The 46384-nt window shown below is 68.2% G+C and carries 50 protein-coding genes and 1 pseudogene; 24 read left to right on the top strand and 27 right to left on the bottom strand.

The window, feature by feature from the left end; all coding sequences use genetic code 11:
- Positions 1–25: 25 nt before the first annotated feature.
- From ABGB01_RS43265 to ABGB01_RS43255, 3 genes are all read right to left on the bottom strand, one after another.
- Positions 26–460: an ISAs1 family transposase gene (locus ABGB01_RS43265; protein ID WP_347779918.1), complete on the bottom strand. Its 435-nt coding sequence runs from the start codon at positions 458–460 to the stop codon at positions 26–28.
- 733 nt (positions 461–1193) lie between these two features.
- On the bottom strand, positions 1194–2387 hold the full coding sequence (locus ABGB01_RS43260; RefSeq protein ID WP_347779916.1) for an IS481 family transposase: 1194 nt from the start codon (positions 2385–2387) through the stop codon (positions 1194–1196).
- A gap of 386 nt (positions 2388–2773) precedes the next feature.
- Positions 2774–3712 (bottom strand): GNAT family N-acetyltransferase, encoded by a 939-nt coding sequence (locus ABGB01_RS43255; RefSeq protein ID WP_347779915.1) that lies wholly within the window; start codon positions 3710–3712, stop codon positions 2774–2776.
- A gap of 270 nt (positions 3713–3982) precedes the next feature.
- Here ABGB01_RS43255 and ABGB01_RS43250 point away from each other — a divergent pair, with 270 nt between their 5' ends.
- The 4 genes from ABGB01_RS43250 (at position 3983) to ABGB01_RS43235 (ending at position 6982) form a co-directional block, all read left to right on the top strand.
- A complete protein-coding gene (locus tag ABGB01_RS43250; RefSeq protein ID WP_347779913.1) occupies positions 3983–4864 on the top strand; it encodes a carboxymuconolactone decarboxylase family protein in 882 nt (293 codons plus the stop codon).
- 121 nt (positions 4865–4985) lie between these two features.
- Positions 4986–6077, top strand: coding sequence for a hypothetical protein (locus ABGB01_RS43245; protein ID WP_347779912.1), 1092 nt, complete (start codon positions 4986–4988; stop codon positions 6075–6077).
- Positions 6078–6273: 196 nt separating this feature from the next.
- Positions 6274–6519 carry a hypothetical protein gene (locus tag ABGB01_RS43240; RefSeq protein ID WP_347779911.1) on the top strand — a complete coding sequence of 82 codons (246 nt, stop codon included), beginning with the start codon at positions 6274–6276 and terminating at the stop codon, positions 6517–6519.
- 340 nt (positions 6520–6859) lie between these two features.
- A complete protein-coding gene (locus ABGB01_RS43235; protein WP_347779910.1) occupies positions 6860–6982 on the top strand; it encodes a hypothetical protein in 123 nt (40 codons plus the stop codon).
- A gap of 477 nt (positions 6983–7459) precedes the next feature.
- On the opposite strand, the gene ABGB01_RS43230 is transcribed toward ABGB01_RS43235, so the two are convergent.
- From ABGB01_RS43230 to ABGB01_RS43205, 6 genes are all read right to left on the bottom strand, one after another.
- Positions 7460–7891, bottom strand: a complete 432-nt coding sequence (locus tag ABGB01_RS43230) for a MarR family winged helix-turn-helix transcriptional regulator (protein ID WP_347779908.1) — start codon at positions 7889–7891, stop codon at positions 7460–7462.
- Positions 7892–8160: 269 nt separating this feature from the next.
- Entirely contained in the window at positions 8161–9024 is an 864-nt protein-coding gene (locus ABGB01_RS43225; RefSeq protein WP_347779907.1) for a PhzF family phenazine biosynthesis protein, read from the bottom strand.
- An 18-nt stretch (positions 9025–9042) separates the two neighbouring features.
- Positions 9043–9417, bottom strand: coding sequence for a Rid family detoxifying hydrolase (locus ABGB01_RS43220; RefSeq protein ID WP_347779905.1), 375 nt, complete (start codon positions 9415–9417; stop codon positions 9043–9045).
- Positions 9418–9435: 18 nt separating this feature from the next.
- On the bottom strand, positions 9436–10275 hold the full coding sequence (locus ABGB01_RS43215; protein WP_347779904.1) for a fumarylacetoacetate hydrolase family protein: 840 nt from the start codon (positions 10273–10275) through the stop codon (positions 9436–9438).
- Positions 10272–10682: a tautomerase family protein gene (locus ABGB01_RS43210; RefSeq protein ID WP_347779902.1), complete on the bottom strand. Its 411-nt coding sequence runs from the start codon at positions 10680–10682 to the stop codon at positions 10272–10274. Before ABGB01_RS43210 ends, ABGB01_RS43215 begins: the two co-directional genes overlap by 4 nt.
- Positions 10683–11120: 438 nt before the next feature.
- Positions 11121–12305, bottom strand: a complete 1185-nt coding sequence (locus ABGB01_RS43205) for an MFS transporter (RefSeq protein ID WP_347779901.1) — start codon at positions 12303–12305, stop codon at positions 11121–11123.
- A 361-nt stretch (positions 12306–12666) separates the two neighbouring features.
- On the opposite strand from ABGB01_RS43205, the pseudogene ABGB01_RS43200 reads away from it, so the two are divergent.
- Positions 12667–13006, top strand: a pseudogene (locus ABGB01_RS43200) (IS5/IS1182 family transposase); the annotation flags it as partial.
- 134 nt (positions 13007–13140) lie between these two features.
- Entirely contained in the window at positions 13141–13461 is a 321-nt protein-coding gene (locus ABGB01_RS43195) for a hypothetical protein (protein WP_347779899.1), read from the top strand.
- 68 nt (positions 13462–13529) lie between these two features.
- Here the strand turns inward: ABGB01_RS43195 and ABGB01_RS43190 are convergent, their stop codons facing one another.
- Positions 13530–14561, bottom strand: a complete 1032-nt coding sequence (locus tag ABGB01_RS43190; protein WP_347779897.1) for a cytochrome P450 — start codon at positions 14559–14561, stop codon at positions 13530–13532.
- Positions 14562–14739: 178 nt separating this feature from the next.
- On the opposite strand from ABGB01_RS43190, the gene ABGB01_RS43185 reads away from it, so the two are divergent.
- Entirely contained in the window at positions 14740–15903 is a 1164-nt protein-coding gene (locus ABGB01_RS43185; RefSeq protein WP_347779896.1) for an FAD-dependent oxidoreductase, read from the top strand.
- On the top strand, positions 15900–16751 hold the full coding sequence (locus ABGB01_RS43180) for a sigma-70 family RNA polymerase sigma factor (protein ID WP_347779895.1): 852 nt from the start codon (positions 15900–15902) through the stop codon (positions 16749–16751). Before ABGB01_RS43185 ends, ABGB01_RS43180 begins: the two co-directional genes overlap by 4 nt.
- On the opposite strand, the gene ABGB01_RS43175 is transcribed toward ABGB01_RS43180, so the two are convergent.
- Positions 16740–18002: a hypothetical protein gene (locus ABGB01_RS43175; RefSeq protein WP_347779893.1), complete on the bottom strand. Its 1263-nt coding sequence runs from the start codon at positions 18000–18002 to the stop codon at positions 16740–16742. The two genes, ABGB01_RS43180 and ABGB01_RS43175, sit on opposite strands and share 12 nt — an antisense overlap.
- A 101-nt stretch (positions 18003–18103) precedes the next feature.
- Here ABGB01_RS43175 and ABGB01_RS43170 point away from each other — a divergent pair, with 101 nt between their 5' ends.
- Positions 18104–19021: a LysR substrate-binding domain-containing protein gene (locus tag ABGB01_RS43170; RefSeq protein ID WP_347779891.1), complete on the top strand. Its 918-nt coding sequence runs from the start codon at positions 18104–18106 to the stop codon at positions 19019–19021.
- 2 nt (positions 19022–19023) lie between these two features.
- Here the strand turns inward: ABGB01_RS43170 and ABGB01_RS43165 are convergent, their stop codons facing one another.
- Together ABGB01_RS43165 and ABGB01_RS43160 are read right to left on the bottom strand one after the other, a co-directional pair.
- A complete protein-coding gene (locus tag ABGB01_RS43165; RefSeq protein ID WP_347779889.1) occupies positions 19024–19794 on the bottom strand; it encodes an isocitrate lyase/phosphoenolpyruvate mutase family protein in 771 nt (256 codons plus the stop codon).
- Positions 19781–20569: an aminoglycoside phosphotransferase family protein gene (locus ABGB01_RS43160; protein ID WP_347779887.1), complete on the bottom strand. Its 789-nt coding sequence runs from the start codon at positions 20567–20569 to the stop codon at positions 19781–19783. Before ABGB01_RS43160 ends, ABGB01_RS43165 begins: the two co-directional genes overlap by 14 nt.
- A 65-nt stretch (positions 20570–20634) precedes the next feature.
- Here ABGB01_RS43160 and ABGB01_RS43155 point away from each other — a divergent pair, with 65 nt between their 5' ends.
- Together ABGB01_RS43155 and ABGB01_RS43150 are read left to right on the top strand one after the other, a co-directional pair.
- Positions 20635–21105: an isoprenylcysteine carboxylmethyltransferase family protein gene (locus tag ABGB01_RS43155; RefSeq protein WP_347779886.1), complete on the top strand. Its 471-nt coding sequence runs from the start codon at positions 20635–20637 to the stop codon at positions 21103–21105.
- A 16-nt stretch (positions 21106–21121) separates the two neighbouring features.
- On the top strand, positions 21122–21910 hold the full coding sequence (locus ABGB01_RS43150) for a TetR/AcrR family transcriptional regulator (protein ID WP_347779885.1): 789 nt from the start codon (positions 21122–21124) through the stop codon (positions 21908–21910).
- Here ABGB01_RS43150 and ABGB01_RS43145 read toward each other — a convergent pair.
- The 5 genes from ABGB01_RS43145 to ABGB01_RS43125 are packed head-to-tail and all read right to left on the bottom strand — an operon-like array spanning position 21907 to position 25173.
- The gene (locus ABGB01_RS43145; RefSeq protein ID WP_347779883.1) at positions 21907–23115 is read right to left on the bottom strand and encodes an FAD-dependent oxidoreductase; all 1209 of its coding nucleotides are present in this window, start codon (positions 23113–23115) and stop codon (positions 21907–21909) included. The two genes, ABGB01_RS43150 and ABGB01_RS43145, sit on opposite strands and share 4 nt — an antisense overlap.
- A 12-nt stretch (positions 23116–23127) precedes the next feature.
- A complete protein-coding gene (locus tag ABGB01_RS43140) occupies positions 23128–23580 on the bottom strand; it encodes a DUF1579 family protein (protein ID WP_347779882.1) in 453 nt (150 codons plus the stop codon).
- Positions 23577–24224: a hypothetical protein gene (locus ABGB01_RS43135; RefSeq protein ID WP_347779881.1), complete on the bottom strand. Its 648-nt coding sequence runs from the start codon at positions 24222–24224 to the stop codon at positions 23577–23579. Before ABGB01_RS43135 ends, ABGB01_RS43140 begins: the two co-directional genes overlap by 4 nt.
- Positions 24225–24242: 18 nt before the next feature.
- Positions 24243–24569: a hypothetical protein gene (locus ABGB01_RS43130; RefSeq protein ID WP_347779879.1), complete on the bottom strand. Its 327-nt coding sequence runs from the start codon at positions 24567–24569 to the stop codon at positions 24243–24245.
- 10 nt (positions 24570–24579) lie between these two features.
- Positions 24580–25173, bottom strand: a complete 594-nt coding sequence (locus ABGB01_RS43125; RefSeq protein WP_347779877.1) for a TetR family transcriptional regulator — start codon at positions 25171–25173, stop codon at positions 24580–24582.
- 85 nt (positions 25174–25258) lie between these two features.
- On the opposite strand from ABGB01_RS43125, the gene ABGB01_RS43120 reads away from it, so the two are divergent.
- From ABGB01_RS43120 to ABGB01_RS43090, 7 genes are all read left to right on the top strand, one after another.
- The gene (locus ABGB01_RS43120; RefSeq protein ID WP_347779876.1) at positions 25259–25579 is read left to right on the top strand and encodes a hypothetical protein; all 321 of its coding nucleotides are present in this window, start codon (positions 25259–25261) and stop codon (positions 25577–25579) included.
- Positions 25579–26448, top strand: coding sequence for a TIGR03621 family F420-dependent LLM class oxidoreductase (locus tag ABGB01_RS43115; RefSeq protein WP_347779875.1), 870 nt, complete (start codon positions 25579–25581; stop codon positions 26446–26448). Before ABGB01_RS43120 ends, ABGB01_RS43115 begins: the two co-directional genes overlap by 1 nt.
- Before the next feature lie 65 nt (positions 26449–26513).
- Positions 26514–27293 (top strand): TetR/AcrR family transcriptional regulator, encoded by a 780-nt coding sequence (locus ABGB01_RS43110; RefSeq protein WP_347779874.1) that lies wholly within the window; start codon positions 26514–26516, stop codon positions 27291–27293.
- A complete protein-coding gene (locus ABGB01_RS43105; protein WP_347779872.1) occupies positions 27290–28807 on the top strand; it encodes an FAD-dependent monooxygenase in 1518 nt (505 codons plus the stop codon). Before ABGB01_RS43110 ends, ABGB01_RS43105 begins: the two co-directional genes overlap by 4 nt.
- A gap of 3 nt (positions 28808–28810) precedes the next feature.
- The gene (locus ABGB01_RS43100) at positions 28811–29494 is read left to right on the top strand and encodes an MBL fold metallo-hydrolase (protein ID WP_347779871.1); all 684 of its coding nucleotides are present in this window, start codon (positions 28811–28813) and stop codon (positions 29492–29494) included.
- A 50-nt stretch (positions 29495–29544) separates the two neighbouring features.
- A complete protein-coding gene (locus ABGB01_RS43095) occupies positions 29545–30633 on the top strand; it encodes a mandelate racemase/muconate lactonizing enzyme family protein (RefSeq protein ID WP_347779869.1) in 1089 nt (362 codons plus the stop codon).
- Complete coding sequence (locus tag ABGB01_RS43090; RefSeq protein ID WP_347779867.1) at positions 30633–31967, top strand: dihydroorotase family protein; 1335 nt, start codon at positions 30633–30635, stop codon at positions 31965–31967. Before ABGB01_RS43095 ends, ABGB01_RS43090 begins: the two co-directional genes overlap by 1 nt.
- A gap of 31 nt (positions 31968–31998) precedes the next feature.
- Here ABGB01_RS43090 and ABGB01_RS43085 read toward each other — a convergent pair whose 3' ends face one another.
- Both ABGB01_RS43085 and ABGB01_RS43080 read right to left on the bottom strand, forming a co-directional pair.
- Positions 31999–32613 carry an SRPBCC family protein gene (locus ABGB01_RS43085; RefSeq protein WP_347779865.1) on the bottom strand — a complete coding sequence of 205 codons (615 nt, stop codon included), beginning with the start codon at positions 32611–32613 and terminating at the stop codon, positions 31999–32001.
- Positions 32603–33562: an MBL fold metallo-hydrolase gene (locus tag ABGB01_RS43080; RefSeq protein ID WP_347779864.1), complete on the bottom strand. Its 960-nt coding sequence runs from the start codon at positions 33560–33562 to the stop codon at positions 32603–32605. Before ABGB01_RS43080 ends, ABGB01_RS43085 begins: the two co-directional genes overlap by 11 nt.
- Positions 33563–33672: 110 nt before the next feature.
- On the opposite strand from ABGB01_RS43080, the gene ABGB01_RS43075 reads away from it, so the two are divergent.
- From ABGB01_RS43075 to ABGB01_RS43060, 4 genes are read left to right on the top strand one after another with little or no spacing between them, the layout of a single operon-like run.
- Complete coding sequence (locus ABGB01_RS43075) at positions 33673–34665, top strand: asparaginase (RefSeq protein WP_347779863.1); 993 nt, start codon at positions 33673–33675, stop codon at positions 34663–34665.
- Between the two features lie 16 nt (positions 34666–34681).
- Positions 34682–35212 (top strand): (2Fe-2S)-binding protein, encoded by a 531-nt coding sequence (locus tag ABGB01_RS43070; RefSeq protein ID WP_347779862.1) that lies wholly within the window; start codon positions 34682–34684, stop codon positions 35210–35212.
- Positions 35209–36048, top strand: a complete 840-nt coding sequence (locus tag ABGB01_RS43065) for an FAD binding domain-containing protein (RefSeq protein WP_347779861.1) — start codon at positions 35209–35211, stop codon at positions 36046–36048. The genes ABGB01_RS43070 and ABGB01_RS43065 overlap by 4 nt, the downstream gene beginning before the upstream one ends.
- Positions 36045–38303 carry a xanthine dehydrogenase family protein molybdopterin-binding subunit gene (locus ABGB01_RS43060; RefSeq protein ID WP_347779860.1) on the top strand — a complete coding sequence of 753 codons (2259 nt, stop codon included), beginning with the start codon at positions 36045–36047 and terminating at the stop codon, positions 38301–38303. The genes ABGB01_RS43065 and ABGB01_RS43060 overlap by 4 nt, the downstream gene beginning before the upstream one ends.
- Here ABGB01_RS43060 and ABGB01_RS43055 read toward each other — a convergent pair.
- Both ABGB01_RS43055 and ABGB01_RS43050 read right to left on the bottom strand, forming a co-directional pair.
- Positions 38276–38731 (bottom strand): flavin reductase family protein, encoded by a 456-nt coding sequence (locus ABGB01_RS43055; RefSeq protein WP_347779858.1) that lies wholly within the window; start codon positions 38729–38731, stop codon positions 38276–38278. The two genes, ABGB01_RS43060 and ABGB01_RS43055, sit on opposite strands and share 28 nt — an antisense overlap.
- Entirely contained in the window at positions 38728–39360 is a 633-nt protein-coding gene (locus ABGB01_RS43050) for an LLM class flavin-dependent oxidoreductase (RefSeq protein WP_347779856.1), read from the bottom strand. Before ABGB01_RS43050 ends, ABGB01_RS43055 begins: the two co-directional genes overlap by 4 nt.
- A gap of 100 nt (positions 39361–39460) precedes the next feature.
- On the opposite strand from ABGB01_RS43050, the gene ABGB01_RS43045 reads away from it, so the two are divergent.
- A complete protein-coding gene (locus ABGB01_RS43045; RefSeq protein ID WP_347779854.1) occupies positions 39461–40093 on the top strand; it encodes a PadR family transcriptional regulator in 633 nt (210 codons plus the stop codon).
- Here ABGB01_RS43045 and ABGB01_RS43040 read toward each other — a convergent pair.
- A complete protein-coding gene (locus ABGB01_RS43040; protein WP_347779853.1) occupies positions 40081–41520 on the bottom strand; it encodes an aldehyde dehydrogenase family protein in 1440 nt (479 codons plus the stop codon). The genes ABGB01_RS43045 and ABGB01_RS43040 overlap by 13 nt on opposite strands.
- 383 nt (positions 41521–41903) lie before the next feature.
- Entirely contained in the window at positions 41904–42314 is a 411-nt protein-coding gene (locus tag ABGB01_RS43035) for a nitroreductase/quinone reductase family protein (RefSeq protein ID WP_347779852.1), read from the bottom strand.
- An 874-nt stretch (positions 42315–43188) separates the two neighbouring features.
- Here ABGB01_RS43035 and ABGB01_RS43030 point away from each other — a divergent pair.
- A complete protein-coding gene (locus tag ABGB01_RS43030) occupies positions 43189–43398 on the top strand; it encodes a hypothetical protein (protein WP_347779850.1) in 210 nt (69 codons plus the stop codon).
- Between the two features lie 204 nt (positions 43399–43602).
- On the opposite strand, the gene ABGB01_RS43025 is transcribed toward ABGB01_RS43030, so the two are convergent.
- The 3 genes from ABGB01_RS43025 to ABGB01_RS43015 form a co-directional block, all read right to left on the bottom strand.
- Positions 43603–44307, bottom strand: coding sequence for a sulfotransferase family protein (locus ABGB01_RS43025; RefSeq protein WP_347779848.1), 705 nt, complete (start codon positions 44305–44307; stop codon positions 43603–43605).
- A gap of 191 nt (positions 44308–44498) precedes the next feature.
- Positions 44499–45047 (bottom strand): TetR family transcriptional regulator, encoded by a 549-nt coding sequence (locus ABGB01_RS43020; RefSeq protein WP_347779846.1) that lies wholly within the window; start codon positions 45045–45047, stop codon positions 44499–44501.
- Positions 45048–45180: 133 nt separating this feature from the next.
- Positions 45181–46080, bottom strand: a complete 900-nt coding sequence (locus tag ABGB01_RS43015; RefSeq protein ID WP_347779844.1) for an SDR family oxidoreductase — start codon at positions 46078–46080, stop codon at positions 45181–45183.
- Positions 46081–46384 lie beyond the last annotated feature (304 nt).

The raw sequence follows: 46384 nt of genomic DNA, 5'->3' as shown, positions 1-46384 counted from the left end.
GTTTCCTGGCATGCTCTGGTCCCCTTCACCTTTCGGCTCCAGGTAAGCCATCGGACCCAGCAGACCTCCCTTCGAGTCTGTCCCGCCTTGGCGGGGATGCGTCAGAGCGCCTCGTGGCGCACTGGTTGCCCTTGACGATGAACAGGTAGTGGCCGCCGGCGGCGACGATGTGCCGGGCGTGGTCGTGCTGGGTGTGCAGGGCATCGGCGGTGACCACCACGCTGGTCAGGTCGAGGTGGGACAGCAGGGGTGTGAAGGCGGGGATCTCGTTGCTCTTGGCCTCGACCTGCCGTTGGGCTATGACGATCTGGGTGTTGTGGCAGGTGGCGGCCAGCAGGTGGGTCACGCCTTGGCTGGTGCGGCTGCCGCGCAGGGTCTTGCCGTCCACGGCCAGGCCGGACAGGGGGATCCGGTCTGCGGGCCGGTTGCCTGGGGTGGCGGGGTGGGGCGCAGGTGGCAAGCGCGGTCAGATAGGTGCAGGTAGCGGTGTCGAAGGCGTCGCCGTCCAGGCGGGCGAACAGTCGTCCCAGGGTGCTGGCGGCCAGGCGCACTCTGCCGGGCAGGCCGGCACGGGCGCGCAGGTCAGGGTCGTACCCGGCGATGAACCGGGCGATCTTCGTCAGGGAGGTCGCGCCGCTGACTACGGCGAGCAGGGATACCGCGAGCAAGGGGCCGAGCCGGTAGCGGCGTCCCCGGCGGCTGCGCGGGTCCGGGATGGTGTCCAGGAGTTCGGCGAGCGTGGGCAGATCGAGCGGCTCGGCGGGCAGGTCGGCGACGGTGACGTGCTCCAAGTGGCGCGAGAACACGTCGATCGGGGATGATGGCACGCGAACGCGGCCCCTGTTCTTGATCGACTGGCTAGACACCGACGATCATCAGTGGTCGCGTTTGTCATGTGCACCCCGGGGTGCCCTCAACGCCTGAGCCAGCGAACGTCCATCAGCCGAGAACGCAACGGCCTTGCTCTCCTGGGTCCGGAGAGGAGCCACGGGAGCCAACTTGGGAGCCACCGTCTTGCGGTTCCCTCGGACTTCCCGTGCCCTCCCCAGAGGGTTTTGTATGGTGAGAGGCACCCGATCGACTCAGATCGACTTGATCAGGCTTGCCTGTCTTCCTTCGGGACGAAGAGGTCGTGGGTTCAAATCCCGCCACCCCGACAGTGTGATGTCTCAGGACATCGGAAACCCTCGAACCTACGGGTTCGGGGGTTTCGTCGTGTTGGGGTTTGCCTGGGGTTGGTAGTCGCGGGCGGGGTCGATGGTCAGCTCGCGCAGGAGTTCTCCGGTGACGGCGTTGGCGATGCGGACGTGCAGGTCGTCGATCAGCAGGATGACGTGGGTTCGGGCGTGGGTTCGGCCGATGCCGATGTGGTGGAGGCGGCCGTTGACGCGCAGGGTGACCACGCCGGAGGGGTCGATGCGGTCGTGGCGGACGCGGGCGTGTGTGTCGGCGTCGCGGCTGCCGTCGGGCAGGGCCTTGGGCGAGGCTGTGTAGGCCGCTGCCGGGGTGGCGCGGCGCGGGAGGGACCGGTGCGGGCGGCGGTGGTTGTAGGCATCGGCGAAACGGTCGAGAAGCGTCTGCAGGCCGGCCAGTGTGGCCGGCTGGTCGGGCTGGGCGCGCAGCCAGTTCTTCATGGTCTGCTGGAAGCGTTCGACCTTGCCGCAGGTGGTGGGGTGGTTGGGGCGGCTGTTCTTCTGGCGGACGTGCAGGCGGCGCAGGTCGTGTTCGAAGGCGTTGCGGCCGCCGCGCCCGCCGGCCAGCCGGGTGGTGAACACCATGCCGTTGTCGGTCAGCGTGGAGGCCGGCACGCCGTGCGCGACGACCGCGGCGCGGAAGGTGTCGCGCACGATCGGGCCGGTGACGCGGGCGTGCGCGGTCACCGACAGGGCGTAGCGGGAGTGGTCGTCCAGCCAGGACAGGATCTCGGTGTCGGTGCCGTCGGCGAGGCGGTAGTGGGTGAAGTCGGCCTGCCAGGTCTCGTTCGGCTGTTCTGCCTGGAAGCGGATGTAGGACGAGCGGGGCCGCTTCTTCGGCTCGGGTACCACCAGGCCGCGACGGGTGAGGTATCGGCTGATCGTGGCCCGGGACACCGTCCGCTGATGGTGCTGGCGCAGGTGCCAGGCGATGGTGTCCGGGCCGGCATCCAGGCCTTGCTCGGCGAGCTGTTTGCGGAGCCGGACGATCAACTCGACGGTGTCGGCGTCGATCGCGTTCGGCGAGCTCTTCGGCCGCCGGGAGCGGGGCTCGAACGCCGCCTCGCCCTCGGCCCGGTAGCGCGCGACGAGCTTGGACACCCAGCCCTTGGACACTCCGTAAGCGCGGGCGACCTCTGCCTGGGACCGGCCCTCGACGACAACAGCGGTGATGACAACTCTGGCCTTGGACACACCGCACACGCTGTTGATCGCGGCGGTTGCCTATGTCCTGAGACACACCCTGTTGAAGTTTCCTATGTCCTGCGACATGGGTTTCTTATGTCCTGAACCAGCACACCGCCACCCCGACAGTGGTACCGCAGGTCAAAGGCCTGGTTCTCAAGATCGAGAACCAGGCCTTTGATCGTTGACCGTCATTTGACCGTCCGTATGAACGCCGCCCATGGGCAGTGACAGGTTCAAACGGGTTTCCCTGGGCACCATGTGTCACGCCCATCCACAACAAGGCGCGCCTCTCATGCCGACCGCGTGACACCCCGCTTACTCGACCACTTTCCATGACGAGCTCGTCTTAGCCGCTGGCTGCACGGAGCCGCACACTTGGTTGGTCACGAGCCTCACCCGAGGGCCTGCGCGGCCATGGCGAACACCCAATCTGGGCGGTCGGCCCGTGCAGGGCCATAGGCCATGACCTCGGAGTCGTACGTGTGTGTCAGGCCGTGTTGCTCCACCCAGGAAATGAGCCCGGCGTGCCGCTCGTCGATGTCCACCCGGATGGTCCCGGGCACGTCGGCCGCGAGATCGGCGATCAGCGTTCTGGCAGCCGCGATGTCGTCGGCGATGACGGGACCGATCGTTGTCCGGTCCAGACTCTTCCAGGCGCCGCCGTATCCGGCGATGCCGGATGGGCCCTGTACAACACGCAGGCTGGAACAGAAGGAGGGAAGCGCGGACACCAGAGAGGTACGAGGTGCGCCGAACGCCACCTGGTCCAGGGCCGCTATGGCGGGTAGGTCAGCGGGAGTCGCCAGGCGAGAGGCGGCCTCGCCGACGTTCGCCATCGTGCGGGCGGGGATGCCCGTGAACGTGCTGACGGTGCCGACGCCGCGAAACCCCAACCGCGCATAGAGGTGGCGACCGTACGGCGTGGCGGTCAGGCGGGCGGCGTCTGTGCCCGAGTGTCGCAGCGCGTGCCGCATCATCCGGCCGCCGATACCGCGGCGCTGGTGCCGCTTGGCGACGAGAACCATGCTGATGAACGTCAGTTGTGTCCCGTAGGGGGTGGATATCACCGTACCGGCAAGTCGACCGGCCGGATCTCTCTCACTCGCATCCGGGTCATCGATGCCATACACATCGCCGATTTCGAGCAACAGCCGCCACTTGTGCTCTTCGGCTGGCCAGTCACGGTCTTGTGCCAGTTTCAGGCATTGGGAAAGGTCGTCGATGGTGAGCCGCCGGATATCGCCCACGATTCCTGCGGACTCCGGTTGCGACGTGGTAGCAGCTTGGGCAACAACGAATCCCGTGTTGCCAGTGGGCTGAGGCTGGCTCATATGCACTCCCCTGGGCGTGACATTGGCGATCAGCGGCCGAGGGTAGCCCACACTGCTGCTTTCGCGCTTACTTGGCCTGCCCCCTTGGACATCCCAGAGTTCGCGTGAGCTGAAGGGGCTTCAGGATGAACCCGAGGGTCTTCACGTTCATGGCTTGCCATTCGAACCGTGGTTACCCGTTCGTGACATCGGCCACCCATGTCACATCTTCGGTTGCTCGGCTCTCTCATGAGAGAGACCAGGAACACGCGGGAGAAGCGTGCCGAGGTCATGATCGTGGATGCCGGCCTGGCAGAGCTCACCGTGGCCATCGCTTGCGTGGATGCTGGGGCCGAGGTGACGTCGCACCAGGCGCACGGAACGCTCGGCGGCGGGGCTGTGCGACCGCTCGGCCGTACATCGCCCAGGATGCGCACCAGCGTGCTGTCGAGCATCCCCTGGCCTTCTTCATCGACCTACCCAAGTAACAAAGGAGATCTTTCCATGAAACTCGCTTCGCAGAACGCCATCACCTCACTGGATCCCGACTTCGGCGACATGGCCGTCAAGCGTGGCCGGTTTGCTTGGGGCCTGCAGCAACTCACGATGCGCGAGAAGGCGTTCGTGTTCATCGCCGCTGACCTGTGCTGCCACAACCTGCAGTTCCCGCTGCAGACGCACGTCACGATGGCCCTGTCGAACGGTGTCGCGCTGGAAGACATGCGCGAGGCGGTACGCCACCTCGCTCCCTATGTGGGATATCCGACTGCGGCCGAGGCCCTGATGCGACTGGTCGAGATCGAAAAGTCCATCGAGACCATCAGCCCGCCGACCGGCACGGCGGTGGAGACGAACGTAGAGCTTCCCCCGCAGGTCCTCACCGAGGCGAAGGCGCTGGACGAAGAATTCGCCGCGTTCCTCGAAGAACAGTTCGGCGAGCGCTGGGGCCGGGCCAACCTGACCGTGGCCGAACGAGCCCTGTGCACTATCGCGACCGACGTGCTGAACGGCACTCTCGGCCACTCGTTCCAGATGCATGCCGGCCTGGCGCTCGACCACGGCGCGACCGAGGACCAGCTACGCGCGGTCCTGCTCCTGATCGCCGAGTTCGGCATCGCCAGAGCCGGGCGCGGCTTCGAAGCGCTGCGTGACTTCCTCGCGACTCGACACTGACGTCGCAGAGAGGGCCCCCGGGGGCACCGCGCATGCGGCCTTGCGGGCTGCATGCGCGGTGTGGGGCTCGGCAGGTTGAGGCGGGCCTCACGACGGAGTGCTCTCTGACAGCAGCTCCGTCGTGCACTCGACAGATCGCTATTTCGGCAACTTACTCACGGAATGGTTAGAGGTACGGAAAGTGCGTCGGTTCGGCTGGACGATCAGCAGCTTCATGGCAGGATGCCTGCTCACAGGGTGCTCCGCCCTGCCGGGCATGGACGGAAAGGCGAGCCCCACGGCGAGCATTCCAGGCACACTCCACGCGAGCAGTGCCCCGACACCGGCCCGCGCCGTCTCGGACCAGGAGGCCGCCTCGATCCTCGCGGATTATGTCAAGCGCAACAATGTTGCCAACAAGGCTCGCAGCGACACACTCCTGGCGAGCTACGAAGGCGGCTCCAGCTTGACCATCGACAAGGCCGACTACGCCTCCAGCCGCATCCTGTACAAGACCATCAGGTACCGGCCGTTCGGCTACGTGCGACCGGTCTTCCGCGCGTCGGCAGCGGGGCAGCGGCCCTTGCTCCTGGTCACTGCACAAATGCACTACAAGACGACGACCGAAAAGGAGCCGACATATCTGCTCTTCGTCCGGGAGGCGAACGGTTGGCGGCAAATGTACGCTCCCGATGTCTTCGGCGGCACCACCTCCAAGGAACTGCCCGCGATCGCCGTCGACGCCTCGGGCGTCGCCTCAGAAGTCGGCCCCACGGACAGAACCAGCTTGCTGATGTCACCCGCCGATTTCGCGAAGAAGTACGCCGCCCACCTGGCCGGCAAGGGCACTGCCGCCGCCAAGAGCCTCTTCGCCACCGACAGCATCACCACACAGGACGCGGTGACTCGCCAGAGGACGAAACACTTCGCACGCAGCACATCAACCGCCCGCCCAGCCACCCGCTACCCGTCATACACGATGCGCACCACCGACGGCGGAGCACTGACCTTCACCACGATCGAGCGCACCACGCGCTACGACGTGCGGCCGACCCAGGAACGCGGCTATGTCTCCCATAAGGACAGCGGATTCCTGCGCGGAAGGTACTACACGTACATGAAGGTCACCGAACTGTTCCAGGTGGCAGCCCACATCCCCCCGAAGAACGCCGAACCGGGCCAGGTCAAGGTACTCGCCGCCTATTCCGGCGTCATAGCGGGCAGCGGGCGCTGACCCACAGCCCATCGGCTCCTACACCAGGGTGGTGTGTCCCGGGCCAGCGGAGGCTGTACAGCGACGCCGGGCAGGATGACAGAGCAATTGACTGATCTCCTCCAGCGACGCGCCCAAGCCCCTCAACGGGCCATGGTCAGCATGACTCCCCCTGGTAGGTGGACGCCGACCGCTACAAACTCCAGGATCTGGACTCGTGGCTGACGTGATAGTAGACCCAGAGGTGCCGCTGGAGGACGCCCATGCTCTCAGAAAGAGCGGCGACGTTCTCATCAACATGCGCCGGGGCTGGACTCCCAGGCTGCGGCGGCCGTTCACCAGCGTCCACTACTGGATGCTCGCGGCGTTCGGCCCGGCGGCGTCCTTCGGCCTGCTGCTCAGCCTCGGGCTCCTGAGTCCCGGTCTCGGCCTGCTGCTCGCAATGCTCGGCACCCCTTGGTGATGGTGCTGATCGGCCGCAACGGCTTGCCCAAGGACGAGTCGGACGAGTACGCGGGCGAATGAGCGGCCTTCGCCCAACCGCGCTGGTATGAGGGCCACTACATGCTCATCGACGACCTCGACGAGCCCGCTGCCAAGCTCCTGACCCGAGCCCGGCACGCCATCGCCGCCGTCACCGGCTCTCGGGTCAACGCCGAGGGCCTGCTGGACGACGTGCGCCAACGCGGTGATGCTTCCCGCGCAGGAACGGGAGATCGCCCGCCTGCTGGCCAAGCTGTTCGGCGCTGCGCGCCGAGCACACGCGGACCGTCGCGCCGGGCCTCATCGCTGAGGTCGAGGCTGTGGCCGAACCCCTGAGCCGGGCGCTGGACAGCAGCGAGCAGCCGGTGCTGGCCCAGGTCGAGGCGCTGGAACGGTACGCGGCCAACGTCGCCGACGCCGAGCGCGCCTATGTGGCCCAGTAGTTGCGGGAACGGTACCGGCCTGGGTGACTCGCGAGCTCAACAACGTGCACTGCGGCTGATCCTTTGCGACCCGACCGGGTGCCAACAGGCGCGGCGTGGGTGGTATCCGGTTCTGCCCGTTCGGATCGTCTGAGCTGACCAGGCCGATAGTCTCATCCTCGGGAAAAGTTGACCGGGATCCTGCCCGCGATCCGCGCCGGCCCCCCTGACGTCGCCTGATCCAGTGGACCTGCCGTCCTTCGATCTCGCCGCCGTCCGAGGCGCGAACCGTGCCGGCCAGCCGGTCTTGTCACGGCGGGCGCGGGCCGCCCAGAGGCGGTAGCCCTGGTGCGACACTCCCAGCACCCGGACCAGCGGGAAGGCCTCATGGGCCAGTGGGCCAGCCGGAACTTCATCTCGGCAGATCCGTCCTCCGCACAAGGAAGCCATGGCCTAACCCAAGATCTCCTTCTCCTCGCGCAGGAGCGCCATGGCCTTTCAGTAAAGGTGTTCGGTGTCGGCGAGCAGTTTGCGGAGCATGCCGATCAGGTCGTCGGTGTACTGCCGGCCGAAAGCCTCGGCCACCCTTTCCTGAACCACCTCCCAGTGCGGACGTCCCTCGGCGAGCTTGTCCTTCCCTACGGGCGAGAGCTGCACGACTCTCTGACGGCGGTCGGGCCCGGGCTCGATCTGCAACAGCCCGGCGCGGGTCAGCAACTCCACTTCACGTGAACAGGTCGTACGCTCCATGGCCATCCGGCCCGCAAGCCGACTGACGGTGATCGGCCCCTCCGCGTCCACGCGAGACAGGATGGCGTAGCCGGTGGCGCGCAGGCCCACCTTGCCCAAAGCCTGGTTGTAGATACGGTCGATCCAGCGTGTGGTCATGCGCAGGTTGGTGCACACGCATTCTGTGGTCGCGGGTTCCATGAAAAGAGTGTATGTACACTCTTCGCGCCGGGTCAATCGAAACAGGTCTCGGTCGCGGCCCGTGCATCCGTTTCTGGTGCGTTGCGTTCCGCGGCGCACACCGGGCCGGTGACTCCGGCGACGTGATTGAGCGTCCACCAGCACAGGCTGGGTGAACCCCTCCACCGTCAGCTCCAGGCGCAGGCGCCCGGTCATTTGGCGATAGGCCTCGCCGCTCCAATAGCCGATGGGCTGCGCGGCGAGTTCTTTCTGGATTGTCCTCCTAGGCGTCAGTCCAGCGTGATCGTTCCGCGAGCGACGATGGCGGTGGAGCCGGCGACGGTGACACACGCCAGTCGGCCGCCCTCGGTCCTGGCGGTGGCCTCGATGATGCTGGGGCGTCCCATGCGCACTCCCTGTTCGATGGTGAGCAGGCACTCGCCGTCGGCGCATCGATCAGCAAAGCTCGCGACCAGGCCGGCACACGCGGAACCGGTGGCCGGGTCCTCCTCCACGCCGTTGGCCGGTACGAAGGCACGGGCGTACAGATGGCCGCCGGTTCTGAGCTCGCCGGCGAACACGTACAGGTGCGGTGACCAGCCATCGGCGAGATCGGCTGCCCAGCGGGCCTTGTCCAGCACAGCGCGGTCGACGGCTTCGGCGCTGGCCAGATGGACGTAGCAGAAGTTCAGTCCCGTGCCGGCGTACCAGCAGTCGAGGAGGTCCGCCTCGGGCAGGGACAGCGCCCCTGCTATCGCCGCGGCTGGGGGTTGATGGCCGGGAGCGTCGAGGGGCGTGTTCAGGGTCAACCGGCTGAACAGTCCGTCCGTGTACACGGTGATTGGCCCGATGCCTTCCTCGAAGACCAACTCTCCGGCGTCGGCCCACCCACCGGCGGTAAGCACTGATGCGGTGCCGATGGTGGGGTGGCCGGCGAAAGGCAGCTCACCGTTCGGGGTGAAGATGCGCAGGCGGCAGGTGTGACAAGCGTCTTGTGGCGGCAAGACGTACGCGGTCTCCGAGAAGCCGAACTCTCTGGCCAGGTCCCGCATCGCGGTCTCGGGCAGGCCGCGGGCGTCGGGGATGACGGCGAGTTGGTTGCCGCCGAACGGTCGTCGGGTGAAGACGTCGGCGATGGCGAACGCGTACTCCATGGCGTGCTCTTTCCGGAGTCAGATGGCGATGGCGTCGATCTCGACGCGGGCGCCGAGTGGCAGTGCCGCCACGCCGATGGCCGTACGGGCCGGGTACGGGTGGGTGAACACCTGGTCGTAGGCGGCGTTCATCGCGGCGAAGTCGTTCATGTCGGTCAGGTAGACGCCGACGCGCACCACGTCCGCGAGTGACTTGCCCGCCGCGGCCAGAACCGCCGCCAGATTGGCCAGCGCTTGCTCGGTCTGGACGCCGACGTCCGCGTCGAGCAGCTTTCCGGTCGCAGGATCCTGGGCGACCTGCCCGCTGATGAAGATGAGCCCGGCACTGCGCACGGCGGCGGAGAACGGGCCGGCCGGCCGCGCGATGGCCTCTGTGGTGATGACGTCGGGCATGAGTGGTCCTTTCGGGGTTCAGAGGACGCGGACCGTGTTGGTCAGCGTGCCGATGCCGGAGATCTCGACGCGGACGGTGTCGCCGTCGGCCAGGAATCGGGGAGGGTCGAAGCCCGCACCCACCCCGGCGGGCGTACCCGTTGCGATGATGTCGCCGGGATGGAGCGTCGTTCCCGCCGAGATGGTCGAGACGAGGGTCGGAATGTCGAAGAGCAGCTCTTCCGTACGGGCATGCTGGCGCGGCTCGTCGTTGACCCAGCAACGGATCTCCAGTGTCGTGGGGTCGATCTCGTCGGCGGTGACGATCCACGGCCCCATCGGGCAGGAGGTGTCCAGGGCCTTGCCGAGAAACCACTGGGTGTGCCGCGCCTGGAGGTCGCGCGCGGTGACGTCGTTGACGATCGTGTAGCCGAAGACGTGATCCAGCGCCCGCGCGGGGGTGATGCCGCGGCCCTTCATGCCGATGACGACTGCGAGTTCGGCCTCGTAGTCCAGGCATGACGTGATGTCTCGGGGAAGCAGGATCTGGGCGTCCGGGCCGATCACGGACTCCGGCGGCTTGGTGAAGACAACCGGCGCCTCCGGGAGGCTGCCCGCCCCCGTCCTGTTGAAGCCGCTACGGTCGAACTCTCCGGCGTGGTCGAGATAGTTCTTGCCGACGCACAGGACATTGCGCGGCGGCCGCGGAATCGGCGCCAGCAGCCGCACCTGGGACAACGGCAACGACTCCGCCTGAAACCGGCCGGCGCCGGTGATGACGTCCAGCATCGTCGTGGCCTGTCCGGCAGGTCTGACAGTGTCACCCTCGACCACGCCGACCCATACCCGGCCCTGGTGACGATAGGTGGCGAGCCTCATGTCGTCCGAGCCAGGTGCGGGGGAAGCCTGTCGGCGAACTGCGCCTCGCCATTGCCGAAGGAAAAGTTCTCCACCGGCACCTCCAGCAAGGTGATGAACACATCCTCGGGGCGTACCGCGAGCTCGGCGGAGAGCCGTCCGGCGATGGCCTGGTACAGGGTGGTCTTGGCCTCGCGATCGCGGCCGGTGGCGAGCGTGATCTGGATGAAGATGATCCCATCGGTGCGCTCGACGTCGAGGAACGACGGGTCGTAGACGAGTTCGCCCTCGCCGTGCTGGGTGATGACATGGAAACGGTCGCCGGCTGGGATGCCCAGCGCCTGAATCATCGCCTGCTGGACCTGCTCGCCCACCTGGCGGGCAAAGTCCCCCGGCTGTCTGTTCAACGAGATGCGTACGAACGGCATCGGTTCCTCCTTGGGTGATGAATACAATTGAGTGTATATACACCTATCTCGCACGAGCAACCGGGACCGACCGGCAGCACACCACAGTGACGCCGTCGACCAACCGAGATTTGATTGGCACACGCGGGGCGGCCCGCGAGCACTCCCTGACCTGCCAGATCGAGCAGACCCAGGCGGAGATCGACACCCTCACCGCACGTCTGGGCGAACTCAGCGAGCACGTCGAGCACCTGCGCATCAGCGCAAGACCCCCATCTCCCTCGCCGAAGATCCCGCCCCGGCCGAGCGGCCGCCGACTGTCCCCGATCACCCCGCCTACCAGCAGACTCTCGCCGCCTTCGACGAGACCGGCGGCTCCCTGCGCGCCCGTGACCTGGCCCTGGCCATGGACCTGCCCCTGAGCCAGAACAACATCCAGAACGTCGTGCAACGTTCGCACTACCCCTGCGAGAGAGGATCCTGCGTTTCGTGCCTTCCCTTCGCCTTCTCGGGGGTGTCGGTGCACCGTTCTTTGCGGCCCAGGGACAGAAATCGCTCCTCAAGGAGGAGCAACAGCGCGGCGGCCGTCATCAGGCCGCCGACCAGAAAGGTGCCGCGCACGCTGATGATGGGAAGCAGCAGGCCGCCCGCGAGGGCGCCCGCGGCCACGCCCAGGTTGTAGGCGGCGCCGTTCGCGGCGATGGCTGTTTCCGTGCGGCCCGGCGCGAAGTGCATGACCTGGCTCTGCGTGGCCATGAAGATAGGCCCCAGCGAGGCGCCGAGGAACACGATCGTGATCACTGCCAGGGTCTGCGACTCGCCCGCGGCCGACAGGCCGAGCAGCGCCACCGCCTGCGTCGTCACGGGGAGCGTGAGGGTCGCCCAGGGAAAGCGATCGAGGAGCCGCCCGTACACCGCGACGCCGACGATGCCGGTGATGCCGAGGACCAAGAGCAGGGTGCTGACGGAAGACTCGCTGAACCCAGCTTCGTCCACCAGGAACGTGGAGATGTAGGTGTACCCGGCGAAGACGCCGGTGACCGTGAGCCCGGTGACGGTCAGCACGACCGCGAACCGGCGGGTGTCCGGCGCCACGCCGCGCACGGCGTGGCCTACTTCTGGGCGGGACGTCGGCAGCACAGTGGCGATAACGATGAAGGAGGGGATGGCCAGCGCGCCGACCACCAGGAACGGAACCGGCCAGCTGGCCTGCTGGCCCAGCCAGGTGCCGCCGGGCACCCCGAGGACGAGAGCGAGCGAACCGCCCACGGACAGCGCTCCTATGACGCGCCCGCGGACGCGCGGGGGAAACAGGCCGACCGCGACGGGCCCCATCACCGCCCAGAACAACGCCTGGGCCACCGCAGTGACCAATCGGCTCGCCAGCAGCACCCCGTACGAGGATCCCAGAGCCGCCACGACGCTCGCGAGGAACAGCGTGGCCAGCAGGACGCAGAGGACTAACCGACGGGGGACCGCGCGGGTCACCGTGGCGATCGGCACCGAGACGAGGGCCACGGTCAGTCCATAGCCAGACACCAGCAGACCAACGGCCGACAACGACTGGCCCAGGTCCTCCGACATCAGCTTGAGAATGCCGATCGGCAAATTCTCGGTGGTATTGAAGGCGAACGCGCCCAGCATGAGCGCGCCCACCACGGCCACACCACGCCACTTCGTCGACTCCGTCGTCATATATCCTCCACGTTCACAGCGAGCCATTCCGATCTCAGTCTGAAGACTGAGGTGGACGGTGCGCGCTGCCTGAAGGCGGAGGATGGTGCAGTCGGTGCTGCACTGATAGGCGCTGAGCCAGTCACCGCGGACCTGGCCGGCGCGGACTTACAGGCAGTGAGCTGTCGTCTGTAACAGTTCGTCGCTCTGCGTAGGGCTCGATTGTCTCGGCATGCCGCGGCCCGGTGGTCGAACATGCGTAAAGCCCCTTATAGAAGTGGTCTTGACTAGAGATCAACTTCATAACCAGAGGCTTCAGGTGCCCACCAGTGTGACATACTCGGCGACCCTCGATGTACGCCGGGAGACCGTGCTGTTCCTGTCCGCCCAGCTGCACGCCGAGCGCCGCCGCCGGGGCACCCGGCGAGACCGCCGCGCGCTCGGCTGCTTCGCCCAGGCCGTCCTCATCCTGCGCTGGTTTTGCGACGGCACCCGCCTCCGGCAACTGGCGGCCGATCACGGCATCGGCGGCACGACCGTCTACCGCTACCTGCACGAGGGCATCGACGTCCTGGCCAGGCATGCCCCGGACCTGCACCCAAGCGCTGAACGCGGCCCAGGAGGCGGGCCTGACGCACGTCAACCTCGATGGCATCGTCATCGCCACCGACCGTGTCGCCACCCCCGGTCCCAACGGCTCTCGGCCGAGCAACGGCTCGGCGCTTATGGCCCGGACGGACAGGGCGGGTGCGCCAGGGCAGCCTATACCCGGGTCAGCAGAGAGGAGGAAGGCACAGACAGTCCTTTGCTGAGGCGTATCAACGAGGAATCATTCGACTCCTCCAGCAAAAATCCAGACGTCACCGCCGCTTTTCGCAAGTGGAGTGTCTGCATGCGCCGGGACGGCTTCTCCTACACCGATCCGCTCCAGGCGACGAACGATTCGCGATGGAGTTCCGACCAGCCGACGCCGGATGAGATATCTACCGCCGTCGCCGATGTGAAATGCAAGGAAGAAGTGCACCTGGTTCAGGTATGGGCTCGAACCGAGCGGTCATTTCAAACGGACGAACTGAAGAAACATGGCGACCGGTTCGAGAGGCTTCGTGCCCGGACATCGCGATGACAGAAAGACGTTCAGCTCATCATCCGGAACCACGGCAGCGCATAGGAGCCCGCCCATCTCCACGACGCTCACCATGTCACCGGGAGCCGGTGCAGCCCGTACACGTTCGCGTCGTGCTTGAACGGCAGCTCGTCGAACGGCACGGCCAGCCTCAGGCCGGGAACGCGGCGCAGCAGCGTGCTGTAGACGATCTCCAGCTCCAGCCGGGCCAGGTTCTGCCCCAGGCACTGATGGATGCCGTAGCCGAAGGCCAGATGGCCGCGTGCGGAGCGGTGAATGTCCAGGGTGTCGGGGTCCTCGAATACGCGGGGGTCGCGGTTGCCGGAGGCGGCTGCGGCGATGACGCCCTCATCCGCGCGGATGAGGGCGCCGTCCACCTCAAGATCGCGCGTCGCCACCCGGGACGTGGCGGGGTCGACGATGGTGAAGTAGCGCAGCAGTTCTTCCACCGCGCCCGGCATGAGCGACGGGTCCGCCCGCAGCTCGGCGAGCTGGTCCGGGTTCTCCAGCAGCGCGGTCGTGCCGAGCGAGATCATGTTCGCGGTGGTCTCGTGCCCGGCGATCAGCAGTGTGAGGGCCATCGCGGACATCGCGTCATGGTCGAACATGTCCGCTTCCTGATACTTCACGACCAGACGGCTCAACAGGTCCTCGCCCGGCTCGTGGAGCTTCTCACCGACCAGCGCGTACAGGAACCGGCGCACCTCGCCCATCGCCGCCGTACGCCGCTCGGCGCTGGTGCCCTTGTTGACGATCTCGGCGGTGCGGGTGTGGAAGAACCCCCGCTCGCTGTACGGAACCCCGAGCAGCTCGCAGATCACCATCGACGGGACCGGCAGGGCCACCGCCTGCACCAGGTCGGCGGGGCGCGGCCCGGCCAGCAGCTCGTCGATGCGCCCGTCCACGATCTCCTGCACCCGTGGGCGCATGCTCTGCACCCGCCTGACCGTGAACTCGGTGGTGACCATGCGGCGGTGCGTGTTGTGCTCCGGCGGGTCCACGGTCAGGATCGATCCCTTGAGGTTCTGCCCGAAGCCGGGCATGACCAGTGGAAACTCGGGATGCGTACGGTCGGAGCTGACGTGCGGGTCCGTCAGCACCGCGCGCACGTTCGCGTGGCCGGTGACCAGCCAGGCCGTCCTGCCGCCCGGGATGGAGACGCGGGTGGAACTTGCGGCCCTGCTCCATGATAGCCCCGCGCTCTGAGCAGCCGATCGGCCATGTCACATCGGTGGGACTTTTTCCTTCTTATGGGGTGATGCGGAAAGGAGAACGACTGTGACGAAAAAGATCGTGGTGGTCGGCGGCGGGCTGGCCGGTTTAGTGGCGGCCGTCGTCTGTGCGGAAGCGGGCGCGCAGGTAACGCTGCACGAGGCGCACAGGAGCCTCGGCGGGCGGGGGCGCGCGGCCGGCGGGCCGTACCTGGCGCATGAGGGCGCGCATGTATTCTACGCCGACGGCCCGCACTGGACGTGGCTGAAGGAGCGGGGCCTGGTCGGGGCGCTGGGCAGGCCGGCGGTGCGTGATTACCGGATGGGGTTCGTCCGCGATGGCCGGTTGCGGCGGCTGCCGCCCGCCGGTTTCGTCCGGATGATGGCGACGGGCCCCAGGACGGCACCGGTGGAGGTGGACTTCCACACCTGGGCCTCCACCCGGTACGGCGAGCACACGGCCCGGATCGCCGCCAACGCGATCAGTGTGGTGACTTTCGACGCCGATACTGGACGGTTGTCGGCCGCGTTCGTGTGGAACCTGCTGCGCCGGGTGTTCGCGCTGCGCCCGCCGGCGGTCCGCTGGGTGATCGGCGGCTGGCAGGCGGTGATCGACCGGCTCGCCGGCCGCGCCCGCGAACTCGGCGTCCGCATCGAGGTGGGTTCCCGGGTGAGCGACCTGCCGGGCGAGCCCGTGATCGTGGCCACCGAGCTGTCGTCGGCCCGGCTGCTGCTCGGCGACGAAAGCCTGCGCTGGGAGAGCGGCAACTGCGTGATGTTCGACCTGGCCGTACGCTCGGCGCGCGGCGACCGTTTCATCTGCTGGGACCTGGACGGCGGCGGCTTCCACGAGAGCTACTCCATGCAGGATCCCACCGCCGCCCCGAGAGGAGAGACGTTGTTCCAGATCGACATGCCGATCCGACGCGAGGAGAGCAGGGCGCAGGCGACCTCGCGGGTGGAGGCGCTGGCCGACCTGGCCGTGCCCGGCTGGCGCGAGCGCGTGACCTGGCAGCGCTCCGGCGCTGCCAAGCACCGCACCGGCGCGCTCGACCTGCCCGGCCTGACCTGGCGCGACCGCCCCGCGATCGACCGGGGGCACGGCGTGTTCCTGGCGGGCGACCTGGTGGCCGCGCCCGGCATGCGCGGCGAGATCTCCATCAACAGCGCGATCAAGGCCGCCGACGGCGCCCTGCGCGCGCTCCGCATCACCGACCGCGCGGCCCGATGACTCAGGATCCCTTCCACACCCACCGCAACCTGCTGTTCAGCCTCGCCCACGACATCCTGGGCAGCGTCGGCGACGCCGAAGACGTCGTACAGGAGACCTGGCTGCGCTGGCACGGCGTGGACCACGGCAAAGTGGAGAACCCCCGCGCCTACCTCGTCCGCATCCTCACCCGGCTCGCACTGAACGAACGCAACCGCCTCCACCACGAATACATCGGCCCCTGGCTGCCCGAGCCCGCTCCGGACCTGGCTCAGGACCCGGCCGAGGACGTGGCCCGCGCCCAGGACGTCACCTACGGGCTGATGGTGGTGCTGGAGACTCTCTCCCCCCTGGAACGAGCGGCCTTCATCCTGCATGAGGCGTTCGGCTTCCAGCACACCGAGATCTCCCGCATCCTCGACCGCTCCGCCGCCGCCGTGCGCCAGCTCATCCACCGCGCCCGCGAACACGTCCAGGCCCGCCGGCCGAGGTTCAGCCAGGAGCGGGCCACCGCCCAGGCCGTCTCCGAACGTTTCCTCGACGCCGCCCTCGGCGGGAGCATCGTCGGCCTGATGGAGGTGCTGGCCCCCGACGTGACGCTGCGAACCGACGGCGGCGGGCGTACCAAGGCCGCCCTGCGCCCCATCACCGGCAGCGAGCGGGTGAGCAGGGTGCTGGCGCGGGTGGCGCCGGTCGACGCCGAGGTGACGGTGCGCTGGTCCACCCAGGACGGCCCGCCCACCGCGGCCATCTTCGCCGACGGCCGGCCGTACGCGGTGCTGGTCGCGGTGCTGGGCGAGGACGGGCAGCACATCAGCGAGGTCTACGGCGTGCTGAACCCCGACAAGCTGGCTCGACTAACCGTCTGAGTCTCCGAGAAGCAGCCGCCGGACCGCCGCCTCCCCCTCGGTGAGGACGGCGGCGGCCTGGTCGAGGGAGAGATCGACCGTCGCGGCGAAGGCTTCGGGCCCGCCGAGTGCCTCGATGGTCTGCGCGGGCAGGAACTTGATCAGCAATGCGGAGGTGCCGGGCGGCATGCCGGCGAAGTGCACGGTGAGCAGGCCGTGCTCGCGCAGCAGCACCATCGCGAGCAGGGCGGTGGCGTCGATGGGCGCCGGAGGGGTCGTACCGGGGCCGGCGCGGCGGGCGAGTTCGGCGCTGATGGCCTCGCCGGGCAGGCGGGTGATGAAGGGTGTGTCGTGCACCATGTGCTCTCCGAGCCTGGTCCGCAGCGCCGCCCCGGCCAGCCGCGTCGAGGCGACCAGGGCGCGCACGCGTTCCGGCCGGTAGGTCTCCAGCGTCTGGACGACCGCCGGGTAAAGCACGGGCCGGCATTCGCTGCCCAGCTCGAAGAGTCTGGCCCGGGCGCGGCCGACCAGATCGGCCCGGCCGCCGAGCAGGCCCACGCGGGGCCCGGCCACGCCGTACTTGTCCAGGCCGGTGGCGCCGAGGTCGGCGCCGAGTTCCAGCGTGCGGGGCTGGCCGAGCACGGCGGGCCCTACGCGGGCTCCCCCGGCGTCGTCGACCACGACCACCGCGCCGCGCTCGTGTGCCAGGGCGACCACGAGGCGCAGGTCGTCTTCCGCGAGCGCTTCGTAGCTGACGGCGAGCCGGGTCAGCGCCACCACCGAGACGTCGGAGCGTTCGCTCAGCGCCTGCTGGAACCCCGCCGGACCGATCGTGTCCACGAGATGGCCGCCCGCGTCCCTCACCGCGCGGACGACGGCGGGATGGCTGTAGGTGGCGGAGACGCCCACGACGGTCGATCCCGGGCGTACCGTCACCTGGAAGGCCGCGAACAGGGCGGCCGTCAGCCGGTTGGCGACCGCGATGTCATGCACGTCCGCGTTGCCGCCCAGGTGGGTGAGCCCGAGCTCTCGTACGCGCCCGGTGTACAGGGCACCGGCCCATTCGTCGTCCAGGGTCCAGGGGTCCAGTTTGGGCAGCGGCAGGCCGCGCTCCAGTCCGCTGACGTTGTGCAGGGGCAGCCCGGCCTCGTGCCGGCGGTGGATGTGCCGCCAGGCCTCGGACAGCTTGCGCAGGTGGGCCTCGGTGCCGGTGAGCACGGTGCCGGGGCCGTACGGCAGGGGGTCGCGGGTCTGGTTCGCTTCGGTCCTCATGGCGCCTCCGTCGATCGTCCAGGTGCTCTCCAGCACAACAAGACCTTCATATGTCAGACAAGCTCAACTATCTTCCGGTGACCGTTCGATATGCTTCACCAATGCTGTCCGTACCGGCAATGCGCCTGCTGCACGAGCTGCGGCTGCGTGGGACTCTCACCGCGGCGGCCGAGGCCCTGCACCTGTCCCGCTCGGCGGCAAGCCACCAGTTGGCCGCGTTGCAGCGTGGCGTCGGGATGCCGCTGACGGAGAGGGTCGGCCGGGGGTTGCGGCTCACCGAGGCGGGCCAGGTGCTGGCGCTGCGGGCGGAGCGGGTGCTCAACGAGATCGAGGCCGCGGGGGCCGCCGTCGAGCAGCTCAGCGGCACCGTGTCGGGGCTGGTCCGGGTCGCGTTCGTGCAGACCCTCGCCATCAACCTGCTGCCGCGGCTGCTGACCGGCCTGGCCGCGTCCTGTCCGCTGCTGCGGGTGGAGGGCCGTACGGCCGCCGACGACGCGGTCGTGGCGGTCGCGTCCGGCCGGATCGACCTGGCCGTGGTGCCCTCCTACGACACCACGCCGCTGCAGGTCCCCGAAGGGCTGCGGGCCGAGCCGCTGTTCCGCGACCCGGTACGGCTCGCGGTGCCGTCCGGTCACCGGCTGGCCGGCCACCGCGGGCCCGTGCCCCTGGCCGAGCTGGCCGGCGAGCGATGGGTGGCCGGGGAGCCGGGCACCTACTTCGGCCAGCTCGCCGAATCGTTGTGCCACCAGGCCGGCCTCGTGCCCGACATCGTGCACCGCAGCAGCGACTCCGCGGTGGTGGCCGCGCTGGTCGCCGCAGGCCACGGCGTCGCCTTCATCCCCGCCTTCGCCGACCTGCACCTCCATCCGCGGATCGCGGTCAAGGATGTCGAAGCGGATCGGGCGGGGCGTGACATCGTCGCGCTGCTGCGTGCGGGCAGCACGCGCCGTCCCGCCGTTCTGGCCATTCTGGCCGAGCTCGAACGGCACTGCCGCTCTGACGGTCGGCCCGATGAGTGAAGTCAGGCAACGAACGGATCCTCGTGGGCGCGGATCCGCCCTGACATGGCCTTGAGGGCGCCCAGTGCCATCTTGTGGGGCCCACTCCCGAAGGACACCCTGGCAACCCCGATCTCGGTCAGCCGATCGAGGCTCGGCCCTCCGGGGAGGCAGTTGGTGTTGACCGGGCCGGGCAACTCCGACACGAGCGCGGAAATGGCATACTCCGACCTGGCCATGATCGGATAGACGCAGTCGGCTCCCGCCTCCAGGTAGCGCGTGCCCCTCTCGACGGCCTCACCGATCACGTCGGCCGTCTCCGTCCTGCCACCGCGGAAGACGTCGACCCGAGCGTTGATCACGATGTCCACCCCACAGCCGGTGGCCGCGGCGCGCACGTCGGCGATGCGTCGCGCCTGTTCCTCCATCTCGACGAGACCGCCCGACCCGGGGTCGCTGTCCTCAAGGTTGAATCCGGCCGCGCCGATGCCGATCAGCCGGCCGACGAGCTCTCCGGCGGACAGTCCATAACCCGCCTCCGCATCGACGGTGACCGGCACCTGTGCCACGCGGATGACACGGCCGGCCGCGGCGAACATCTCCTCGGCCGCCGCGCCCTCACCGTCCGGGTAGCCGAGCATCGCGGAGATCGCCGCGCTGGCCGTGGCCAGGGCCGGGAACCCGGCCTCCGCCACGACCCTGGCGCTCGCCGCATCCCAGACGTTGGGCAGGAGCAGCGGGGATCCCGGCTTGTGCAGCTCTCGGAGCAGGGCCGCCTGATCATTCAGTGTCATCGTCGACCTCGAAAAGGTGCCGGTTCTCCTGGCTCCAGGAGACCCTCCTGCTCAGCTCGTCGAGGTAGCCGTCCGCGACCCAGGTCGCCTGCGGCTCGGCGCCGGCCTCCCCCAGCCGGCGAACCCGCTCACGGATGTCCCGCTGCACGCCGATGACCGCGTCGGGCAACCCGGCCGCGTCAGGCAGGCCGTACGCGACGGCGAACGCCTTCACCCTGTGACGGCGGTCCGGCGGCCGGCTGTAGGCCAGCCAGCGCAGGCATTCCTCGTCGTCGCGGAACGGGGCGAGGTGCTCCAGCGCGTAGGCGATGTCGTACAGGCGATCCGCCGGCCGGGCGTAGTCCCAGTCGAGGATCCCGACCGGCCGCTCGTCCCGCCACACGACGTTCCACGGGCCGAAGTCGCCATGGCAGATCAACTTCCCGTCGCCCAGCCCTGTCTCACCGGTGTACCAGGCGAGCCCGTCCGGCGGGCGGAACCCGGCGACCGCGTCGTGATAGTCGCGCAACAACCGCGCCATGGCCGCCAGACCGCCGTCCCCGGCCACCTTGGCCCAGCTCCGTGGGCCCGCCTCGCCCTCGACATAGGTCAGCACCTCACGGCCCTGCTCGTCGATCCCCAGCACGCGCGGCGAGAACGGGAACCCGGCGCCCTCCAGATGAGACAGCAGCGCATGCACGGCCGGCGTCCACGCCTGGACGGGCCTGCGGACGGTGTCACCGACCCGCACCACCCTCCGATGCGGCGTGTCCTGGAGCACCTCTTCATCAGTCATTGCATCTGATCCTAATCCTTATTATGGTAAAGGTTCAATTCCACGACGATGGAGCGTCGCACACCATGAACCGCGTACTCGTCTTCCTGTACATCCGTCCGCTCCTGATGATCGCCGTCTTCCCCTGGTTGATCGCCGTCCTTTCCGGCGCGGCCGCTGGCACCGCTCCTCTGGTGCTGGTCGGCCTGATCGTCGGCGCGCTCGGATCGATCCTGCTGGGTAGCGCACATTGGCTGGTGTACCGGCCCGCTCAGTGGACCTCGCAGCGCTCTCCGTTCGGCACCCCCGATGGCCTGGTCACCACGGGGCCCTACAGGTATCTGCGACACCCGCAACTCGTCGGCGTCTACGCGGTGATCCTGGCGTGGGCGCTGGCGTTGCCTCACTGGACGCTGTTCGCCTATCTCGTCGCTACCATGGTCACCAGCATGACCGTGGCCGTGCGTGCGGAGGAGAAGCAGGTGGAGCAGGCGTTCCCCGTTCGCTATCGCGACTATCGGAGCCGTACGCGCCGGTTCGTCCCCGGCGTCGTCTGATGGCGGGCCCGCGGGAATGACCGTGACCGAGATTCCCGAGTTCCTGGTCCACGCGGCGATCGCCGCCGCGGAGGAGACGGGGCAGGACGTCGCGAACGTGTCGCTGAGCGCGATCGCCGCCAAGGCGGGCGTCTCGCGCAGCACGCTGCTCCGCAGGATCGGCGGCAGCCGCCGCACCCTCGACCAGGCCGTACGCGCGGCCGGGGTCGATCCTGGAGGCCGGCCCCCGGCCCGCGAGCGCGCCGTGAACGCGGCGGCGCGCCTGATCGCGGAGCGAGGGCTCGCAGCACTCACGATGGAGGCGGTCGCCTCCACGGCGCAGTGCTCGGTGCCGAGCCTGCACGAATCGCTCGGTGGCAGGGACGCCCTGCTCACCGCCGTCTTCGAGCGGCACATCCCGTTGCTCGACCTCAACGCCGTCCTGGACGACTCCCCAGATCTCGGCACCACCGTCAGGACCATCTACCGCACCCTCGTCATCGCGTTCGACCGGCAGCCCCGGGTCCTGCCCTCCCTGTTCGCCGACGTGATCAGCCGGCCGGACGGACCCGCCGGTCAGGTCCTGCGGCGGTACATGCCGCAGTTCCTGAGTGGCATCGGCTCCTGGCTCGAAGACCAGATGGAGACGGGCCGGATCCGGCGCATGCCCGTGCCGGTGGCGGCGCAACTGCTGATCGCCCCGGTGGTCGTGCACGTGATGTCCCGGCCGGCCATCGCCGGTGCGCTCGGCACGAGCCTGCCCACCGTGGAGGACGCCTGCGAGGTCTTCGCGCAGGCGTTCCTGCGTGCGGCCGTTCCCTCCTAGTGGAGGCGCTCGGGGCGGAATCCTCTGGCGACCACGTACGCCGGGACGCGCTGCAACCACGGGAAACGGCGTAGCAGCCGCAGAGGAAGTGGATCCCCTGAGGCTGTGGTGCCGGTGCCCTCCAGGGCGGGACGCAGCGCCTTGTCGTGCAACAGGCGTTGCAGGCCCTGGGCCAGCATGGTGGCGGGCAGGCGGCGGCGCCGTACCCTGGCCAGGTCGGCCGGCGTCACGGCACGGCGCAACAGCGGGCCGGCCAGCAGCCGGGCGGCGGCCACGGCGTCCTGGACCGCGAGGTTGATGCCGACCCCGCCTACCGGGGTCATCGCGTGCGCCGCGTCGCCGATGCACAGCAGCCCGTCCCTGTGCCAGCGGCGCAGCCGGTCCAGCCGCACGTCGAGGAGCTTGACCTCCTCCCATGAGCCGAGCGTGTGCACCCGGTCGGCCAGCCACGGGACGGGTCCGGCCGCCGGGGCGGCGAGCAGTTCGGAGACCGGCATCCGGCGCAGCTCCGCGTCAGTGCCCTTGGGGATGATGGTGGCGCACTGCCAGTAGTCGCCGCGCCCGATCATGATGAACGGGCGCGGCCTGCTGATCACGGGGACCATGGCCTTGGGTTCGTGTTCCCAGCGGGGGATCTTGAACCACCACACGTCCATTGGGACCGGCCACTGCCTGGCCGGTAGCCGTGCCGCCCTGCGCAGCACCGACCAGCGGCCGTCGCAGGCGACCGTGAGGTGGGCGCGGATCCGTCCCACCTCACCGTCGTGGGTGCGGTACTCGACGCCCGTCACCTTGCCCCCGTCCGTAAGCAGGCCGGTGGCCTCGGTGTTCATCCGCAGGGTGAACGTCGGGTATTCGGCGGCGGCGTTGGCGAGCAGGTTGAGCAGGTCCCACTGCGGGACCATCGCGATGTAGTTGTACCTGCCCGGCAGCGCCGCCAGGTCGCCCACCCGCTGGATCCCGCCGCCGACCGGCACCAGCACCTCGTCGAGGCGGTTCTGCGGCAGCCGCTCGAAACGGTCGCCGAGGCCCAGCTCGTCCAGCAGTTCCAGGGTGGTCGGGTGCACCGTGTCGCCGCGGAAGTCGCGCAGGAAGTCCCCATGCTTCTCCAGCACCGTCACCGCGACACCCGCCCTGGCCAGCAGCAGCCCCAGCACGATCCCCGCCGGTCCGCCGCCCGCGATGCAGCAGGTGGTCGTGTCCATGCGCCCTCCTCCTCAGCTCACACGCCGCAGCGTCTGTTCCTCGATCAGGACCTGGCCCTGGCCGAAGTCGGCCTCGGCGAGGTGGCGCCACTCGTCGTCGCCGACTCTGACGAAGGTCTCGCGGGCGTGGACGCGGCGGCCTCCGTCGAGGATGATCGCCTCGGCCACCAGCCGGTCCCCTGTCCAGCCCGGCGAGGTGACGGTGGCTCGGCGGCCTCGGCTGTCGAACCATTCGGAGACGAAGCGCCGCTCGGCGGAGTCATATCCCCACAGCCGTGTCGCCTCCAGGACGTCGAGGCCCTCGCCCTGCTCGATCCAGGAGAAGCGCTGCTCCAGCCAGTGCCCGCGGTGCCGGAAGGCCCCCTCCACCCGCAGGACCGGCTGCGCGATCCCCGTGGTGAGAAACTTTCCGTGCCCTTCCCACGCGCCGGCAAAGAAGGCCAGGGCCGCCAGGTCGGATGTCACGCCGCCGCCAGCGCCTTCTCCAGTGCCTCCAGCGCCTCGGCCGTGTCGGTCACGCTCAGCTCGGCGGTGAACCGCAGGGCGTCGCGGATCTCGTCCGGGCCGGCGAACTGCAGGGCCAGCGCGACATGCTTGCGGAACGACTCGCCGAAGGCGTTCCTGGCGACGTGCGCGGTCAGCGCGACGAAGGCGCGCTCACGCCCGCTCAGCCGCTCCTCCGACCAGGCCCGCCCGGTACGCGAGGCCAGGAACTCCGCCAGCCACGGATCGTCCACCGGCCAGGCGGCGCCCGGCGAGCTCTCGGCCACCCGGCTCGGCTGCGGTGTGGTGTCCAAGCCCCGCTCGGCCGCGACCTGCGCCACCCGGCTCAACGCGTCGGCCGCCGCCGGGTAGCCGGCGTAGGGGGCCACGAACCTGATCAGTGCGAGCATGTCGGCGTACGGGACGCCGTGCATGTCCAGGGCCGTGATGTGCATGGTGAAGGCCAGCCCGAGATGGCCGCGGCAGATGTCGTGCGCGGTGACCTGCAGCAGTTTCTCCCGCACGCTGGTGCCCGCCAGCCCGAACGTGAACCCGCCGGTCTCCAGCGCCATCTTCTGGAATTCGAGGTCCACCTCGGCCAGGGGACCACTCGGAAGATCAACCATGGAAATGCTCCCTTCTTGCTACTTCGTGAATCGGACGGTCTCGGCGACCGCTTTCGAGGCTCTGCTCACCATGACCTCGCCGCGATGCACGGCGGTCTCGGTGACCCCGAACCGCGCCGCCAGAGCCTGCTGGACCTGCGCGACCGTCTGCTCGGAGCGGTTGGCGGTCGCGGTGTCGGCGAACATGGTGATCGTCATCGCGGTCCCGTCGCCGGTGTGGACAGCGGTGTAGAGAATCGAGCCGACCTGTTCGGGGATGCGGTCGGCGAATTCGCGATCGACCTGCTCGACCATCTCCTCGATCGAGCCGGAGCTCGTGCTGTAGTGCCGCACGATCGCGTACATGGGAATCTCCTCAGGGTTGGGGAGCCCGCCCGGTCAGGTAGCGCTGCAATGCCGGCGCGACCCAGCGGGCCAGCTCGTCGGGTGAGGAGGAGACCAGCGCGTCCACCTGGACGGCGTAGCGGGCGATGGCCAGCCCGACCAGCTGGCCGGCGGCGAGCGCCGCCCGCAGCTCCGGGTGGTCCACGCCCAGTTTGCGCGTGAGGCTGCCGAGCATGTCCTGGGCCAGGAATTCCCGTATCTGCCCGGCGGCGTGCTCGTTGGTCGCCGCTGAGCGCACCAGCCCCAGCAGCGGACCCGGCGACTCCACGTCCCCGAGCAGGCCGAGCACGAAGTGCGTCAACCGCTCCCCCAGCTTGCCTCGGGGACCGTCCAGGAGCATGCCCACGGCCTGCCCCGGCTGGAACACCGCCGTCACGACGGCGCTGAACAGTTGTTCCTTGGTGCCGAAGAATCGCCGCACCAGCGCCGGGTCGACCCCTGCGTCCGCGGCCACCTGGCGCATGCTCGTGCCGTCGTAGCCGAGTGAGCTGAACGACGCAGCCGCGGCCGCCACGATCTGCTCCCTGGTGGTCGACGTCCCCGGACGCCGTCCTGTCCGTCGCATCTTTCCTCCTCGCCGCCGAGGCTATATCCTCTCTCGGGGACTTTCAAGTCTTCATATGAGGACTTATTGATGAGAGGAAGCACGCATGTACGCGTTCATACGCCGCTACCGGATCGGAAAGGGCACGGTCGAAGCCCTGACGAATCGGGTCGAACGGCAGTTCGCCGGTCAGCTCACCGGCGACGCCGCGCAGGCGCCGGTCAGGGTCCCCGACGGCATCGTCAGCTATCAGGCCATCGACTCGGGCGACGACACGGTCACCACCGTCACCCTGTTCCAGAGCGAACAACACTGGCGCCGGGCGAGCCAGGCGGCCACAGACATCCGGCTGAGCCTGTCCGACTTCGAGGTCGAGGAACTCGACACCATCACCGGCCCGGTGACGATCTCCAAGGAGGCGAAGTGATGTTCCGCTTCGGCGTCGCCCTGCACATCCCCGCCACCCGCCGCGCATGGGTCGACAAGTGCAAGAAGGCCGAGGCCCTCGGCTTCGACACCATCTCGGTCGCCGACCATCTCGGCATGCCCGCCCCGTTCCCCGCCCTCGTGCTGGCCGCCGAGGCCACCGAACACGTGCGGCTCGGCACCTACATGCTCAACGCCAACTTCTACCGGCCTGCCCTGGCCGCCCGCGACATCGCCACCACCGACCTGCTCACCGACGGGCGACTGGAACTGGGACTGGGCGCCGGCCACGCCAGGAACGAGTTCGAAGCAGCCGGACTCCCGTACGGAAGCGGCGGCGAGCGGGTGGAGGGCCTGCAGCGGATGGTGTCGGAGCTGCGCAGACTGTTCACCGACCCCGATGTGCTGCCACATCCGGCCCAGCGGCCAGGGCCGCCCCTCATGATCGCCGGACGAGGAGACCGGCTGCTGCGCTACGCCGCCCGCGAGGCCGACATCATCGGCTTCAACGGCGCCGACACCTCCAGCCACGAAGGAGGCGGCCTGCCGACCTTCGCCTCCGCCGAGTCCATGGCCGAACGGGTGGCCTTCGTCCGGGCCGCGCTGGGCGAACGAGAGGTGGAGTTCAACAGCACCGTCCCCAACGTCGTCATCACCAACGACAGCAGGGCGGCACTGGAGAAGGCAGCCCCCTTCGCACCCCACCTCAGCATCGAGGAACGAGCCGAGGTGCCGAGCCTGCTGGTCGGCACCGCCCAGCAGATCGCCGACAAGCTGCGCAAGAACCGCGAACGACTCGGGTTCCGCTACATCACCGTCCTGGAAGGCGGTCTGGACGCGATGGGCCAGGTCATCGAGCTTCTTCGATAAGAACAAAAAAATTCACCCCGACATGAGACTGGCCCTACTCTGACATAAGGAGTAGGTTCAGCTTCATGACGACCGGAATTCCGGAGCATCTCATCACGGCGGCCGTCGACGCGGCCCGCAGGCACAACCTCGACGTCGCCGACGTGTCACTCAAACTGATCGCCGATGAGGCGGGCATCTCCCGGAGCACGCTGCTGCGCAGGATCGGCGGCACGCGTGCCGCGCTCGATCGGGCGCTCCTCAACGCGGGCGTGGATCCGGGGGGACGCCCGCCGGTGCGTGAGCGGGCCCTCGAGGCGGCCGCTCACCTGATCGCGGGGCGGGGACTGGCGGAGCTGACCCTGGAGACGGTCGCGGACTCCGCGCAGTGCTCCCTTCCCTCTCTCAGAGAGGCGCTCGGCGGTCGAGACGCCCTGCTGACCGCCGTGTTCGAGCGCCACACGCCGCTGCTCGACGTCGAAGAACTCCTGCCCGGCGAGGATGTCGAAACCACCGTGCGAAGCATCTACCGAGCGCTGGTGCGGGCTTTCCAGCACGAGCCCCGGGTGTTGCCCGCGCTGGTGGCCGATGTGTTCTCCAGGCCCGACGGCCCCGCGGCGCGGGTTCTGCGCAGACAACTGCACCGCTACCTGACCACCATCGGCACCGCCCTGTCCACGCACATGAAGGCCGGGCGGATCAGACGGCTCCCGGTGCCATTGGTGTATCAGCTCATGGTCGCTCCGCTGGCCGTTCACCTGCTGACCCGGCCCGCTCTCGGCGACGGCCTGCCTCCGGTCGAGGAGGCGTGCGAGATCTTCGCCGAGGCGTTTCTGAACGCCGTACAGAAAGGAACATCATCATGAACCCGGACGTACTCGTCGTCGGCGCCGGCCCCAGCGGGCTGGCCGCGGCGGCGGAGCTGGCACTGCACGGCGCCAAGGTTCGCCTCGTGGAGGCCCGGTCGGACCGCGCTGGTCAGTCGCGCGCCATCGTCGTGCAACCGCGCACGCTGGAGCTGTTCGACCGCCGGGGACTCGCCGCCGAGCTGCGCTTGCGCGCCTTCCGCTCCAACCAGGTGCTGCGACACGCCCCTGGCCACCCCCCGGTGGCCGTCAGACTGGACACCGGCATCAGCGACAGTCGCTTCCCCGGCCTGCTGTGGGTGCCGCAGAACGAGACCGAGGACGTGCTCACCCAGCACCTGCACAACCTCGGCGTCCGTGTGGAGCGGCAGACGGAGCTGACCGGCCTGCGCCAGGAGTCCGAGCACGTGACGGCCACCCTCCAGCACGCCGACGGCAGCAGCGAACAGGTCCGCGCCCAATACCTGATCGGCGCCGACGGCGTGCACAGCGCCGTTCGCCGGCTGGCCGGGATCTCCTTCGAAGGCGGCACCTACGAGCAGTCCTTCCTCGTGGCCGACCTGCACGTGGACGGTTTGCCGGACGCCGAGTCGCTGCACCTGTTCGCCAGAGGCAGGGCGATCGCCACGTTCATGCCGCTGCGCCACCCGGCCCCCTGGCGGCTGTTGCTGGTCGAGCTGGACAACCCCGGCGACCAGCAGCCGACCCTGGCCGACCTGGAACGCCAGTCCTGGATCTGGGAACAGCTCCCCCTACTGCTGCACGACCCGATCTGGGTCAGCCGTTTCCAGGCACACCACCGCATGGCCGCCCACTTCCGTCAAGGCCGCGTCTTCCTGGCCGGCGACGCCGCGCACGTGCACAGCCCTGCCGGCGGCCAGGGCATGAACACCGGCCTGCAGGACGCCTGGAACCTCGGCTGGAAACTGGCCCTGGTCTCCACCGGCCACGCCCGGGCCGAACTGCTCGACAGCTACGAGGCCGAACGCATGGCCGTGGCCAGGGAACTGCTGCGCACCACCGACCGGCTCTTCGCCGGCATGGTCTCCGCCAACCCGCTCATCAGGGCGGCCAGGGCCACCCTGTTCCCCTTCCTCACCTCGGTCGCCGGCCGCAACCCGCGGATCGGCAAGCGGGCCGCACAGCTCACCTCCATGCTGCGCATCGCCTATCCCGACAGCCCGATCGTGGCCGGCAGCGCCGAGCGGCTACGCCCCCGGCCCGGAGAACGGCTGCCCGACCTGAAGCTGCCCGATGGCGGCTGGCTGCACGAACGCCTGACCGGACCGGGACATCACCTGCTGCTCTGCCGGTCCTACGACGACAACGAGATCGGGCAGCTGCTGCGAACCTACGACGGGCTGATCACGCTCTCCCGGGTGCCCGACGGCACCCTGGGCGGCGGAGCCGTCCTGGTCCGGCCCGACGGCTACGTCGCCTTCCGCGGCGGCGACGATCTCGCTCCGCTGAAGGCCTACCTGGCCCGTTGGCTGCTGCCCTCCGTCCGGGCCTGAACCGTGCTGGTCGTCCCAGGCGTGCACCGCGTCCCAGGATTCACCAACAGCTATCTCATCGAATCGGGTGACGGCACGCTGGTCCTGGTCGACTGCGGATTCCGCGGCCGCGTAGACAAGATCGTCCAGCACATCACCGCACTCGGCCACACCCTCGCCGACGTTACCGACATCCTGCTCACCCACCACCATCTCGACCATACCGGCGGGCTGCCCGAGCTCAGCCGCCGCACCGACGCGACCGTGCACGCCCACGCCGCCGACGCCCCGGTCATCCGCGGCCAAGCGCCCCGCCCGGGTGCCGACCGCTCCACCTGGACCGGCCGCCTGGCCGGAACCCGCATCCCGCCGCCCGCCCGGCCCGCCCACGTCCACGCCGAACTCACCGACGGCCAGACGCTCCCCCCTGCCGGTGGGATCCGAGTGATCCACACTCCCGGGCACACGATGGGACACTGCTCCTTCCTGCTGGAGCGGGACGGCGGGCTACTCCTGGCCGGTGACGCGGCGCTGCACCTCGGCAAACGTGTCGTCCCGCCGATCCCGCTCGCACTCAACGAGAACCTCAGGGCCGTACGGGACAGCTTCGACCGGCTCGGCCGTCTGCCGTTCCGCGTCGCGGCCTTCGGTACCGGCGCCCCGATCGCACGCGAGGACCAGCCGTGCTGGCGCGCTACGCCGGATTAGTGTAGTGATTTAGGTATATACATACTTAATGTTCGAGCCATAGGAGTGACATGGCAGCCGGCACCCGTATCACCGACCTGTCAGCGGATTTCCTCTCGATACCTCTCGATCGCCCTCTCGTCACGGCGGCCTTCCCGATTCCCGCCATCGACACAGCACTCGTCCGCATGCACACCAGCGGCGGCCATACCGGGGTGGCGTGGAGTTTCGCCTTCGGGCGCGGCAAGGTCGCCGCCCTGCTGCGCCTGATCGAGGATCTGGCCGAGTTCGTCATCGGCGAGGACGCGTCACACAACGAACGGCTGTGGGCGCGCATGTCCTCCGCCGTCGGCTTCATCGGAAGGCAGGGCCTGTCGGCGCTGGCCATGTCGGCCATCGACACCGCCTGCTGGGATGTCAAGGCGCAGGCCGCCGGGCTGCCGGTGTACCGGTTGCTCGGCGGCTACCGCGACAGCGTCGAAACCTACGCCAGCCAGGGGTTGTGGCTGGATCGTTCGCGCGATGAGCTGGCCGAGGAGGCGCGCAGCCTGGTGGAGCAGGGATTTCGCGCGGTCAAGATGCGCGCGGGCCTGCCGGATGAGGACGAGGACGTGGCCAGGGTCGGCGCCGTCCGTGAGGCGATCGGGCCGGACGTCAAGCTGATGGTGGATGCCAATCAGGCATGGGATTTCAAGCAGACGCTGCGTATGGCCGATCGACTGGCGCCGTACGATCTGTTCTGGCTGGAGGAGCCCATGCCGTACACATGGGTCGAGTCCTATGCCAGCGCGCGCTCGGCGATGGCGACACCGCTGTGCACGGGCGAGTCGAACTATCTCAGAGGCGAGCTGCGCACCCTCGTGGCCCGGGGCGCGGCCGACTACGTCATGCCGGATCTCATGCGCATGGGCGGGATGACCGAACTGGTCAAGGCCGTGCACTTGTGTGAGAACGTGCCGGTGACGCCGCATCTGTTCATGGAGCACTCCGTCCACCTCGCGGCGGGCCTGCCCCACGTGGTCTGGCAGGAGTTCCAGCCATGGTGGCAGCCGCTCTTGGAAGAGCCCGTCCGCCTGGTCGGCGGACGGCTGGAGCCGAGCCAGGAGCCCGGGTTCGGGATCAGGCTCTCCGGCGAGGCCGTGAAGAGGTTCGCGCTCTGATGCCCGAGGCCGATCTGCTGATCGAGGGCGGCATGGTGGTGACGTCCCTGGGCCGGCGCCGGGCCGACGTGGCGGTGCGCGACGGCCGCGTTCTCACCCTGGACGGCGGCAGACTCTCCGCGGCCGAGCGAAGGGACGCCGCCGGGCTCCTCGTGCTGCCCGGCGGCGTGGACACGCACGTGCACCTGATGGATCCCGGCAGCACGGAGCGCGAGGACTTCCCCAGCGGGACGAGGGCCGCCGCGGTGTCAGGCGTCACGACGATCATCGAACACTCTCACGGGAGGCCCGTACGAACCGTGAGCGACCTGCGGGAGAAGGTCGCCTATCTCGATGGCCGATCCAATGTGGACTTCGGACTGGCCGCCCACGCCTGGCCGGGGGACTCCGCCGCAGTCCCGGAACTCCGGCGGGCGGGAGTCGGCTTCTTCAAGGTGTTCACCTGTACCACGCACGGAGTGCCCGGTCACGACGCGGCGGCACTGCACGCCCATCTCAAGGCGACCACTGACGTGGGAGCTGTCAGCCTGATCCACTGCGAGGACGAATCGCTGACGGAGGACGCCGAATCCATCCTGCGGGCGGCGGAGCGCGACGACTTCGGCGTCATACCGGAATGGCGCAACCGCGAGGCCGAGATCGTGGCGGCCGCGGTGGCCGGGCTGCTGACGCGCCGGACCGGCGCGCGGGCCGTCGTCGCCCATGTCAGCAACCCCGAAGTGGCGGGCTACCTGGCCGCCGAACGCTCCAAGGGGGCGGGCCTGTACGCCGAGACCTGTCCGCAGTACCTCCTCCTCCGCGAGGAGGAGGTGCACGAGCACGGCCCGTTCCGCAAGTTCACGCCGCCCGCGCGGGCGCGGTGCCCGGCCGACGAGGAAGCCATGTGGCGACTGCTGCGCGATGGCGGGCTCACCCATGTCTCCTCCGACCACGCCCCCTCCACCGCGGCGCAGAAGACGTCCGGCGGCATCTGGGACGTGCACTTCGGCCTTCCCGGCCTGGACAGCACCATGGCCCTGCTCCTGGACGCCGCGGCCCGCGGCCTGCTCGCCTACGAGGATGTGGCCAGGCTGTACGCCGACGTGCCCGCCCGCGTCTACAGGCTGACGGGGAAGGGCCGGATCGCCCCGGGCTACGACGCGGATCTCGTCCTGGTCGATCCCGCCGCGCGCCGAACGCTTCGTGATGGCGATGTGCTGTCCAAGGCGGGGTGGACGCCCTACGACGGGATGGAGGTCACCGGCCGGGTGGAGGCCACCTACCTGCGCGGCGAACTGATCGCTGAGCACGGCCAGCCGGCCGACGGGCGCACAGGGCGCTTCATCGGCGGCTGACCATGCGTGAACGTCAGGCCGGATCGTGGGGTCAGGTGCGTCCGAACAGACGACGCAGCCAGCCCTTCAGGACCGAGACCAGGGATCCTCTGGTGAGTTTGAGCACGTCGACCGGCTGCTGCCGGGCGGCGTGCCTGGGCTTTCCCGGGACGGAGCGCCGGTGCTCGATCCTGGCGGAAACCTCGCGAACCGGCGGGCCTGGCTCGTCGCGAAGCAGCTCGGCCAGCGCCGCGGCGAACTGGTCGACGATCTTGTCCGCGACGTCGGCCATGATGCCGTGGCCGAGTTGGGCGGGCCGGCCGGTGATGTCGAGATCGGTGGCCAGGTCGACCCGTGTGGCACCGTCGGCGCCACCGAGCCGCATCGTGACCGTCGCGGCGGCGGTGCCCTGGCCGCGGGAATCCTTCCCGCGCGCGCTGATGGTGGCGGTGTACGAGCCGATGTCGGCGTCGACGATCTCGGCTCGCCCCTTGTACGTCAGGGTGATGGGCCCCACCTTGGCCTTGACCCGGCCGATGAACGTGTTGCCCTCGACCTCGTCAAGCTGTGCGCCCGGCATGCACGGCGCCACCCGCTCGATGTCGAGGAGCACGAGCCACGCCTGGTCGACGGGGACGGGGACGCTGAAGGTGCTCTCAATGCGCATGGTCGAGCCAGCGGTAGGTCAGCAGGATGTTCAGCCGGTGCAGCGAGTTCATGAGCGAGGAGAAGCGCAGGGCCTCCGCCTGATCCGCTCCGGGCGCCACGTCGAGCAGGTCGAGAGGGTCGTCCATGGGGACGGTGTCGAGCAGCTTGGCGACGTCGTGCCCTGCCTCCCGCTGCCTGGCCACCGAGGTCGCCAGACTGTTCAGGTAGGAGGACATCCAGCTCAGCGAGCTTTCGGCGTCGGTGAGCGGGCCGTGACCGGGGATCAGTGTGTCCACCCGCAAGGTGGCCCTGAGCGCCTGGATGGAGCGCAGGTACGCGACCGGGTCGCCGACGAGCAGCATGGGCGGGATGCCGGGGTGGCGCAGGAAGTTGCCCACCCAGGCCACCTTGGCGTCAGGCACGTGGACGATCGTGTCGCCGGAGCCGTTGCCGGGGCCGAAATGCCACAGGTGCACGACCCTGCCGCCCAGGTCGATCTCGCAGAACCGGTCGAACACGACGTCCGGCTGTCGCCAGGTGACCACCTCCTGCAGGCCGGGGTCGCCGTACATACTGTCTCCGCGCAGCCGCTTCTCCTCCGCCAGGTCCATCGTGGCCATGGCGGCCTTGTTGAGGCGGGAGGAGACGAGGGTGACGTCCTGCCCGAACGCGGTGTTCCCGAACGTGTGATCACCGTGGTAGGTGGTGTTCACCAGGAAGCGGATCGGCTTGTCGGTGATCCCTGCCACGACGTCCTGAATGTGCCGCCCGATGGTGGGAGTGATCCCCGAGTCGATGACGAGCGCGGCATCGTTCCCGACGATGAGCCCGTTGTTGTCCTTGGGCAGCTTGTTCGCCATGAGCCCGTAGACCCCGTCGGCCAGCGGCACGGGTTCGAGCCGCAGGCCCGCCGGGCTCAGGTTCGGCGCTATGAATCCCTCCTGCCGCTCGCTCGTCTCATGAATCACCGGAAGTGGCCAGCAGACCAAGGTGAACGCCTCCTCATGTAAAGATATAGGTATCAATATACGTAAAAAGTAACTAGCATGGCAAAGTGTCGTCAAGGTGCGGAGGAACGGTGGCGGACAACAGGCGGCGGATCCACGTGCTCGCGTTGGGTGGCACGATCGCGATGACCGGCGGCTCCGACGCGGGAGGCGCCTCCCCCACGCTGGACGCGGACATCCTGGTGGAGGCCGTTCCCGAGGCGGCACGATGGGCGCGGATCGAGGCGGAGACGTTTCTGAAGGCTCCCGGAGCGCAGCTGAGGCTCACCGACCTCGTACGCCTCAGCAGCCGGATCAAGGAGTTGCTCGGACAAGGGGCCGAGGGCGTCGTCGTGACCCAGGGAACCGACACCATCGAGGAAACCGCGATGGCGCTCGACCTGCTGAGCGACGCCCACCAGCCGATCGTGGTGACCGGCGCGATGCGGAACCCGGCACAGGCGGGTGCCGACGGCCCCGCCAACCTGCGCAACGCCGTTCTCGTCGCGGCCGGCGACCGGGCGCCCGGCCTCGGCGTGCTCGTCACGATGAACGACGAGATCCACGCCGCGAGATTCGTACGAAAAACGCACGCCAGCCGCCCCTCGGCGTTCACCTCGGCGCTCCCCCTGGGCTGGATAGCCGAGGACCGGGTGCGCATCCCGGTCCAGCCGTCAGCCCGAGTCCATGTGGCCCTGCCGCCCACGTCGGAACCCGCACCGGTCGCCCTGGTGAGCGTGGCACTGGGCGACGACGGGCGGATGCTGCGCCTGCTCGCCGAGCAGGGCTACCAGGGCGCCGTGGTGGCCGGCTTCGGGGTGGGTCATGTGCCCGAGTGGCAGGTCACCGAGCTCGCGAAGCTCGGACGACGGATGCCTGTGGTGATCGGGTCCCGCACCGGCGAAGGCGAGGGCTTCAGGCACACCTACGGTTTCGACGGATCCGAACGCGATCTCCTGCGCAGAGGGCTCATCAGCGCGGGCGCACTCGATCCACTCAAGGCCCGCGTCCTGCTGTCCCTCGCCCTGGGTGCGGGCTGGCCGTCCGCCCGCATCGCCGAGGCGCTCGACACGCTTTCCGGTTGATTCGCATGTTCACCTGATGAAGAAGGGGACTATGTTCGTGATTCCTGGTGAATGGCTCGCGGCGGATGAGGCCGCGGGCATCGATCTCACAGTGAACGACCAAGCTCTCCGGTTCGACGCGCCCCCGCGACGCACACTCGCGGACGCCCTGCGCGACAACGGTTTCACCGGCGTCCGCGTGGGATGCGAGCAGGGCTCCTGCGGCACCTGCACGGTGCTGGTCGACGATCAGCCCGTCCGGTCCTGCCTGGTGCTGGCGGTCCAGGCCGAGGACAGCTCGGTCGAGACCGTCGAGGGTCTGGCCGGCGAGGCGGAACTGCACGCGTTGCAACGGGCCTTCCATGAACATGGCGCGTTGCAGTGCGGGTTCTGCACGCCAGGGTTCCTCATGCTCGCCGCAGGGCTGTTGCGCGGAGATCCCAAGGCGTCACCAGAACGGGTGCGAGAGGTCCTGGCCGCCAATTTGTGCAGATGCACCGGTGGCCTTCCCATCCTGCGGGCCGTCCTCGCAGCGCAACGAGAATTGCTAGAAGAGGAGACGCGGTGAAGCCGCCGGCCTTCCGCTACACGCGCGCCTCGTCACTCGCCCAAGCGCTCGACCTGGTGGCACAGGCGGGTGAGGACGCCAAGTTCCTGGCCGGCGGCCAGAGCTTGATGCCGCTGCTCGCCCTGCGGATGTCACGGCCCTCCCATCTGGTGGACATCGACCGCCTGCCGGGACTCGATCTCATCCGTGAGGTCGATGGCGGGCTCGCCGTCGGCGCACTGGTCCGGCACGCGGCCCTGGAACGCTCGGCCGGGCTCGTCGGCCCGTGGCAGGCTCTGCGCGACGCCGCCGCGCACATCGGCCACCATCCGATACGGCTGCGCGGCACGTTCGGGGGCAGCATCGCGCACGCGGATCCCGCCGCGGAGTTGCCCGTCGTGGCCACCGCGATGTCGGCGAGCTTCCTCGTGCGCTCGTCCGGGCGAGAACGTACGATCCCGGCCGCGGAGTTCTTCGCCGGGCCGCTCATGACCGCGCTCGAACCCGACGAGCTCCTGGTGGAAGCCCTTTTCCCGGCACCGTTCCCGCAGACGCGCAGTGCCTTCGAGGAGTTCAGCCCGCGCGCCGGGGACTTCGCCCTGGCCTCCGCCGCCGTCGCGCTCGCCCTGGACGGCTCCGGCCGGGTGGCGGACGCACGCATCGCACTCGGCGGCATCGCCGGAGCGCCGTCCCGCACGTACGAGGCCGAAGCCGCCCTGAACGGCGAGCACCTGGCGGATGACGTCATCCGGGAAGCGGCCGGACGGGCGGCGGCCACCTGTGAGGCAACCAATCGCGCGGAACTCGTCGCCACGCTCGTGCGGCGAGCCCTGCGACGTCTGAAGGGGGAACAGTGACACGACTCATCGGTGCCAGCGTTGAACGATCCGCCAACCTGCCGCATCTGACCGGGGCGTCGCGGTTCGTCGCCGACATCCAGCGCGACGGGCAAGTGCACGCCAGAATCGTGCGCAGCCCCGTCGCCCACGCCCGCATTCTCGGGATCGATACCGGAGAGGCCGAGGCCGTCCCCGGCGTCATCGCCGTGATCACGGCGGCCGACCTGCCCGATGTCCGCATCCCGATCCGGCTGGCGATGGCGGAGACTCCCATGGCCAACCGCTTCCTGCAGCCGCCGCTGGCCCGCGACGTGGTGCGTTACGTGGGCGAGCCACTCGCCGTCGTGGTGGCCACGGACCCCTATCTCGCCGAGGACGCGGCCGAACTCGTCGATGTGGACCTTGAGGAGCTGGACGTGGTCGCGAACCTCGGCTCCGGCGCTCCGGTCGTCCACCAGGAGGCGGGCGGAAACGTGGTCGTCACCGTCCCGCTCCGCTCCGGCGACGTGGACGCGGCCTTCGCCAAGGCCGACGTGGTGGTCAGGGACCGCCTGCGCGTGCACCGGCACACCGCCGTCCCGATGGAGACGCGCGGACTCGTCGCCGAGGTGGATCAGAACTCGGGGCGCCTCACCCTGTGGGGCGCCGCCAAGGTCAAGCACTTCACCCGCCAGGCGCTGAGCGACATGCTCGGCATCGGCCGCGACCGGATCCGACTGGTCGAGGGAAACGTCGGAGGCGGCTTCGGGGTGCGGGGCGAGCCCTATCCCGAGGACTTCCTGATCGCCTTTCTCGCGCTGCGGCTTGGCCGGCCGGTCAAGTGGGTCGAAGATCGGGCCGAGCACTTCGTCGCCACCAACCACGCCCGCGAGCAGGAGCATGAGCTGGAGATCGCGGCCACGGCGGACGGGCGGCTGCTCGCCTTCCGCGACCTGGCGCGCTGCGACCAGGGCGCCTACGTCAGGTCCCAGGGCATCCTGCCCGCGCTGCTGCCCGCGTTGCACCTGGCGGGGCCGTATCGCTGGGAGGCGTTCTCCATCGAGTCGACCGGCGTGATCACCAACCGTACCCCTGTCGGCACCTATCGCGGCCCCGGCATGACCGAGGCCACATTCGTCCGCGAGCGCATGCTCGACCGGCTCGCCGCCGAACTGGGGCTCGACCCCGCGGAGATACGACGGCGCAACCTGATCCCGCCGGACGCTCTGCCGTTCACCTTCGCGCCGGCTCCGGGCTCGGCGGATGCGCCGACCACGTACGAGAGCGGGGATTTCCCCGCCTGCCTCGACCACCTGCTCGCACGCGCCGGCTACGAGGACCTCTGCCGCCTGCGGGACTCGCGCCGCGCGGCGGGCGAGTGTGTCGGGATCGGCCTGGCCACCTACACCGAGGTGGGGTCCATGGGCCCGTTCGAGGAGGCCAGGATCGTGCCCACCACGAACGGCCGCTTCGTCGTGCACGTCGGCGTCGCCTCGCTCGGTCAAGGTGTGGAGACCGTACTGGCCCAGATCGCCGCGGAGGCGCTGGCTGTACCGATGGAAGCCGTCTCCATCGATCACCGCGACACCGACGCCCTCGCGAACGGGTTCGGCGCCTTCGCCAGCCGGTCGACCACCCTGGCCGGCAACGCCATCGTCCTGGCCGCCCAGGACCTGCGCCGGCGGGCCGCCGAGCGACTCGGCGTGGATCCCGCCGACGTGGAGTTCTCCTCGGGGCGCGCGATGGCGGAGTCCGGCGCGCCGGTCGCGCTCCACGAGCTCGGCGAGGGGTACGGACGGTTCGACAAGCCGCATCCGAGCTTCTCCTTCGGCGCGGCGCTGTCCTTCGTCTCGGTCGATCGCGGCACCGGACGCGTCCGGGTGCTGCGCCATCTCGTGCTGCATGACGTGGGCCGGGCGGTCAACCCCGAACTGCTGCGTGGCCAGCTCGCCGGGGCAGCTGCCCAGGGCATCGGCGGGACGCTGCTGGAGGAGCTGTGCTACGACGAGCAGGGCCAGCCGCAGAGCACCACCTTCGCCGACTACCGGATGCCCACGGTGGAGGACCTGCCCGAGATCGAGGTCATCATCGCCGAGTATCCGACACCGGCCAACCCGCTGGGCGTCAAAGGCGGAGGGGAGTCCGGGATGGTGGCCACTCCCGCGGCCATCGCCAACGCGGTCGCCGACGCGCTCGGCGGCGCGAAGGTGACCGCGCTCCCCCTCACCGCGGAGCGGGTCCTCGACCTGCTCCGCGGTGAGGACGATCACACGTGGCGGAACTCGCGGTCGTAGTAGAGCACCGGGTCTCCCTCGCCGACGCCCGCGGCGTAGACCTCGCCCAGCAGGATGACGTGGTCGCCCGCGGGGAAGCGGGCCACCGTGCCGCATTCGAGGGTCGCCAGCGCCCGGTCGAGGACGGGCAGGCCACGCGATCCGGCCGAGAAGTCCAGCCCCGCGAACTTGTCGTCCCCGTGCTGGGCGAACCGGTGCGCGACGCTCTCCTGCCCCGAGGCCAGGATGTTCACCGCGAACTCCGCCGCCTCGTCGAAGGCCTGATAGCACTGCGCGGACCGGGCCAGGCACACCAGGATCTGCGGCGGTTCCATCGACACCGAGCTGAACGAACTGGCCGTGAAACCCCAGCGCCGGCCCACCCGGTCCACGGTGGTGACGACCACCACACCGGTCGGGAACTTCGCGAACACCCGCTTGAGGTTCACTGTGCCTCCTCCGCTTGGTGCGGCCGGCGCAGACCCAGCCTCTCCAGCCTGGGCATGGGACGGTCCCCGCCGTACGGAGCGGGACGGGTGAACGCGCCCTTGAGCCGGAAATACTCTCCGTCGAAATCGAAGGGCTCCGCTTCCTCCCACAGCCTCTTGACCAGCGTGGTCCACTCCTCGGTGTAGGCGTAACGCTGACCGTGCTCCATCATCTCGACGCCGAACATCAGGAAGTCCGGCTCGGCCGAGCCGGAGACGATGTTCAGGCCGAACCTGCCGTGCCCGATGTGGTCGCAGGTCACGGCCTGCTTCGCGGCGAAGATCGGGCTCACGAAGGGGGCGTGCACCGTGGCGAAGATCGTGATTCGCTCCGTCCGGCCGAGCAGACCGGCAGCCCAGGTGAGCGCCTCGAAGGTGTGACCGTCCGTCTCGGCGGCGCCCTTGAGCTGTGACCACTGCGCCAGGGGCAGCATGAACTCCAGCCCGGCCTGATCGGCCATCGTGGCCAGGGCGACGTTGTTGTCCCAGCTCGCGTTCCATCGTTGGGCGGCTGTGGTCTTCGTCAGTCCGCCCCACACGTTCGACGCGAACACACCGAGTTGGAAGGTGTTGTCGCTCATCTTTCGCATTCGTCTCTCCAAAGTGATCCGCATTGGCGGGGGTGTCCCGTGCTCCATAGGTTCGGAGATACTGTCGGGACTACGTATTCACGTACTCAAAGGACTACTCATGTCGCTCCGGCACGCCTTGCTCGCCATCCTCACCGCGGAGCCGATGACCGGCTATGACCTGGTGAAATACTTCGACGGCAGCATCGCGTTCGTGTGGAACGCACCTCATAGCCAGATCTATCCGGAGTTGCGGCGGATGGAGCGTGACGGCCTGGTGGAGGTGCGTGTGGTACCGCGCGGTGAGAAGGCGGAGAAGCGCATCTACTCCATCAGCGAGACCGGATTCGCGGAACTGCGGAACTGGCTGACCACCCTGGCTCCGTACCAGGGGGAACGTGACCAGTACCGGTTGAGGTCCGCGCATTTCGAGATGGCCACCTACGATGCGGCGCGACGCCAGCTGCGGGAACATCTCCGGCACTACTCCCAGGCGTTGCGAGAGTGGGAGCAGATGGTCGATGACCTCGAAAACCGCCGGGTGTCCTTGCTACAGCAGCGACTCGCCCAGCGCCCCGAGGCCGAGCACGAGGCGATCATCGCCTTCAGGAGGTTCGCGTTCCGCGGCGAGGCGGCCAAGGCTCGTACCGAGATCGCCTGGGCCGAGGAGGGCCTCGCGCTGCTCGACGACCTGGAGGCGAAGCGGGTGCCACTCTGGGGCGAGGAAAAGGCCGGCGCGGCTCAGAAGGGGTAGGTGGTCTGGCCGGCACGGCGGGTCACCCACTGCCACTCGGCGAACGCCTCCAGGTCGGCCGTGCCTCCGAAAGCGTCACCGTTGCCGGAGGTTCCCATGCCGCCGAAGGGCGCCCACGTGTCGTACGCGATGGTCTGGTCGTTGACGTGCACCGCCCCGCTGCGCAACTGGTCGGCGATCGCGGCCGCCCGTGTCTCCGATGCGCTCCGCACGGCCGCGGTCAGGCCGTAGTCGCCCAGGTTGGCCAGAGCGACCGCCTCCTCATCGCTGTCGAAGGCGACGACGGGCGCCACCGGCCCGAAGATCTCCTCGACGAACGCCGGCATGAGCTCCGACACCTCGCTCAGCACCGTCGGTGAGTAGAACGGCCCGTCGTGTGTGCCACCCGTGACCACGACGGCGCCGGCCTCGATGCTGTCGTCCACGATCCGCCGCACCCGGTCGAGCTGCGCCGGGCTGACGATCGGCCCGAGCTGCACGTCCCCCAGAGCCGGATCGCCCACACGCAGAGCCCTGGCCCGCTCGGCGAGCCGTTCCACGTATGCGTCAGCGATCGAGCGATGCACGAGATGCTTTCCCGCGGTCATGCAGACCTGCCCCTGATGCATGAACGCCGCCCACGCGCCGGCGGAGGCGGCCGCGTCCACGTCAGCGTCGTCCAGCACGATGAAGGCGTTGTTGCCACCGAGTTCCAGCACACACTTCTTCAGGAGCGGAGCGCACGCCGTGGCCACCAGGCGGCCCACCGCGGTCGAGCCGGTGAAAGAGATCATCGCGGTTCGGGAGTCGGCGACGATCGCCTCACCTACATCGGCGTCCCCCGGCAAGACTTGCAGCACCCCTGAAGGCAGCCCCGCCTCTTCGAAGAGACGGGCCAGCAGCACGCCGCCACTGACCGGGGTGAGCGGGTTCGGCTTGAGGAGCACGGCGTTACCGGTGGCCAACGCCGGTGCGAGCATGCGCAGGGCCAGAACGAACGGGAAGTTCCACGGCGTGATCACGCCGACCACCCCGCGCGGCACGCGCCGGGCCAGGCTAAGCACCCCGACCGGCGAGGGAAGGACCTCGCCGGATGGGCGGGTGGTGACAGCGGCGGCCTGGAGCAGGTTCTCCCGGCTCTTGAGCAGCTCGAACTCGGCCTTGTGCCGGATACCGCCGGTCTCACGCATGAGCCACTCGACCAGTTCGGCGTGGTTCTGCGTGATCAGCTCGGCTGCTCGTACGAAGACGTCGCGGCGTCCTTCCGCAGGCGTGTCCGCCCATCCCCGCTGAGCCGTCTTCGCGTCGTAGGCGGCGCGCGCGACGTCCGTCGCATCGGCCGTTCCGAGCTCGGCGAGGCTCTCTCCCGTCGATTTGTCCAGGACCGCCAGCGTGGGACCGTTGCCGTATTCCCGCAGCGTAGAGCCGAAATCAGGAGCCAGCTTCATGGGACCTCCCCAATGGAGCATTGGTCTAGTCTTTACGTAAGACTATACCTATATAGATGCTTAAATGTCATCAGTTGTGGGCACTTGATGGCGAGACTCCTCCCCCTTCTCTCCGATGCGGAGCCGCGACCATCGACCACCAGGTCAGTGGCCCTGCCCGCGTACAAGGGAGCCGGCTGCACCGCGACAGTCTCGTTACCGACGACGCCGTCCGCTCCGCCCGACGCCTCGGCATCCGCGTCATCGAGGTCGGCGGTTCACACGAGGCCCCCGTCGTTGCCGCCCCTACCTCCAGGCGGCGGAAAGCCACACCACCTGACTCAGGCCCGCCGAGGCGTTTTCCGCCTGGCCGACGAGCGTGTCATTCCGACCAGCTGTGCGAACTAATGGTCGATCGGTTCCAGGGCGATGACGGGAAGGATTCTGCACGCCTCCGCCTGCCGGGTGGCCCAGCGTGGATCCGTCTTCACAGCGCGGGCAAACGCACGTTCCCGATCCTCGCCCTGCAGCACGATCGCTGTGGCTCGGCAGGCGCGTATGCCGGTCTCCAATGTGACTTGGGGGTCTGCGACCAGGTACCAGTCCGGTTCTGCCGGCGAGCCACCAGCCACGGCAATGACGAGGAAACGTCTGCCATCCGGCACGTAGCTCAGCGGGACGGTGTGCCAGGCGCCCGTCCAGCCTCCGGTAGTGGCCAAAAGGAGCAGGCGGTCACCTTGGAAGACGCCGCCAACGTGGCCGTCGCTGGTACGGAACTCCTCGATGATCTGCCGGTTGGCCATACTGAAAGTCACGGCCTGATGTTGGTGCACCCGCTGGGTAATCAATCGGGAACGGGTCAATCTTTTCGGAAGTGAGCTGGCCAATCAGAAAACCACGCTGGTCTGCAATCATTGAAGACGGACAGGGTTCCGAGTACATAAGGCTTCGCAATGGGCACGAGTACCGTTCTTACGAGCGTCGTCAATACGGTGCGATACTACGTCACATACCAGACGCCAATGATGCGCCAGAACGGCGCTGGATACTTGTAACCGGGCTCGGAGCAGTAGCCGAGACCGGGGCGGGATGGTACCTCTCGCAGCATTGGCGTACCCTTGCCAAAAACGTATCCGCCAAGCAGGATTTTATCGCTGTCGTCTCAGTAGGCTCGTATTCCGACCGTACGCCAAGGCTGGAAGAGGCATTCGTGGCTGTGCCAGGCGGAGGCACATCCTAACGACCTCGCCGAAGAGCGCGAATGAGTCAACGTGCCGGAAGGCGTCGGTCGCCTCCTTGTACCGGCCACCGTGCCAGGGAGTAGCCCCAGGTCGGCACCAGCCTGGCCTTCCCGCCTGCGGTCGCCAGTGGCGCGGAAGGCCTCGACGGCGCGGCGGTAGACGGTGAACGCGTCGGCGGTCCGGCTTCGCCGCCAGAACTCGGTGCTCAGCCGGTCAAGGATCTGGGCGAATGCGTCAGAGTCGCCGAGAAACTCCCCGGAAGTGAGCGTGCGCTTGTTGAGCACGATGCGGGCAGGGACGTTCGAGTTCTCCGGGGTGGCCTCGTGGATGGCCAGGGCGAGGTGCACGGCGTTGACGTGCCTGCCCGAGGCAACGACGTACTGCTAAAGAGCCATCACGTTCGGGTACTCGGTGATCTGCCAACTCCAGCCCGGGTGTTACCGGGGTAGTGGCCACCGAGCCGTGCATTGACCCCGGCACGCCTGGCCTGCGCGGCCCGGGCGGCGTGCAGGTAGTGGTCGAGCAGACGCGTGATGGTGCCGTCATCTTCGTCGGTGTCGCCGTGCTGGGCGGCATGGCCCCGGATGAGGTCGTGCAGGTGCCACCGGTCGCTCCTGTCCCCGGTGTCGAACAGGTGAGCCTGGCGCAGTTTGCGTAGCAGGATGCAGGTGTCCGCGGCGGGCACCCGGAGAGGGCGGCAGACCGCCGCACACGTCGGCGAGCCGGCGCATTGCCGCGCTTGCGGCCGCGGCTCCCCTTGCTGCCCCAGCGCATCGAACCTCGAAGTGCGCAGAACGTGAATGCTTAGCTCGTAAGGTGTGGTTCAGCAATCACAGATCCTCGCGAGTGGAGATATTTCATATCATTCTTGGCCGATCGAGGGGAGCGTTTCGGTATTAGGAATCGCCAGGGTTCCACCTTGCCGCACCTCATCCATAACGGCCTGTGCGGATACGCTGGAGTTGTGGTGGGGATACGGAACTCCAGCGGGAGCAGTCAAGCCCAGAAAGGCGCACAGCGGTGCCCAGCCGTGCGCGGCTTCATGAACGAGTAGACGATCGGAGGGGATGCTCTCGATGACCTGAGCTGTGTGCCTCTCGAACAACTCGACCGCTTCTCTTTCAGCAGGCATCACCACACCTGGCCCGTTCCCAAATGTATTGATCCACATTCGGGCCGAGATGGATCGTATTGCGTCGACCCCTGGAACGCCCCACATGGATTCGGGGGCACGGACCATCGTGAAAATTGTTTTCCTCATGCTCGTGTACCAGTCTTGCGGGTCGCGGACCGTAAGAATCACCTTAGATTCAGGGTAGGCCATGACAAGCTCACGCCAGAAGTATGCACTCGGCCAGTCCACCGCCGAGCGGTAGCCATGCAGAGCTGTTTCCCATTGGACCGTGCCGGTTGCCAGCGCCTGTGCCCAAGGCTCTGCCCGGTCCGGATGTACAGCCAACTCCTGCATATGATGACACGGGTCGATGCCCAAATTCTCCAGTGCGGCCTTCAGTGAGGTGGTGCCTGTGCGCGGCAATCCCACACCGATAACATCAATTTTCGTCATGGCGCATCCTTTGCCATCTATGGACGTGCGAGCTGTGAAAAACTTAGATCCGAGGCGTATTCGCGATGGATTCTTCCAGCCATGCGTTTGACGGGGATATCTCTTGAACCGCTGCCAATAAGTGTATGAACGCCTATTTGCCTGGTCAACTTCTGCCCCTCCGCTCATCGCTCCGCCGAAGCTTCTTTCGGCTAACTCGTGCCGAGCAAGTGATGTTGGACCGCAGGCCCGATCCAAGCGATGATCTCTTCTCGACTCATGTCCACCACCGGTTGAAACGCAAGGACAAAGCGACACAACGCCAGGCCTAGGATCTGACTGGACGCCAGTGCCGCACGTCTTGCCGCTTCGGGTGTGTCTCCCAGCAGGGCAACCGCCACGGGGACCAACTGAGTAGCGAAGAGTGAGCGCATGTGTTCAACGGCGACCGGATTGGTGCAGCTTGCGCGCAGCAGAACTTGGATCGTCTCATCACGTTCCCAGCGACTCAAGAAAGCGTCGACAAGAGTGGCGCCGACCCTGTCACGGGGAATCGTTCTCGGATCTGGCAATGCTAGATCATGCTGGGCAGCCGCGACAAAAAGACGTTCTTTGCTGCCGAAGTAACGAATAATCATGGCAGGATCGATGCATGCGTCGGCGGCTATCGCTCGCATCGTAGCTCGACCATAGCCGTCGGCGGCGAATCGTTTCCGCGCCGCCTTCAAAATGGCCGCCCGAGACCTGTCTGATGATCTCATCATGCGAACAATCGCAGACCAACACATGTTGGCATAGGCGTGAGGTAATGAATCCGTGCAGGGTTTCCTCGAAACCTGAGAAAATCGTTGAGCGGCCCCTTGGTTCTGGTCGCTCTCAATGCCGGGTGATCAGTCACAAATGTACACGCTGCTTCGCAGCACCACCGAACTCGCTGGGCAAGCCGAACAGTTTGACTCGAAGCCGGTCGAACGTACGATCCGGCAGCCAGCGGGCCATGGATGCCAGCAGCCGAGCGTCTTTTCCCGTCAGGTATCGCGTTGCGGGCTTGGAGGCGGTCAACGCGCGCAGCACCACCTTGGCGACGACGTCGGGATCGCTGCCCGCTTGCTCCCGTTCGTAAGCCATGTCGGTCATGGACCGATAGCTCGCCTCATAGTGTGTGCGTTGGTCGTCCGTCATCTGCGCCACGACGTCTTCGACGTCGTGGCGTAGCTTGTGTATCGCCGAGGTGTGGATCGAGGCAGGTTCCACCAGCACGACATGAACGCTCCACGGGCGCAGCTCAAGGCGCAGCGCCTCGGTAATCGACGCGAACGCCCATTTGGAGGAGCAGAGCGGAGCGCCGAAGGGCAGGGTTAGCCGGTCGCCGACGGATCCGATGTTTATGATCCGCCCCGTTGCACGGCGCAGCAAGGGCAGGAACGCCTGGATCACTGCCACCTGACCGACGACGTTGACTTCGTACTGCCATCGAAGCGTTTCCGGAGGGATGACCTCCATCGGCCATGCCAGCCCGATTCCGGCATTGTTCACCAGACCTGCCAGCGGGAGGCCGGATTTATCAACTTCTCTGGCCGCCTCCGCGACTCTTTCGGCGTCTGTGACATCAAGAATCAGTGGTGTCAGGGACCCCGTCGTCAACAGTTGCAACGCCGTTCCGTCGCTTTCCTTCCGCACGCCCGCAAAGACGTGGTATCCGGCATTGGCCAGCCTGACCGCTGTTGCCTGGCCAATCCCACTGGAAGCCCCGGTTACCACTACTGCCCCGAGAGGGGAGCTATTACTTCTCATTACTGTCCTCCGTAAGCGTGATCAATACGGGGTTCTATATTTGATGGCTCCCGCCGGGCTTCAAGCAGTGTCCACCGGCGAAGCTGACGACAGGAAACGAAACAGCCCTCCTTCCCGGCCGACTGGTTCCGCAACGAAGCCGGCTCGCAAAGCATCCTCGGTATGGTCGGGGCTCAAGCCCGGGTTCGACATAATTCCGCGGCCTGGAGGCCCGAATCTAGCTCCTGACCTGTGCTGACATGGGTGTAGGCGCCTGGAGGGCGTTTCTCTAGGCGGAGCTGTTCGCCTGGTTCAGCGGGGTGCG

Origin of the sequence: Nonomuraea sp. B5E05 (assembly GCF_039880665.1) — a bacterium.
Lineage (GTDB): Bacteria > Actinomycetota > Actinomycetes > Streptosporangiales > Streptosporangiaceae > Nonomuraea.
Note: the sequence above shows the minus strand (reverse complement) of the source record. Positions and strands in the feature narration are given on the sequence as shown.

Excerpts from the sequence above, each read along its gene's own strand:
- ABGB01_RS43015 (WP_347779844.1), bottom strand. The coding sequence starts at position 46,080 with ATGAGAAGTAATAGCTCCCCTCTCGGGGCAGTAGTGGTAACCGGGGCT.
- ABGB01_RS43120 (WP_347779876.1), top strand. The coding sequence starts at position 25,259 with ATGTACGCGTTCATACGCCGCTACCGGATCGGAAAGGGCACGGTCGAA.
- ABGB01_RS43045 (WP_347779854.1), top strand. The coding sequence starts at position 39,461 with ATGTCGCTCCGGCACGCCTTGCTCGCCATCCTCACCGCGGAGCCGATG.
- ABGB01_RS43090 (WP_347779867.1), top strand. The coding sequence starts at position 30,633 with ATGCCCGAGGCCGATCTGCTGATCGAGGGCGGCATGGTGGTGACGTCC.
- ABGB01_RS43225 (WP_347779907.1), bottom strand. The coding sequence starts at position 9,024 with ATGGAGTACGCGTTCGCCATCGCCGACGTCTTCACCCGACGACCGTTC.
- ABGB01_RS43160 (WP_347779887.1), bottom strand. The coding sequence starts at position 20,569 with ATGACTGATGAAGAGGTGCTCCAGGACACGCCGCATCGGAGGGTGGTG.
- ABGB01_RS43040 (WP_347779853.1), bottom strand. The coding sequence starts at position 41,520 with ATGAAGCTGGCTCCTGATTTCGGCTCTACGCTGCGGGAATACGGCAAC.
- ABGB01_RS43130 (WP_347779879.1), bottom strand. The coding sequence starts at position 24,569 with ATGTACGCGATCGTGCGGCACTACAGCACGAGCTCCGGCTCGATCGAG.
- ABGB01_RS43150 (WP_347779885.1), top strand. The coding sequence starts at position 21,122 with ATGACCGTGACCGAGATTCCCGAGTTCCTGGTCCACGCGGCGATCGCC.
- ABGB01_RS43085 (WP_347779865.1), bottom strand. The coding sequence starts at position 32,613 with ATGCGCATTGAGAGCACCTTCAGCGTCCCCGTCCCCGTCGACCAGGCG.
- ABGB01_RS43125 (WP_347779877.1), bottom strand. The coding sequence starts at position 25,173 with ATGCGACGGACAGGACGGCGTCCGGGGACGTCGACCACCAGGGAGCAG.
- ABGB01_RS43255 (WP_347779915.1), bottom strand. The coding sequence starts at position 3,712 with ATGAGCCAGCCTCAGCCCACTGGCAACACGGGATTCGTTGTTGCCCAA.
- ABGB01_RS43145 (WP_347779883.1), bottom strand. The coding sequence starts at position 23,115 with ATGGACACGACCACCTGCTGCATCGCGGGCGGCGGACCGGCGGGGATC.
- ABGB01_RS43155 (WP_347779886.1), top strand. The coding sequence starts at position 20,635 with ATGAACCGCGTACTCGTCTTCCTGTACATCCGTCCGCTCCTGATGATC.
- ABGB01_RS43070 (WP_347779862.1), top strand. The coding sequence starts at position 34,682 with ATGAAGAAGGGGACTATGTTCGTGATTCCTGGTGAATGGCTCGCGGCG.
- ABGB01_RS43215 (WP_347779904.1), bottom strand. The coding sequence starts at position 10,275 with ATGAGGCTCGCCACCTATCGTCACCAGGGCCGGGTATGGGTCGGCGTG.
- ABGB01_RS43230 (WP_347779908.1), bottom strand. The coding sequence starts at position 7,891 with ATGGAACCCGCGACCACAGAATGCGTGTGCACCAACCTGCGCATGACC.
- ABGB01_RS43205 (WP_347779901.1), bottom strand. The coding sequence starts at position 12,305 with ATGCTGGGCGCGTTCGCCTTCAATACCACCGAGAATTTGCCGATCGGC.
- ABGB01_RS43105 (WP_347779872.1), top strand. The coding sequence starts at position 27,290 with ATGAACCCGGACGTACTCGTCGTCGGCGCCGGCCCCAGCGGGCTGGCC.
- ABGB01_RS43165 (WP_347779889.1), bottom strand. The coding sequence starts at position 19,794 with ATGACACTGAATGATCAGGCGGCCCTGCTCCGAGAGCTGCACAAGCCG.
- ABGB01_RS43180 (WP_347779895.1), top strand. The coding sequence starts at position 15,900 with ATGACTCAGGATCCCTTCCACACCCACCGCAACCTGCTGTTCAGCCTC.
- ABGB01_RS43135 (WP_347779881.1), bottom strand. The coding sequence starts at position 24,224 with ATGGTTGATCTTCCGAGTGGTCCCCTGGCCGAGGTGGACCTCGAATTC.
- ABGB01_RS43250 (WP_347779913.1), top strand. The coding sequence starts at position 3,983 with ATGATCGTGGATGCCGGCCTGGCAGAGCTCACCGTGGCCATCGCTTGC.
- ABGB01_RS43115 (WP_347779875.1), top strand. The coding sequence starts at position 25,579 with ATGTTCCGCTTCGGCGTCGCCCTGCACATCCCCGCCACCCGCCGCGCA.
- ABGB01_RS43110 (WP_347779874.1), top strand. The coding sequence starts at position 26,514 with ATGACGACCGGAATTCCGGAGCATCTCATCACGGCGGCCGTCGACGCG.
- ABGB01_RS43050 (WP_347779856.1), bottom strand. The coding sequence starts at position 39,360 with ATGCGAAAGATGAGCGACAACACCTTCCAACTCGGTGTGTTCGCGTCG.
- ABGB01_RS43170 (WP_347779891.1), top strand. The coding sequence starts at position 18,104 with ATGCTGTCCGTACCGGCAATGCGCCTGCTGCACGAGCTGCGGCTGCGT.
- ABGB01_RS43095 (WP_347779869.1), top strand. The coding sequence starts at position 29,545 with ATGGCAGCCGGCACCCGTATCACCGACCTGTCAGCGGATTTCCTCTCG.
- ABGB01_RS43175 (WP_347779893.1), bottom strand. The coding sequence starts at position 18,002 with ATGAGGACCGAAGCGAACCAGACCCGCGACCCCCTGCCGTACGGCCCC.
- ABGB01_RS43220 (WP_347779905.1), bottom strand. The coding sequence starts at position 9,417 with ATGCCCGACGTCATCACCACAGAGGCCATCGCGCGGCCGGCCGGCCCG.
- ABGB01_RS43210 (WP_347779902.1), bottom strand. The coding sequence starts at position 10,682 with ATGCCGTTCGTACGCATCTCGTTGAACAGACAGCCGGGGGACTTTGCC.
- ABGB01_RS43020 (WP_347779846.1), bottom strand. The coding sequence starts at position 45,047 with ATGAGATCATCAGACAGGTCTCGGGCGGCCATTTTGAAGGCGGCGCGG.
- ABGB01_RS43025 (WP_347779848.1), bottom strand. The coding sequence starts at position 44,307 with ATGACGAAAATTGATGTTATCGGTGTGGGATTGCCGCGCACAGGCACC.